The sequence below is a fragment of the Ornithinibacillus bavariensis genome (assembly GCF_050433565.1).
In the GTDB taxonomy this organism is placed as follows: domain Bacteria; phylum Bacillota; class Bacilli; order Bacillales; family Amphibacillaceae; genus Ornithinibacillus; species Ornithinibacillus bavariensis.
In genome coordinates this window covers 173,014-230,684 of sequence record NZ_JBNPWZ010000001.1, presented here as the reverse complement: position 1 = coordinate 230,684, position 57,671 = coordinate 173,014, and the positions used below count along the sequence as shown (strand labels likewise).

Genomic DNA, 57,671 nt, shown 5'->3' with positions numbered 1-57,671 from the left:
AGTTGGAACAGACCATTTTAGCCGCCCTTTCTCTAAGTTAATACTCATATGATGCTTTTGCGAAGGAACAAAGGTGCTAGACTTCTTCAATGTTCGGAGTTTCATGGCACTCTTTTTCTTTCTTAGCTTTTGAATTTTTTTACTTGATAAATTATGGTTTCTCAGAAGGCACCCTCCTTTTGTAACTCATTATTCTTTATTTTTTCTTTTCTAGCATTCCTACTATTAAACTTATACAGTAGGTTAAAATAATAGAACTTAAAATTAAAAAATCTAGTGAATGTTTTTTTAATAGGACAGGTTTTGGAAAATGAGTATCTTAGGGGTTTATAGCGAGGGTTACATAAAAAATAAGGCTGCCTTTAAAAAAAGACAACCTTATTTTTTTATTAAAAGCATTACGTTCATTCATGACTACCGTATATTCACGACTAAATCTGAGTCCTTTTGCTTATTTACTTTTTCATTATATAAATGGCATGCAACATAGTGATTGTTCTCTACCTCCTGCCATTGAGGTTTTTCTCTAGTACATATTTCCATTGCGAAAGGGCACCGTGTTCGGAAGACACATCCACTTGGCGGGTTAATTGGACTGGGTAGTTCTCCCTGTAAAATGATCCGCTCCCTTGCTTCCTCAATATCAGGGTCTGGAATCGGGATTGCAGAGAGAAGTGCTTGCGTATAAGGATGCAATGGATTTTCATAAAGACTTTCACTTTCCGTTAGCTCCACCATGTTCCCTAAATACATAACACCTATACGGTCTGAAATTTGTTTGACCATAGAAAGGTCATGGGCGATAAATAGGAAGGTTAATCCTTTTTCTTCTTGAAGCTGTTTTAAGAGATTAACTACCTGTGCTTGAACGGAAACATCAAGCGCGGATATAGGTTCATCAGCAATAATAAAATCTGGATTAAGTGCTAAGGCCCTTGCAATACCAATGCGTTGACGCTGTCCTCCACTAAACTCATGGGGATAGCGATTTGCATGATCACGGTTTAAGCCAACCTCCTCAAGTAATTGGTAAACCCGGTCATTTTGTTCTTTTTTGGTTCGAAAGAGCTTATGAACCTCCATTGGTTCTGAAATTACCTCACGTACTGTTGATCTTGGATTTAATGATGCATAGGGGTCCTGAAAAATCATCTGCATGCGCTGCCGAAGCTTAAAGAGCTCCTTTTCTGGTAAGGTATGAACGGATTTCCCGTCAAAAAACACATCACCAGTTGTCTTGTTATATAGTCCGAGTATTGTTCTACCGATTGTTGATTTTCCACAGCCAGACTCCCCCACCAGTCCAAAGGTCTCACCTTTATTCACATGGAAGGTTACATCGTTCACTGCCTTTAATACTCGGTTTTTTCCAAGATTAAAATGCTTCTTTAAATTTTTTACCTCTAATATTTTTTCTGCTCCCATGTTCCTTGCACCTCCTAGAACCAGTACCGCCTTGCAATACAAAGCTCTTTCTCGTATTTTGTATCTTTCAAATTAGTAATTTCTATTCCTTTTCCTGTTTGAGGGGAATGAAGCATCCTTCCGTCACCGTAGTAAAACCCCACATGGTGGACATATCCTTTTCTGTCCCCTTCCTGATAGGCAAAGAAGAGTAAGTCCCCTGGCATTACCTTATCAAAAGGAATTTCCTGACCACGTTCAGATTGATCGGAAGCATCTCTACTAATCTCATAGCCATTCGCTTTATGCATTGTATAAGCGAATCCCGAACAGTCAAAACCAAAGGAACTCATCCCACCCCATAGATAATCCAATCCGATAAAGTTCTCGCCAGATCTGATAATGGCTTCTCCCCCACCTTTTTCCCCACCAATTTCTGTTGGGAATATCTTTACAGCTTCTTTTGGCAGATATCCCACTCCTTTAGGGGTCACCACTTCAACGCTATCAGCATGCACATTTAAAACAGGAAGACAGGTCATAAAGCTAAGCTCCAATTCTCTTTCTCCTTGTTCATTTTTAAGCCATATGTGCTTCACACTGATAGCTGCTGTTTTCTCTTTCTGCCAATTTTTCTTTTCTACTTCGGCTAATTGGCATATAGGAATCCAACCGGGATAGCCTTGTTCATTTTTCTTAGTTGCCTGAGCAGGGATTGTTATCTTGGCCCAACCTCCCCGCACTTCCTGGATAAGTACCGCCTCACCATAGAGTGCTTGAGTTTGTACGCGATTATCCTCACATAAATTCACTTTGTCTTCATATGTTTGATTTTCAAGCCAAGCTCTTATATTTGTTGGATTAGTAATGGCTAGTCGATCCATTTCTCTTGGTGAATCTGGGGCAGTCCATACTGTAGCAACCTGGACAGCCACGACATGAAATTTATCTGGGAATGGAAGGAACGTCTGAGTGTACATTTGTTTTTCCCCTTTCAGGAGTTTTATTTCTTGCGTATGAATGTCTGGATAATTACTTAACTAAATACTCCTCACGAAGCCCTTGAATGCCTAATCCAAAGCTATCGCCAAAGACAATCCGACTCCCTTTGTACTGTATACCACCGTCAATTAAATCACCTGACAGCATAAGTGGGGCATCGAAATCATAGTAAGCGATATTTGGTTGGCTTGCTGCAAAATGTGCTGCAGCAGTAATTCCTATTTTAGATTCAATCATACTACCAACCATACAGGAGATACCGAACACATTCGCTAGATTAGCAATCTTTAACGCCTCGTGAATGCCTCCTGCCTTCATGAGTTTAATATTAATTAGATCTGCCGCAGCCTGTTCGAGAACATTTTCTGCATCACGAGCAGAAAAGACACTTTCATCTGCCATTATTGGGATATATGTATGACTTGTGACAAATTTTAAGCCTTTTATATCATGAGCCTTTACTGGTTGCTCAATGAATTCAATATTTAAGCCAAGGTCTTCCATCTTTTGAATGGCACGTACGGCTGCTTTTGGTTCCCAGCCTTGATTTGCATCTAGTCTAATCTTCACATTTGGTCCGACTTGCTTTCGAATTGCTTGAATCCGTTGTATATCCGTATCAATTTCATCTTTTCCAACTTTTATTTTCAACATTGAAAAACCATCTCTTACATACTCTTCTGCATCACTCGCCATCTCCTCTGGACTATTAACACTGACCGTATAATCTGTTTCGATTTGTGACTGGTACCCACCTAAATATTGTCTAAGGCTCATTTCCGCTTGCTGTGCTACACAATCATAAATTGCCATATCTACTGCAGCTTTTGCACTGGTGTTACCAACTAATAGACTATTAATTTTTGCAAATAATTGTTCCCGGTCAAGGCATGACATTCCGATTAAAGCCGGTCTTAATACTTCATTAATTGCAAAAGAAATACTTGCTATTGAATCCCCTGTTATTACATGGGTTGGAGGAGCCTCCCCGTAGCCGACCTTGCCGTTATCACAGGTAATTTTTACAATAATGGCTTCCGCAATGGTGACTGTTCGCAAGGCTGTTTTAAATGCTTTTTTTAATGGAACCTTTGCCAGATATGTTTCAATTTGTTGGATTTTCATTCCCTAATCACCCCCGGCATGACAGACAAACTTTTATCTTTTGTATCTAATAATGCAGTCACACCAAGCGGGACTGCAAAATGTGGAAAACAATGACCAATTTTAAATCCGGTCATGACGGGGCACTCTAAATCCCCTAAATAATGCTGAAGGACTTCGTCTAATAATAGCGAGGGTTTATTCTTCGGTTTTGCATCAGCAAAATCACCTACGATTATTCCTGCCGCTTCTCCTAACTTTCCAGCAAGCTTCAATTGATTCAGCATGGAGTCCACTTGATATGGTACCTCACCAATATCCTCCATTAATAATATTTTCCCATTTGTGTCTATCTCAAAGTCTGTTCCTAAGGTGCTCGTTATTAAAGATAAATTCCCACCAACTAGAGGACCTCCCCCTCTTCCTTCAACTAGCACATTTAGTTCGGAAAATGTTTCATCATAGCGTAGTGCAGTAGGTTCCCATAATTGTTGAAACATTTGTGCAGATAATGTATCGAATTTCGGATCTGCTATATCAGACGCTAGCATTGGCCCATGGAAGGTAACGAGTTCTGTTTTCTGCCTTATTGCAATATGTAAATAAGTAATATCACTGTAGCCCCAGATGATTTTTGGATGTTTTGCGATTAAATCGTAATTGATGACATTTGCTATACGGCTAGTACCGTAGCCCCCTCTTGCGAAAATGATTGCCTTTACATCATCATCCGCAATCATGTGATGAAAATCAGCTAATCGCTCTTCATCTGTGCCAGCTAAATAGCCATATACTTTATCAATATTTCGTCCCAGTTTCACATGAAGACCCATGCTCTCAAGAAATGGAATAGCTTGTTGAAGTCGTTTCATATCAGGAGGGCTTGCAGGAGCAATTACACCTATTAGATCACCTTTTTTTAAGGCTTTTGGAAGAAGCATTTTATGACCCTCTTTCTTCGTATTCATGAATGAAAAAGGAGCGGCTCACCTTTCATGAGTGAGCCATTCCTTAGTAATACAGTAGTGGTATGTCAGTTTTGCTAGTCTTAAAGGACAAATAGATTTCAAAAATGGTTGATACCCTACATCCATATGATGACATCGTTTCAATCTGCTACTAATGTTCAACTGGATTAGTTATCCTTGAACGACAAATCGATATCGGCTAGAAGTTTGTCATAATATCTCTTCGAAAACCACGAATCCCATAAGCCATTCAGCCCCGACTACTCTCTTTACTTCTTATCTGCATATTTCAAATCAAAATAACCTACTGGGTGACGTAAAATACCTTCAACACCGTCCGCCTCTAATACTACTGTGTTGTAATAACGAATTGGTATCGCGATCATCTCATCAGCTAGCATTCTTTCTGCTTCGTATAATGCCTCCCAACGTTTTTCCTCATTGGTTTCTGTTTTTCCCTTAGTAATTAGCTCATCATATTCCTTACTCGAAAACCCAGTACGGTTCATATAGGAATCTGTAATAAAGCTTTCAAGGAAGTTAACTGGATCATTATAATCATTAATAAACGAGCTACGAGAGAATTGAAGCTCTAATGCCTTTTGAGCTTCAGAAAATACATTCCATTCTTGGTTTTCTAGTGTTACTTCAACACCTAAATTATCCATAAACATGTTTTGAAGTGCCTCTGCAACTGCTTTATTTGTATCATTTGTGTTATACGATAACGTGATTGGTGGTAGTTCATTATAGCCTTCTTCTTTCATTCCTTCTTCCAGTAATTGTTTTGCCTTTTCTGGGTCATAAGATACAAGATCACCATTTTTTTCACGGAAATCTGTACCAGTTGGACTAGTGTACCCCGGGGAGACGAAGCCGTAAGCTGGCTCTACACCGTTTTTCACGACGTACTTCGCAATATCCTCACGGTTTACCGCAAGCGAAAATGCTTGTCGAATCTTCTTATTTTGGAATGGTTCCATTGTTAAATTAAAACGGTAAAATTCTAGACCTCCATAGGGACCAATGAATACATTATCTCCATTGATTAATTCATCCGATAATTCTGGTGGGATGCTTGCAGTGTCAAGCTCTCCACTTTGGAACATCTGATACTGTGTGTTTGAATCATTGACCATAGCAAAATGGACCTTATCTAATTTCACAGAATCAACATCCCAGTAATGTTCATTTTTCACAAATACCATCTCTTCATCATGTTTCCATGAATCTAATTTAAACGGGCCGTTTCCAACAAACGTATCTGCTTCAGCATGCCAATTAGGATTCTCTTCGGCAACCTTATGATTAATTGGGAAAAACGCAGGATTCGTTAAGACATCCAGAAAAAATCCTGTTGGTTGCTCTAACACGACCTCTAATGTTTTCTCATCCTTTGCTGTGACCATAACATCATCAACTGATCCGTCTCCACCGTTATAGTCCTCAGCCCCTTTTATAAAATAGGCTAGGAATGCTGCTGGTGATGCTGTATCAGGGTTAAGCATATATTTCCATGCATATTCAAAGTCCTTAGCTACGACAGGGTCACCATTTGACCATTTTGCATTTTCACGGATTTGGAAGGTATAGGTAAGACCATCTTCTGATATATCCCATTTCTCCGTTACCCCTTCAGCAGCTTTATGTTCTGAATCTAGGCGGGTTAGTCCTTCCATTAAATTGTTAAGCGGATCCCATGATACCGCATCAAATCCAATAGATGGATCAAGTGATGTAGGTTCTGTGCCATTATTCAATTTAAGAACCTTTCCATTTTCCACATCTTTTGAATCTCCTGGTTCATTACCTTTGTTTTCTGTCTCGTCTGATTTACCTGCATTTTCATTGGCAGTACATGCAGCTAAAACAAATATCGTTAATACTGCCATTAGTAAAAAGAGAAGCTTTTTCATCCTTTATCCCCCTTACCTTTTGTTTGTGACCATCGTGGCCAGTAGTTTTTTCGCCCGCTCATCCTGAAGCCAACAATCCACAGCATGTGAATCACTTAGCTTAGTGGAGTCTGGGTAAACTTTATTGCACACCTCCATCGCTAAAGGGCATCTCGATGTAAATGGACATCCTAGAGGAGGTGAGAATAAATCTGGTGGTGTTCCGTTAATGGGTTGCAATTTTCCCTTCGTATCTAACCGGGGAACAGAATTTAGTAATCCTTGTGTATATGGATGCTGTGGCTGATAAAAAATCTCACGCTTTGTTCCCGTCTCAATGATTTTTCCTGCATACATTACAGCAATTCGGTCAGCAATCTTTGCGACCACACCCAAGTCATGGGTAATTAATATAATTGATACACCAGTAACTTCCTGGATTTTTTCAAAGAGCTCTAGAATTTGGGCCTGAATAGTAACATCTAAGGCAGTTGTTGGTTCATCCGCTATAAGTAGTTCTGGTTCACAAATTAATGCGATTGCTATCACAATTCGCTGACGCATTCCGCCACTAAATTGATGTGGGTACTGCTTCATTCGCTCTTCAGGATTAGGAATTCCAACGAGTTGCATCATTTCCAACGCTTTTTTCATTGCTATGCTGTCAGAGACCTTCCGATGTTGCTTCAATCCCTCAACTAGCTGGGTTCCTATCGTTAAAGTAGGATTCAGAGCAGTCATTGGATCTTGGAATATCATTGAGATATCGACACCACGAATGGAACGCATCTTTTTCTCCGTTAACTTTGTTAAATCCTGACCTTTAAAGAGAACCTTCCCCTTTGTTATTTTTCCAGGTGGATTTGGAATAAGTCGCATAATGGCATTGGATGTAACACTTTTTCCACAGCCAGATTCACCCACAATAGCCAATGTTTCTCCTTTATGTATATGGAAGTCTACGCCCCTGACCGCCTGAACGGTCCCACCATAGGTCGTGAACCTAACATGTAGGTCTTGTACCTCTAGTATTTTTTCCATTATTAGCACCTACTTCCTTAGTTTCGGATCAAGTGCATCCTGTAATCCGTCTCCTAGTACGTTAAATGCAAACATAGTAAACGAGATGAAAAATGCAGGGAAGAATAATGTCCACCAGTTCCCTGATAATATCGCTCCAAGTGAATCATTAGCCATGACACCCCAGCTTGCATACGGAGCCTGAATTCCAAGACCAATAAAGCTTAGGAAGGCTTCTGCAAAAATTGCAGAAGGTACGGTTAAAGTCATTTGTACAATAATAGGCCCCATCGTGTTTGGCAATAAATTTCGCCGGATAATGCGTGATGTTTTTGTTCCAAATGATTTCGATGCGAGAACATACTCGTAATTTTTAATTTGCATGACCTGCCCTCGTACAATCCTGGCCATTCCTACCCAGCCTGTTACCGTCAAAGCAACAATAATAGTAGAAAGGCTGGGACCAAGAACTACTAGTAACAAAATTACGACTAGAAGGTAAGGTAAGCCATATAGGATTTCAATTATTCGCATCATGATGTTATCCGTGCGTCCGCCTTTATAGCCCGAGATACCTCCCCATACGATTCCAATCGTTACATCGATTAGCGCAGCCATAAATCCAACAAATAAAGAGATTCTTGCTCCATACCATGTACGTGTAAATACGTCCCGGCCATGTGAGTCTGTTCCAAACCAGTGTTCACTAGATGGGGCTTGGTACTGGTCGGATAGTACCCCTTTATTGACTTCATATGGAGATAGGATTGGCCCGAATATTGCCATGATAATGAGTACTATTAGGAAAACTAGTCCCAGCATAGCTAATTTATTTTTACGAAGCCTCCGCCAAGCATCCTTCCAATAGGATAGAGATGGCCTTGATACTTGCTCCTGCTCTGATTTGTCCTTTTCTCGCCATCTAAACCAATCATCATGTATCTGCTCCTTTGCTGCTATGTGATGGGGATGTTGATTACTTTTCATGGCCTATTCCCCTTCCTTCTTGGTTACTTTAATTCTTGGGTCAACGAATCCATAGGCAATATCCACGAGAAAAAGCATGATAATCAAAAACGCACTATAAAATACAGTAGTTCCCATAATGACGGGATAATCACGGTGATTAATGCTCTCCACAAAATACTTACCCATTCCCGGTATGGCAAATATTTGTTCAATAACAAACGTTCCCGTCAATATACCTGCAAGTAGGGTTCCCATAATTGTGATTACAGGCATTAAGGCATTTCGAAGTGCATGTTTTATGATAATTTTCCAGGGTGCTAAGCCTTTGGCGCGTGCCATTTTTATATAGTCCTGTGTTAACACCTCTAGCATGGTTGATCTAGTTAACCTTGCTATAATAGCCATTGGTCCCGTCGCCAGTGCTAGAACGGGAAGAACCATATGCATTGGACTCGCCCAGGTTGCAACAGGGAATATTTCCCAGTCTACCGCCAGCTTTTGGATAAGCAATGTTGCCAGTATGAAGTTTGGGATAGAAATACCAAGAACTGCAATACCCATCGCTAAATAATCAATAATCCCGTTATGCCGTAGTGCAGCTAATACCCCTAACGTGATCCCAGATATTACTGCAACAATAACTGTAACAATTCCAAGCTCAAAGGATATTGGGAACCCTCTTCCAAGTAAGTCATTCACCGTCTGGTTTGGTTGTTTAATAGATGGTCCAAAATCTAATGTTACGATTGACTTTAAATAAAGTAGGTATTGCATATACTTTGGTTTATCTAGATTGTAGTGCTTTTCAAGATTTTGTTGAACCGTTTCATTGGACGTCTGATCACTAGTAAATGGTGACCCAGGGATGGATGTCATTAGTACAAATGTCAGCGTAATAATAATCCATAACGTAAGGATCATGATTAATAATCGTTTTAATATGTAGCGAAGCATTGCCCCCAACTCCTGTATTCTTACGCTTGGCTAGCGCAAATAATGTAGAATTCTCTAAAGATAAGCTATGATTCTTCTTAATTATTTATTCAATAACAGCGCTTATGGATTTATGTTTATTGCTTAAGAAAGCGATATATTTCTAATCCAATATGTCCAAACGCCTCTAATGAATCAATTTCCCCTACACCCTTTGAAAGAATAGAAGCTATCATTTTTCTTTGCCCAACGTAGAAAATGCCAATATCATGGCGAATACCTAAAACATTTCCAGTCTTGTGAGCTATTTCAAATTCCTTTAAAGTACCAATAATTGGTCCATCAATTAATTCTATTTTACTCGGTAGGGTATGACGGATTTGCTGTTTTTTCATGATATCTATCATCTGTTCACAGGCATGAATAGAGACTATTTTACCCGTCACAAGTTTCTTTAACATCATTGTCATCTCTGCAGCAGTAATTTGATTGAATTCCTTTCGATCAACTGAACCAATCATCATTTTGTGATAATAACAGCTCTTCTCCAACCCAATATTCTCCATCTCTTGTTGAATTTTTTCTGTTCCAATTAAATCGACTAATAAGTTGGTAGCTGTGTTATCACTTTGAATAATCATCAATGTGATGAGATCATATATCGCAACACTTGTACCCGGGGTCATATACTGTAAAACCCCGGACCCGCCAACGATATCCTCTCGCTTTAAAACTACTTTTTTGCTAAGCTCCATTTCCCCATTATGGCTAGCAGCAAAAGCCGCTATCATTATCGGAACCTTTATCACACTTGCTGCATAAAAAAGCTCGTGCTCATTAAGCTCCCAGCTATCATTGGTATCTAAGTCTAGTAAGGAAATTCCCCATAAACCTCCAGCATCATCGACTACTTTTTGTATTGTTTCTGTTAATGATTTCAAATTCGTTCTCCCCAGTTTTGACATATTAATCTTTTACGAAGTAAGTAGCTCTGGAAGTTTATGCATATTTAGTGTTATAGGCTAATTCAATCATGACAAGTGTCGCTCGATATGCTTCAAGCATGTCCTTGGCCTGATATTGAACCATTGTTGTACCCGGAATAATTTCCGTTCCAGGCATCATGCTTGCCCACTCCGCTGCACCATAATTAACAAATTCCACACGAATGGTTGGGTTTGTTGGTGGAATAAGAGGCTCGACTTGATCACGGTATGTTATTGCTTGCTTGACCTTTTCTTGTAAAAGTTCCCCTGCTTTTTTAGGGGTTAAACTCTTTGTTGCAGAGCGTGATATAGCTTGTTTGACAATAGCAGTAGTAACATTAGGAATAAGCTCCTCAGCTTCTATTGCCGTTTGGTCATCTCCAGAAACAAGCAAAATTGGAACACCATAATGACCTGCAACAAATGCATTCATACCAAGCTCTCCAACCTGTAGGTCATTAACATAAAAATTTCGGACCATATGGATCATCGAGTGTGACATAACTCCCGGCATACCAGCACGTGAATGATAACCTATGAACATTGCGCCAGAAAAACTATCATCCAGACCATGAACCATGGAATACGTTTTCACGTCTCCTGTAATTAGTTGTGCATCTGGATGTAATTGATCAATCAGTATATTATTCATTTTCATGTGACTATCATTTACTAACACTTCACTACAGCCGTTCTTAAATGCGGCACCAATGACATAATTCGTCTCGTCAGTCATTATTTTACGGGCACGCTCATAATTATGCATGGAAGCGCTAACATAAGTGTAATCAGGTAAGCCGGTTATTCCTTCCATATCAACTGATAGGTATAGTTTCATAACATGTCCCCTTTAATTCGTTATATTAAATTATATGATAGGATTTTTTTAGAAATGAGTGGTTATTTCGCGCTGTTATTTTCGGAAATAAAAAATGGGCTATAAATCGAGCTTTAGGAGAGATTTTGTATAGATGTTGTCTCGACGATTCCCATTTTCAAAGTAGTTGTATGTTCTTTTTTGTTGACTATATTGTACATATTGTTTCAATAAATTGCAAGATTATTATTAATTTTTACATTAAATTGTATATTGTGAAGGTTCTGCTGCTTTTAGTGGTAAATAAGTGGAAATATGCACTCAAATTCCTTATTATTGTCAAAAAAAAAGAAGTACTCAGAGAGTACTTCGTATCTACTATTCTAGTTATCCTATTAATTAAGACAATTCTGCGACAATACCTACTTTATATGGGTTAACAACATCACCATTTTCGTCTACACGTTCGATGTCCGCTCCTAGGCTTGCTAGTTTTCCAGCCAAGTTCACATAGCCACGGTCTAAGTGTTTTAGTTCCGTAACTCGTGTCATTCCTTCTGCACGAAGCCCAGCAAGAATTAGCGCAGCTGCTGCACGTAGGTCTGTTGCGGCAACCTCTGCACCTTGAAGTTCTGAAGGTCCTTCAATAATAACACTGCGACCTTCAATCTTCATTTTTGCATTCATGCGACGGAATTCTTCTACATGCATAAATCGATTTTCAAAAACAGTTTCAGTAATAACACTTGTGCCATGGGCACATAACATTAATGCCATCATCTGTGATTGCATATCTGTTGGAAATCCTGGATGTGGTAGTGTTTTAATATCGGTTGCTTTTAAAGCATCTGGCCCAATTACTCGTAAGCCACTGCCCTCTTCAAGAATCGTTACACCCATTTCTTCTAATTTAGAAATAATCGGTCTTAGATGTTCACTAACAGCATTCTCTATTAAAATATTACCACCGGTAATTGCTGCTGCAACCATGAATGTTCCTGCTTCAATTCGGTCAGGAATAATGGAATGCTCGGTACCATGCAATACTTCCACACCGTCAATTCGAATGGTTTCCGTACCTGCACCAATCACCTTTCCACCCATCTTATTCAAGAAGTTGGCTAGGTCTACAATCTCAGGCTCTTTTGCAGCATTCTCAATAACTGTTCTTCCTTCAGCTAAGGCAGCAGCCATCATAATATTTTCTGTCGCACCTACACTTGGTACATCTAGATAAATTTTCGCACCCTTAAGTCTACCTTCGACATGTGCTTCGACAAACCCATTTCCTACATGGACACTAGCACCCATCGCCTCGAAGCCTTTTAAATGCAGGTCAATCGGTCGCGAACCAATCGCACACCCACCTGGCATTGCCACATTTGCATGGCCATAACGAGCAAGTAAAGGACCCAAAACAAGAACGGAGGCACGCATTTTTCGAACATACTCAAATGGCGCTTCCGTCTTTAACTCATTTGAAGCATCAATAACAACTGTATTATCTTTAAAGTCAACATCAGCATTCATATTTCGTAACACTTCATTAATAGTATAAACATCAGCTAGAACTGGGACTTCATGAATGACACTTTTTCCCTCACTAGCAAGAATACTCGCAGCAATTACTGGTAAAACAGCGTTCTTTGCACCCTCAACATAAACATTACCATTCAATTGCTGTCCGCCTCTTACGATGATTTTTTCCATATTTCAAATCTCCTTCAGATCCAATTTCCCTATATTAATATTCATTTATTAGGATAGGTGTTCCAATCATATATTGGACATCACCATTGCCAATGTCTTTCATTACTATCTGAACATTCACTGGCTTATCCTGAATGGTAATATTCCTGCTCCATAACGCAGTATAACCATATGTATTTTCTATATTTCTTGTCGATTTTAGATTGTCTTTTTCTGTAGTTAAATATCTAATTTTTAGTTTTTCAGTAAAACTTTCTACTATATAATCATCATTAATTATAGCACTAGGTCTAGATGACATACAAGAGAATATTTTTGCCTCTTTAGTAAAATATTCGCTTCTTACATCAAAGTAGATATTTAGAAAAGAAGATTGGATATCTCCCTCCCATGAGTCACCCTTTATGGTAACAACTAATTCAGGTTTGTACTGCCTATCTTTAGGAATCACAGCATTATAGCTTACGATAAGATTACTCTTTTTATGAGTGTCCTTAACTGAATAAATAATACTGTTTTCATTTTCTTTTTTCACGACAGTATGACTAATACTTAATTCCTCAATTAGTTTCTTCAACTGTTTATGCCCCTGATGTTCCTTAATTATTACTTCCCAGCTATCTATTTCCAATTTGCTATCTATCATTATATCTGCTAAAAGTGGTAATTCAATTGACTCCGTCTCCATTGCCATAACATTGTTAGCGATAATTAAAATTAATAGACAGGCTAAATATACCCTTCTCATACTAGTAAATCCCCCTCGCTCAACTTATACATTAGTATGAACAAGAGAGATTCAAAACATACCTATATTAATAGATTACTAGAAAGAATTGAATTGATTAGAGTAGAAAGAGCAGATCTTGAGACCATTGTAGGAATTCAAGAAAAAAACGACTTACCCCACTGCCAATCACTATAGTTAAAAATAGGATTAGGATTTGTGCTTCTCTCCCTCTACCTTTGCGAATTAATGGTTCAAAATTAATCGTTTGCATTAATCGCCAGGTAATATAAATAAATACTACATGCGATATTATGCTCATTACTGCAATTTGGCCAATTGACAACATCAAAACCACCCTATATGAATAACATTCTATATAGTACTGTGCCATGCACGACAAGAAAAGTCAATTAAAGAAGAGACTATTCCTTCGACAAGTTGAGAGAAAAATTCCAGATATTATTCACATTTCCCGGGAAATATCGACAACCTTAGGGAACTTTGTTATATCCATTTTGATAAATTTATTTTATAAAGTAATTGGTTCACATTTTGACAATCCTTATTGTATTAATTGCATTTATAGAGTAATTTGGATTGAATATATTAATTACATGTTGATGTTTGTAGAAATTCGTATTCGTTTTAAAATTTATATTGCGTGGGAAGAGATTAATTTATAGTTGAGAGGTCTTTTTGCGAGTTAATATTCTGAATTCAGAGGGTATTTAAAACAGCAAAGACTCCCACAACCAAACAGGTAGCGGGAGTCTTCATTATTATGAATTTTGAGCAACATCCAGACGGTTGACTGCTCTTCGGAGTGCTAATTCTGCCCTTAAGCGATCAATGTGATCATCGTTTGAATTTAGGCGTTTCTCGGCACGTTCTTTTGCTGCTTCTGCACGTGCAATATCAATATCTGAAGGTTTTTCTGCAGACTGTGCAAGTATTGTTACTTTGTCTGGGCGAACCTCCAAAAATCCGCCATTTATAGCTAGCTTATCCTCACTTGAATCACGCTTTAAGCGAACAGCTGAGATTGCAAGTGGTGCAACCAATGGAATATGCCCTGGTAAAATACCGAGTTCACCATTTTCTGCTTTACAGCTAACCATTTCATACGTATCTTCTAATACAGGGCCATCAGGAGTAACAACACTCACAGTTAGTGTTTTCAATGTAACCCCTCCTAAAGACTATAGGGAATTCCCTAATATGTCTACTTATTATTCCATGCTTTTCGCTTTTTCAACTACTTCTTCAATGCGACCAACGAGGCGGAATGCATCCTCAGGTAGGTCATCGTATTTACCTTCTAAAATCTCTTTAAATCCTTGAACAGTTTCTTGTACTGGTACATAAGATCCCGGTTGACCAGTATATTGTTCTGCTACGTGGAAGTTTTGAGATAGGAAGAACTGGATACGACGTGCACGAGCAACTGTTAATTTATCATCATCTGAAAGCTCATCCATACCAAGGATTGCAATGATATCTTGTAGTTCACGGTATTTTTGCAGTGTTGCCTGAACCTCACGTGCTACTCGATAGTGCTCTTCCCCTACAATTTCAGGGTCAAGGGCACGTGATGTTGATGCTAGTGGATCCACCGCTGGATAAATACCTTGTTCAGATAGTTTACGATCTAGGTTTGTTGTTGCATCTAAGTGAGCAAATGTTGTTGCAGGTGCCGGGTCTGTATAGTCATCGGCAGGTACATAAATCGCTTGGATAGATGTAACAGAACCTTTTTTAGTTGATGTAATACGTTCTTGCAATTGACCCATTTCTGTAGCAAGTGTTGGTTGGTAACCAACCGCAGATGGCATACGACCTAATAAGGCAGACACCTCTGAACCTGCTTGTGTGAAACGGAAAATGTTGTCAATAAATAGTAGTACGTCCTGACCTTGTTCATCACGGAAATACTCAGCCATTGTAAGACCAGTTAAGGCAACACGCATACGTGCACCTGGTGGTTCGTTCATCTGACCGAAAACCATTGCAGTTTTAGCGATAACGCCAGAGTCTTTCATCTCATAGTAAAGGTCGTTACCTTCACGAGTACGCTCACCAACGCCTGCGAATACAGAAATACCACCATGCTCTTGTGCGATGTTGTTAATTAATTCTTGGATTAATACCGTTTTACCTACACCGGCACCACCGAAAAGACCGATTTTACCACCTTTGATATAAGGTGCTAGTAAGTCAACAACCTTAATTCCTGTTTCAAGAATCTCTGTCTCTGTTGACAAATCTTCAAACTTAGGAGGCTCGCGGTGAATTGGATCTAAACGAATTCCTTCTGGCAATTCTGAATCCAAGTCAATTTTTTCTCCTAATACGTTAAATACACGACCTAATGTAATGTCACCAACAGGTACAGAAATCGGTCCTCCGAGGTCTTCAACTTCCATGCCACGTGTTAGACCATCTGTTGATGCCATAGCAATCGTACGGACAGAGTTATCACCAAGGTGAAGTGCCACTTCAAGTGTTAGTGATCCTCCCTCTTTTTTGACAACTAGTGCGTTATAAATTTCAGGAAGCTTGTCGTCATCGAATCGAACGTCAACGACTGGTCCCATTACTTGTGTAACGTGTCCTAAACTCATCGATTTCCCTCCTAACATACTTTCATCAAGATTACTCTAATGCACTTGCTCCACCAATAATCTCGGTAATTTCCTGTGTGATTGCTGCTTGGCGTGCACGGTTATAGGACAAGGATAAATCATCAATCAATTCAGAAGCATTATCACTTGCACTACGCATAGCCGTCATACGTGCAGCATGTTCACTTGCTTTAGCATCCAGTAATGCACCATAGATTAAACTTTCGGCATACTGAGGTAGTAGTACTGCTAAAATCTGTTCCTCACTTGGTTCATATTCGTACTGGCTGCTTGATCCGGAATTATTCATATCTTCAATAGGCAATAACTGTTTCGTAGTTACAACTTGAGATATTGCACTTACATAATGGTTATAAATAATGACTAACCGATCAATTTCCCCATCACTGTACATTTGTACGGTTTCAGAAGCAATATCCTTAATCGTAGCAAATGCTGGCTGGTCCGGTAGACCAGTAATACTTCTAGCAATTGGAAAATTACGCTTCTTACAGAAGTCCACTGCCATTCTACCAATGGCAATCACAGTATATTCATCTGTAGAATTATGATTATCTTGAATGGCATGATTCAAATTCCGTAAAATATTTGCGTTATATGCACCTGCAAGTCCACTGTCTGCAGTAATGGCGATATAACCTACCTTTTTCACCTCGCGGGTTTTTAGCATTGGATGATCAGCATCGGTATGCTTTGCAATACTTGCAACAACCTCTTGCATTTTTTCACTATAAGGAACAAATGCTTTAGCATTTTGCTCTGCCTTGTTCATCTTTGCCGCAGAAACCATTTCCATTGCTTTGGTGATTTTTTTCATCTTTGTTGTAGAATCAATACGTTTTTTAATATCTCTAAGTGATGCCAAGCTCTTTCACCACCCTTTCGTAGCAAAGTACGGGGGCAAAAAGCTAGAGATCATCATCTCTGCTCTTTACCCAATCAATCTATAAAGGTAATTATTTTTGGTCAGAAGTTAAAAATGTCTTTTTGAATGCTTCTATAGCAGAAGTCATATCATTATCTTCTGGAAGATTTCCTGTATCACGAATTGTAGCTAATAATTCAGGGTGATTCGAATCTAACCATGCATTGAATTCAGCCTCGAAACGAGTAATGTCTTCAACAGGAATATCATCTAGGAATCCTTTCGTTAGAGCAAAAATAATCATAACCTGATACTCTACCTTAAGTGGTGCATGCAGTCCTTGCTTCAGCACTTCTACCGTACGAGCACCACGATTTAATTTTGCTTGTGTCGCTTTATCAAGGTCTGAACCGAACTGAGCAAATGCCTCTAGTTCACGGAATGATGCAAGGTCTAGACGTAATGTACCAGCAACCTTTTTCATTGCCTTGATTTGTGCAGAACCACCAACACGTGATACGGATAGACCTGCGTTAATAGCTGGGCGTACACCTGAGAAGAATAGGTCAGATTGTAAGAAAATCTGTCCATCCGTGATAGAAATTACGTTCGTTGGAATATATGCAGAGATATCGCCTGCTTGTGTTTCAACAAATGGTAGAGCAGTTAAAGAACCGCCACCTTTTGCATCACTTAATTTAGCAGCACGCTCCAGTAAACGTGAATGCAAGTAGAATACATCCCCTGGGAATGCCTCACGACCTGGAGGACGACGAAGCAATAGGGATAGCTCACGATAGGCTGCAGCTTGCTTCGATAGGTCATCATAAACAACAAGCACATGCTTGCCATTATACATGAACTCTTCCCCCATCGTTACGCCTGCATATGGAGCTAGGTATAATAGTGGTGCTGGGTCAGATGCACCAGCAGCAACTACGATTGTATAATCTAATGCACCATATCGACGGAAAGTTTCAACAGTTCCACGAACAGTTGATTCTTTTTGACCGATAGCAACATAAATACAAATCATATCCTGGTCTTTTTGGTTAAGAATCGTATCAACTGCAACCGTTGTTTTACCTGTTTGACGGTCACCAATGATTAACTCACGCTGACCACGGCCGATTGGTACTAATGCGTCAATCGCTTTAATTCCAGTTTGTAATGGCTCATGAACAGATCTACGATCCATTACTCCTGGTGCTGGAGATTCAATTGGACGGAATTTAGTTGTTTCAATTGGGCTACCACCATCAATTGGTTGTCCTAATGGATTAACAACACGTCCGATTAATTCCTCACCTACTGGTACTTGCATGATTCGTCCTGTACGACGAACTTCATCGCCTTCTTTAATCTCTGTGTAAGGGCCAAGGATAATGATACCGACGTTAGACTCTTCTAAGTTCTGAGCCATACCCATTACACCGTTTGAAAATTCAACAAGCTCTCCAGCCATGACATTGTCAAGACCATGAGCACGTGCGATACCGTCACCAATTTCAATAACTGTTCCGACATCACTTACTTCAATATCTGAATCGAAATTTTCGATTTGCTGTTTTATCAGTTTACTGATTTCTTCAGCTTTGATGCTCATACCATTTCACCCCTATCATCAAATGTTCGTTAGAAAAACTCACATTCGCTCGCTTTTTGGCGAATGTGGTAGTTTTTCTTATGCAGAAGGAAAGTTTATATACTTTCCTAACTGCCAAGTTTCATATTTTGCTCAATGCGTCGTAATTTTCCACTTATCGTTCCATCGTAAATGGTGTTTCCCATTCGGATCTTCATACCACCGACAATGGATGGGTCAACAATATTTTCTAGCTTGACCACCGATTTATTAAGACGTTTTGCAAATGAGGTTTCCAACTCTGCTTTTTCTGCATCTGATAACTTACGAACGGAATATACTTTACCTTGTGCAATTCCTGAAGCATCATTGACAAGTGCTACAAAAGCATCAACAATCTGAGAAACAATTCCTATACGATGACGTTCAACTAGAAGTTTTAATGTGTTTAAGACGTCGACTGAAACTCCTTTGAATACTTCATCAAGGAATAACCTCTTCTTTTCGTTTGTAACACGTGGATGGATTAGGAATGCATTTAACTCCCTATTCTCATGAAAAACCTGATTCACAACACGTAATTCTTCTGTAATTTCACTAAGTGTTGCTTTTCCACTACCGAGTTGAAAAAGAGCATCTGCATAACGTTTGGCAACTACTGCTTCACTCATCGCTCTTCTCCTACCTCTTTAATATAGTCATTGATTAACTTTTCTTGATCTTGTGCACTTAGTTCTTTTTCAATTACCTTACTTGCAATTAGAACAGATAAGGACGCAACTTGATCTTGAAGTGCTTGAAGTGCTTTTTCTTTTTCGTTTTGAATTTCTTCTTGTGCTGCTTTTTTGATACGATCTGCTTCCTGGCGAGCTGATTCGATAATATCTTGCTCTTGCTTCACACCAGCAGTTTTAGCATCTTCTATAATTTTTTGTGCTTCTAATTTCGTTTGTTTTAACTGATCTGCCGCTTCTTTTGCTGCCTTTTCAGCATCTTTACGGCTCTTTTCTGCAGCTTCAATTTCATTCGCTACATATTCTTCACGTTTTTTCATCATGTTCATTACTGGTCCCCAAGCGAACTTTTTCACTAGGAATAGTAATAGTGCGAAGAAAAATAGCTGAACGAGCATGTCACCAACATGGAATCCCCAGATTACTACTGACGAGTATATAGTGAATGCCTGCACTGAATTCACTCCTTTCAACCTGATTCAAACAATCAACAAAAGTGTTCACGTAATCATTCTAGTAAAAACAACGGCGAAGTTTCATGGGAAAGTCTTCGCCATTATCAAGTTTAATTATCAAATTATTACATTACCATTAATGCGATAACTACTGCGATGATAGGCATAGCCTCTACTAGACCTACACCAATGAACATTGTAGTTTGAAGTGAACCTTTAAGCTCAGGTTGACGAGCGATTCCTTCTACTGTTTTACTAACGATTAAACCGTTACCAATACCTGCACCAAGTGCCGCTAAACCTACCGCTATTGCTGCTGCTAATGCTCCTGACATAATATAAATCCTCCTCATAATATATAAATAATTTTTTAATATTTTCCGGTTTTAACAGAATACTATTAAAACTGGTTAATTAATGAATTAGTGTTCCTCACTTACCTTATGGGAAATGTAAACCATAGATAGCATTGTGAAGATAAATGCTTGGATTCCTCCAATAAATACAGAGAATCCTTGCCATGCTAAGAATGGAATTGCCCCACCTATAAATCCTAATACTCCAGATGAAGTTAAGCCTACTAATAATGCTAGTAATACCTCACCGGCATATAGGTTACCAAATAGACGCAAGCCTAGTGTCAAGGTGTTTGCAAACTCTTCAATTAGTTTTATTGGAAATAAAAACGGTAGTGGACGAAAATAATCTTTGATATATTCTTTTCCACCGCGCAGTTTGATTCCATAGAAATGAGATAAGACGATTACCATAGCTGCTAATGTTAGGGTTAAACCTGGATCGGCAGTTGGTGATTTCCACCAAGTGCTATTTTCATATACTCCATTTGTGACAACACCAAGCATATTACCAACTAGAATATAAGAAAATAGTGTTAGTGCTAATGGTAAGAATAGCTTACCAGTCTTCCAATCCATCGTGTCATTTACGATTCCCTTAACAAAATCTAGAATCCATTCCATCACGTTTTGAGCACCAGTTGGTTTCATTTGTAGCTTTCTAGCACCTAAAACCGAAAGAACAAATACAATTAATGATGTTACAATAATCATAAATACATTCGACAAGTTGAAATCAAGCCAGCTAATTCCAAAGACGTCATGTACTATCGGTGCCCCATGATCCATACTTATTCACCCCTCTTTCAAGCACTATCCTTATTTTTAAAAAGAATAAAGTCTATCATAATGACTATATAAGAAGTCATTAATCCAATTATCACTGCAATCATTTGAAAATACTCTTCATAACGAAGGGCAATAATGACTGCTAAAGCAACTGCTGCTAATCTTGAAATGGTACCTATTCCTCGTGCCTTTTCTTTCTTTGCTACTGCTTCTGTAAATTCAATTGTTTTCTTTTGTAATAGATATAGATTGTAGAAGCTAATGGTGCTTCCCAAGAGAAGCCCGAGGAAAATACGCATATAAGGAGTAAAGCCTGCACCAAGCACGAATATCGCTAGTAGATAGAGCATCCATTTACGCTGACGGGTCATCATCATTTCATTGGTTGTCATTTGTTACTCTCCCGCTTCCGTAAATTTCTTAACAGTTGCAACCATTCCATAGATTCCGGCTGCTAGCCCTAGTAATAAACCAATTATTGTGAAAATTGGTTTTGAGGAAACTAGTTTATCGAGATAGATACCAGAAAATATTCCTAGAATCGTTCCACCTGCTAAATTAGCAGAAACCGCACTTGCTAACACAATTGCTTTTTGTGGTTTAATCCCCATACGAAAACCTCCTCTAGTAAGAGATTACTGGGGTTACATTTCAATAAATTTTCAAGTATGTGAAGGTATGTAAAAAATCAAGACAGAACTACCAAATTATACTTGAAAACCCTATCATTCCACACTAAGTCAGTTTACCCTAGCAAGCGTTAACTTGTCAATTGATATCCAAGGAATTTTGACATATTTCACGCCTACCAATTTTTGTCCAGTCAATTAACCTTCAAATAGGATTGCCTGTGATGAATATTACTTACATTTATTATATAGGAATAACGAGTTCCAGTTAGTGACAGTTTTGTGAACGAAAGTGTCTCAGTTAAGCATTCAATCTAGGAATGGAGAAATATTTAATTTTTGTTTAGATTATGATTCTCCTATTATGTTTGCAGTGCCATTCGGGTAGTCATGTTGAGGCATGGGGCAATTATACTGCTAAGCACATGTAAGGAGAGGCCAGCTATTTTCATCATGAGTTCGGCGACTCCGCTGTGATCCAGCGAAGTTCGGCCGAATTTTCTTGGATATACTCCGTACTCTGTTTGTTTCCAAAAGGTTATTTAAAACGCCTTAACTACTTATTTTATCAATTACTACCAGGTTCAATCACCAATTCTGTTTCATAGCTTTCATACGTTCCATCTTCCAATTGAACAGTAATCACGGCTAAATAATTACCAGGTTTTCCGAGCTTCCTTTTTTCTACATACCCTTCATTCAACCCTATCTTGGTATCCTCCAGGTGGAATAAGGTTCTATCGAAAATTAAGGTCTGTGGATCATATAGCTCCACATCTACATTCTGAGTCTCTTCTGTAAGATATAGTCTGTAGATAAATTCTTCCTCTGAAAAAGGTTTAAGTGTAAATTCGAATCCTACTGCCTTCGGATAATCAGCTGTTTCATTTATAAATAAATAAGGAAGGTGGTAGGAATTCTTTTCTGATTGCAACTCTAGCCACCCTTGATGTATCCCTTTGTCCAGAAGTGGAGAGGTTATTCCAAGCTTAACAGGAATGTCTCTTTTCTCACCTGCTTTCACTGTAAAAGAAAGAGGTAAATTCCAGTGGAGACCTTTTTCCTTTTTAGGAACATGAAAGGAAAAACTTCTTGTTTTATTGGAAGTGTTTTCAATTGTGAGCATTACGGTTTGTTCTTCTCGGTAATCGTTAATTTTCCCAAATGCAATTGATGGATTATATATAATGACCGGTGCATTTATCGCGTCTTTTGGATTAATTTTTCCCATCCCTTGAACAATTGGCTCTAATGGGGTTCCTTTACTGTCATTTACCCTAATAGCAGTTGTTTTAATCGCACCAAAGATTTTTTGATTGCTCCAGCTAGGATGTGCTTCCTTCATCAGTGCGATAACTCCTGATACATGTGGTGCTGCCATACTTGTACCCTGTAATGGTAAATAACCTCCTGGGACAGTGCTTAATATATTTGTTCCAGGTGCGAGTATATCCGGTTTTATTTCCCAGTTAATGGTAACTGGTCCTCTGGAGCTAAAGGCTGCAATACCGTCTTCTGTTTTTTCATAGATTGTTTCAATGTATGGATGTTTGTTTTCCTCCATGTACTTTTTCAGCCATTCACCATCTTTTTTAGATAGTGAGATAACTGGAATCTTAACTGGTTGTTCATCATTCGTAATTGCACCTTGAAATGGGTCGTCCTCATTGTTATATATAATCGCGGCAATCGCGCCTTTTTCTTCTGCTTGTTTGGCTAAATCATAGAAGGGAATTTTTCCACGTTGAATGAGAGCTATTTTTCTATCTAAATCTGCTGCATTTCCAAGAGCTATTTCATAATCCTTTGAAAGTCTCCAAGGAACGGATCCCACCATTGGATTAATCGGTATTTTTTTATCCTCAAAGGCAGGAGATAGTATTGGGATGGTTTGCGCGTTAGCAAAAGCTCCTACAGCAAGGGCTTTTGATGCAGTTGCTGGGGCACCTACCGTCCAATTATCTGGACCACTATTTCCATTTGCAATCACAACAGCTACACCAAGCTCGCTTGCACGATTCACTGCTACACTAGTTGGATAATCAGGTCCATTAACGGAATTACCAAGGGAAAGATTAATAACATCTACCCCATCCTTTACTGCCTGCTCCATAGCAGCGATAACCTGAACGGAGGTTCCGCTTCCACCAGGGCCAAGTGCGCGATAAGCACGAATTTCCGCATTCGGTGCAACTCCCTTCATTGCTCCATTTGCCGCGATAATTCCCGCTACATGACTTCCATGCTGTGTTGGCATGCCTTCTGCCTCAAGTGTTTCCATTGGATCATCATCTAAATCTACTAAATCATAACCACCTGTATAGTTCAGCTTTAAGTCTTGGTGGTTATAGTCCACCCCGGTATCAACTACACCAACAACAACACCTTTTCCCGTATATTCAGTATTATTAAGTGCTTCTGGTATTACAATATCTGGATTATCCTTTAACAGTTCATCAATAGAATTTACAGGTTCAGGGTTTACTCCATCTTGTTCATGTTGAAACCATTGTTGCGTATTATATGTTTGTACGGAATGGATAGCCTTCACAAAGCTTAGGGTTCCCATTTTTTCTAAATCCTTAGGTGAACCTTGTAAGGCTATACCTTTGAATAATTTTGTATAGGTGGCAACTACATTGATAAAAGGATAATATTTTTCTAGGTATTTCTTATGCTCCATCGGATTTCCTTCTACTTCAATAATGATGGATTGTTGTTTTTCATCTGGATTTGCGCTCGTTGGGTTAATCCCCATAACTGCTATGTACAACATTATTAACAACACACTTCGCATAATACGCATATTTTCCCCTCCTATCCTCCTAGTATTTGTTGTATAGACGGGAAACATACATAACGTTGCTTAACTCCCTTATATGAAAAGGCTGATTTCCAGAACACTTTTCTGGAAATCAGCCTTTATATCTTAGAGTGTATGGAAATAATTCAAAATCGCATCGGCAATACGTCGAGTTGCTTTTCCATCTCCATAAGGATTGGATGCTTTAGCCATTTGATCGTGTAAAGCTTGATTCGTTAATAATTCATCAGCCAATTTAAATATAGTATCTTCATCGGTTCCTGCTAGCTTTAGGGTACCTGCTTCAATTCCCTCTGGACGCTCTGTTGTATCTCGAAGCACAAGAACAGGTACACCAAGTGAAGGCGCTTCTTCCTGAACACCACCCGAATCAGTTAAAATCAAGTAGGAATGTGCTGCAAAATTATGGAAGTCAACGACATCAAGTGGTTCAATTAGCTGTATTTGCTTATTATTCCCGAGTATTTCATTCGCAGTTTCTTGTACAACTGGATTTAAATGAACAGGATACACCACTTGGATATCTTCATGTTTTTCCACTAACCGTTTAATCGCACGAAACATTTGTTGCATATTACTTCCCTGATTTTCTCTACGATGTGCTGTTAAAAGGACGAGACGTTTTTCGCCAAGTGCCTCTAATATCGGATGGGAATAAGATGCATTTACAGTAGTTTTTAATGCATCAATTGCCGTATTACCAGTTACATAGATGTGTGCTTCAGACTTATTTTCTTCCAATAAATTATTCTTGGATTTTTCAGTAGGAGCAAAATGTAAATCTGTTAAAATACCTGTTAACTGACGATTCATTTCTTCAGGATATGGAGAATATTTATTCCATGTCCTTAAACCAGCTTCCACGTGTCCGACGGCAATTTGATTGTAATAAGCAGCAAGTGATCCGGCAAAAGTTGTACTTGTATCCCCATGTACTAGGACTATGTCTGGTTTTGTTTCTTTCATCACTTCGTCCAAGCCTTCCAGTGCACGAGTTGTAATTTGTGCAAGAGATTGATTTGGTTTCATGATATTCAAATCAAAATCAGGCGTAATGTTAAAAATTTCTAAAACCTGATCTAGCATTTCCCGATGCTGAGCTGTTACTGTCACAATGGTTTCAAACTCTTCTGGTCGATTTTTAAGTTCAAGAACAAGTGGAGCCATCTTAATTGCTTCTGGCCTTGTCCCAAAAATAGTCATAACCTTAATGCGTTTTGGCATCCTTTTCCTCTCCGATAAGCTAATTATTTTGTACCAAACAAGCGATCACCAGCGTCTCCTAGTCCTGGTACAATATACGCATGTTCATCTAATTTTTCATCAAGTGCCGCTAAATAAATATCCACATCAGGATGTTCATTTTTTATCTTTTCTACACCTTCTGGAGCTCCGATTAAACACATTAGACGAATATTTTTAGCTCCTCGCTTTTTCAATGATTCGATTGCATCACTAGCAGATCCTCCAGTTGCAAGCATTGGATCAATCACGATTAGCTCACGCTCATGAATATCAGAAGGCAATTTTATGTAATATTCTACTGGCTTCAGTGTTTCTGGATCACGATATAAACCGACATGTCCTACCTTTGCAGCAGGAATTAATTTCACCATTCCATCTGTCATACCAAGCCCCGCACGCAAAATTGGTATTAAACCAATTTTTTTACCAGCAAGCACTTTGGTCTTCATTGTTGTAACAGGTGTTTCTATCGTTGTTTCCTCAAGTGGCAAATCACGCGTAATTTCAAATGCCATAAGCATTGCTACCTCATCCACTAATTCCCGGAACTCCTTCGTTCCTGTATTCTTATCTCGAATATAAGACAATTTATGTTGGATTAACGGATGATCTAGAACATGTACATTTCCCATTTAGCGGTCACTCCTTCTTTTTATTTACATCTTTAAAATTGTACAGAAAAAATAAGACTTATTCAAGGCTAAGGTCTGGAATATAAAGTAGACAGAAGTTTATTTTCAGGATCACGCTATTTAAAAGATTTTTTTGGTTAGGAGATGTTATGGAGGATTTGTGAATACGTTTCAGAAGTATGTTCCCAATCTGTATAAGTGAGCTCTGAGCTTTGAAACGATTTTGTCGAAATTCATAACGATATGACCACACTTTGATACTATCTCCGAATTTCATAACAATGTGACCACTTCCATATACCGTGTAAGCAATAGACTAATTTATACTTATTTACCGTCTTATAAACAAATAAAGGACACCATAACAGGTGCCCTCTCTATCATTTTATACATACAAAGGTGATTTTTCTGTTAAGGCTAGTACGCGGTTAGCAGCCTCGTTAAGAATTTCTTCGTTTTCATGGTTTTTTAATGTCATGGAAATGATGCTTGCAATTTCACGCATCTCTTCTTCTTTAAAGCCACGAGTTGTGACAGCAGGTGTTCCAATACGGATTCCGCTAGTTACAAATGGGCTCTCGGTGTCAAATGGAATGGTGTTTTTATTTACTGTAATTCCGATTTCGTCCAATACATGCTCAGCAACCTTTCCGGTAATGCCTAGTGGTGTAACATCTAATAATAATAAATGGTTATCAGTACCACCAGATACTACTCGGATGCCTTCTGCAACTAAAGCTTCTCCAAGAACTTTTGCATTTCGGATAATTTGTTTACAGTATTCTTTAAATTCATCGGATAAAGCTTCTTTAAATGCAGTTGCTTTTGCGGCGATTACATGCATTAGTGGACCACCTTGCATGCCAGGGAATACTGCCTTATCAATTTTCTTCGCATGTTCTTCCTTACATAAAATCATTCCACCACGAGGTCCTCTTAATGTTTTATGAGTAGTTGTTGTAACAAAATCAGCATAAGGCACTGGATTTGGATGTAGACCAGCTGCAACAAGACCAGCAATATGAGCCATATCTACCATTAGGTATGCTCCAACCGCATCAGCAATTTCTCGGAATTTAGCAAAGTCAAGGGTTCTAGAATAGGCACTAGCACCAGCTACAATTAATTTAGGCTTCACTTCTTTTGCTTTTTCTAAAACAACATCATAGTTTAACTGTTCTGTTTCCTTTTCAACACCGTAATCAACGAAATTATATAGGGAGCCACTAAAGTTCACAGGGCTTCCATGGGTTAGGTGACCGCCATGACTTAGATTCATTCCAAGAATTGTATCACCTGGCTTTACTATAGAAAAATAGACTGCCATATTAGCCTGTGCACCAGAATGTGGTTGAACATTAGCATGCTCCGCACCAAATAATTCTTTTGCACGATCACGAGCAAGATTTTCAACAACATCTACAAATTCACAGCCTCCATAGTAACGCTTTCCAGGGTATCCTTCTGCATACTTATTAGTTAAAACAGATCCCATTGCCTCCATTACCGATTCTGACACGAAGTTTTCAGATGCAATTAGTTCGATTTTAGTTTGTTGGCGTTTCTTTTCCGCTAGGATTGCTTCTAATAATTCATTATCTGTTTGTTTTAAATGTTCCATTCGTTGTGTCCTCCCTGTCCTAAAAATAGGTACTATTTTTCTAATGATTGATATCCTTTATTGATAAACAGCACGGCTTCCACCAATTAGTTTGGGGCGTGTAAAGGCTGCATTCACTCGTGCCTTTCCTATGTATTGTTGATTGAAACGTAAAGGTACTGCCACATGTTTGAGGTGCATTCCGATAAGGGTTTCCCCAATATCTATTCCTGCATGTGCCTTTATATGTTCAACTACAACAGGTTTATTAAAATTCCTATATGCATAAGCAGCCATGGACCCCCCCGCTTTAGGAACTGGAATAACGGAAACCGCTTCCAATTCCAACTTCTCAGCAAGTTCTTGTTCAACTACTAGAGACCGATTCAGATGTTCACAGCACTGAAAAGCTAAATAAATGTCCTTCTTTTTTTGTAGTTCTTTCAAACCAGCAAAAATTTGGGAAGCTATTTCCTCACTTCCAGATGTACCTATTCGTTCTCCTGCTACTTCACTTGTGGAGCAGCCAATGATAAAAATAGAATCCTTTTGTAAAAAATTGGCCTCCAGGATTTCAGTCATGAGGGACTCGATATCGGCACGAATTTTTTCAATACTTAATTCCATCGTATCACCTATTCCATGCAGATAGGAAGACGAAGGGAGTCCCTTCGTCTAACATCTTAAAGATTTTTATCTTCGTAAGCTTTTATCTTTTCCAGTCTTCTTTCATGGCGACCGCCTTCGTATTCTGTTTCCAGCCAAGCTTGGACAATTTCCCTTGCTAAGCCAGGACCAAGAACACGCTCACCTAGAGCGATCATGTTCGTATCATTGTGCTGTCGAGTAAGTTTGGCACTATAAACATCATGTAATAAAGCACAACGAATCCCTTTCACCTTGTTTGCAGCGATGGACATTCCTATTCCTGTTCCACAGATTAGAATCCCACGATCAAATTCACCCTTCGCTACACGTTCTGCAGCGGGTAGTGCGTAATCTGGATAATCAACGGATGTCTCACAGCTACAGCCTGTGTCCTCATATTCAATACCCTTCTCATCTAATAAACTTTTTACCTCATTACGTATCGTCATACCTGCATGATCCCCAGAGATAATTACCTTCATCGTTTATCACTCCATTCATGTTGTATTATTTTACGTTAAACTTTTGGATTTGCTTGTTAAGGCCGCTTGCCTGTGTTTCTAATTCATGAACCAGCTGGTCAACCTTCCCAATTGTTGCAGCTTGTTCTTGAATAGATGCATTGACCTCCTCCGCACCAGCAGAGGTTTCTTCGGCAATTGCTGCAACTTCCTGTGATTGTGATGCTGTTGCTTGTATGGATGCTAACTGTTGATTCACAAGGGATAATATTACATCAATTTCGGTTGCGACTTCTTCAACAGATTGAGACATTTGTTCAAAGGCGGTATTGGTTTCAACACCATTATTTGCCTCCTTGACTGTATATTGGACATTCTCATTGATTTTTTTCACAACCTGATTGACATCCTCTTGAATAGCAGTAATTAAACTCGAGATTCGTTGTACCGCTTGTGCACTTTGGTCAGCTAGCTTGCGAATTTCCTCTGCAACAACAGCAAAGCCTTTTCCATGTTCCCCTGCTCGAGCTGCTTCAATCGAGGCATTTAATGCTAGCAAATTAGTCTGTTCAGCGATTTCACCAACCATTGAAATGATCGATTCTACCTGTAGGGCATTCTCCTTTAAATGATCAACATCTTTCAATGAGGTCGCTTGCTCTTGTGCTAGGTTCTTAATACCATTAATCAACTGTCCAACTACCTGCTTACTTTTATCAAGCGTCTCCAGCATAACAGTTGACTTTTCTTTTGATTGACCTGCTTTTTCCTGAACCTTTTCTGCAAGAGAAGTAGCTTCTTCAACAGCTTCCACAGTAATCTGTATCGCCTCTGATGAACTCTCTGCACCCTTTGAAATCTCGTCTACTGCTGCACTAATTTGATTAGAGTGCTTCGAAACCTGATCAGCTGCTCCCTTTAATTCCAAAACAGACTGATTTGTACTATTAAAGTGTACATCAATATTATGTACCATTTCCTTTAAATTGCTTAGCATCGTATCAAATGACACACTAAGTGCACGAATTTCATCATCAGAATTCGGAATAATAACTTCCTGATTTAAGTTCCCATTAGCAACCTCAGATGCTACATGGGCAAGTCTATTTAAAGACTTGGTAATGAAACTTGCCGCAAAAAACGCTAATATTCCAGACCAGATAATTCCTAAGGATAGTGTAATAATTGTATATGCTTCCATGGATATCTGCCAAAATTCGACAACAAAGTCATACAAAAAATAAAGAAAAAAAGCACTTGTCGAATACGTAATAATGGCTAAAATTGTTGTAAAGAGTACAAGCTTTAATCTTAGACCTGAACGATATTTCTGCCTCATTTTGTTCTCCCCTAGCCTTTTATTTGTAATTTTTTAATTAATAATGTGATATAGTTATCTAATTCTTCCAATGTCTTTTGATAAATTGTAAGATTGCCACCAAATGGATCGGAAATATCATAATTTATAAGACTGCTTTCAAGCTGATTAATCTTGTCCAAGTCAGCCTGTAAATACTCTCTTAATTGTTGCTCAAGTGCCTTATAATCAAGCTTATTTCCGTGTTCGTGTAAAAATTGAGAACGTTTCAATTCATATTCTGCATAAAGCACTTTTAATTCTTCCCATATCTTTTTATCGGAATCGGAAACAAATTCTTTTAATGTATAATATTTTTCCTGAAAAATTGGAAACTCCATGATTAGAGATTGCTTATGCTGCGTTGTCATTGTCAAAACGACATCAGCCCAATTTAATAGCTTTTCATCAACAGGTTTCGAAAGGTGATCTAATCGAATCCCCTTTTTCTCCAGCACATCGACTGCATGCTTAGAAGCGCGTTGGTTTTTCGCAGCAAAAATACCTGCCGACTTCACTTCTGCTGTTGGCATTTTGTTTTTCAATAAAGCTTCAGCCATAGGACTCCGGCACGTATTTCCCGTACAAACAAATAAAATCCTCATGAAAGTACCCCCAATATAATCGGTTGGTATTACAACAAACGGATATCTCTAACTAAAATATAACATAGAATAAAATCAGTTGATAGCAAAAGGGGAAATGAATCCAAAGTTATAGAACCCTAAAAATTACTAGTACTATATACCCAGTTATTAATTCACAAATTGTCTAAATATGTGAAAGGTTGTAGAAATTTTGAGGAATAAGTATTACTATTAACTTATATTCTTCAATATCACAGGTTACTATATTACTAATATGTAAATTTGTTGCATAATTTTTGTTTACATAATAGCGTTACATTTCTTATAAACTATACAAAGTACTCTTTAAGTACGAACCTTTGGGAGGGAAAAGTTACATGGCAAATTCTATGCAAACAGCAAGTATAGGAGATATTGTACTTTTTGACAGAAGGAATCAACAACACCAAGGAAAAGTTTTTCAAGTAAGAGAAAATAGCGTATTAGTGGAGCTAACAAAGGATGCTGCAAAAACATTAGGCTATGAGATGCCTAATACAGTCGTTCGCCACGGTAAGTATAGTATTATTTCTTAATTACAAATTCGTTCATTTAACCATTGGCAGTCAACTAAATTCAGACGGCCCAATTATGCACATAAGTATAATTCCCTTATCTATAATCTAAAAAGAAGTCTGGACTCCAGTTATTATTTGAGTCAGACTTCTTTATATGAAATCTAAAAAATGATATAAAGTCCCAGGCCACATAGAATACTTCCGCCAAGTATCTCACTATAGGCACCTAAAAATCCATGTACTTTTCTTCCTATAATCATTCCTGCCCATGTTAACATCATGCTAGTTGCTCCAAATAATATTAGGGTTAAGACCGTTTTAACGTTGGAAAGTCCTAAGCTCAGGCCAACAGAAAAGCTATCGATGCTTACACTTAAAGCAAATAGGATTAGACCGAATCCTGTCGTTTGGATGACTTTAACAGCCTTGTGATTAAAAGCAGAAAATACCATATGAGCACCTATCCCAAACAGTATTAATCCTCCTGTTAACATTGTCCATTCACCAATTCGCGCTGAAATTAATGTTCCTAGAACAATTCCTAAAAAAGGCAAAAGGAAATGGAACATCCCAATTACTATGCCAATAATTGCGATGCGTTTTAACCGAATCATTTGCATCCCAAGCCCTAGGCTCACCGAAAATGCATCCATTCCGACAGCTATTGCCATGAAGAAAAGAGATAAAAATTCACCTAAAGCCTTTTCCATTATTCGTCCCCCTTGGACATGCTTTTAAACTATATGATGTCCAGAGGGGAAATATGATAGTTATTCATGTATTAGTTTGCTAGCTGCCTTTTTCAGGCGATTCATGATAGCTAGTCCGATCCCAATTTCTTGGTAGGTTTCACATAATATGATATCTACTTCTCCATATTTGAAGCTACGTAAACCATCATATAAATTGGCAGCTACATCCTCTAATGATTCACCTAGCGAATGGGCATATACTTTTTCCTCTGATGACAATCTTTCTAAGGTATTCCGATTCGCTAACACGCCAACACTTTTTCCATCTGCAATTAAATTGTTTATTACTTGTTGCATATGCTTGAAGTCCCCATCGATAAGCCACATTGGAACCTCTGGTGCGTAATGCTTATACTTCATTCCAGGGGCTTTCGGCTTTTCTTTTGTTTCCCCTTTTTCAAAAGCCGGATCAATCAGAACCTTGCCAACAACCACTTCCAACTCTTCCAAAGTAATACCACCTGGTCTTAGGATTACTGGAATATCCTGTGTACAATCAATCACAGTTGATTCTACCCCTACACCAGTTGGCCCACCATCCACAACTCCAGCAATTCTTCCAGAGAGATCCTCCCATACATGATCTGCTGTCGTTGGACTAGGCTTACCAGATATATTTGCACTTGGTGCTGCAATAGGCAACCCACACGCCTTTATTAAAGCAAGTGCGACTGGATGACTTGGGATACGTACCCCTATTGTTGACAAGCCCGCGGTTACGTTTTCCGCACATACTCCATTACTTGGAAGTACATAGGTTATTGGCCCAGGTGAAAATGTTTCAATGAGTCTATCCACATAGTCAGGGACGTTTGTCACGAGATTTAGTAGCTGTTCTTTTGTTGCAACATGTGCAATTAGTGGATTGTCCTGTGGACGACCTTTTGCTTGAAAAATTTTTGCGACAGCATCCTTATTGGTTGCATCTGCACCTAATCCATATACAGTCTCTGTAGGAAATGCTACTGTGTCACCAATTATTAGATAGTTTGCTGCCTCTTGGATCATTTCATTACTTTTATTTATATTTTTGACTATGTTCCATCGTCTCGTATCAATCATAAATACTACCTCTCTTCTTTCCTTATTTTAGCGGATTAAAAACTGTTTCGCAAAGAGAGAAGTTTATCCACAAAAAAGAAATAATCTGCAGTTTATCCACAGATTTTTTGAAACATACGTCATTAATATCCACATATTAACCCATTATCCACAAAATTTATCTTTATTAACAGGGTTCTCCACAGGTTGTGCACATTTATTTGTGTATAATCCCATAACGATTAGGAAACTTCATATGCCCACCAATTCCCCTCATTCTGCTGGTAGCTCTGAATATCTATTGCTTCATTTTGTGGATGGAATTGTAGTGCATCTAATAAGATATCCACAATTGGTTGGTGACTATGTACATAAAGTTTTTTTGCTCGTTTTTCTTTTACTAATACAATAATTGTTTCAAATAGTATAGGTAGATTCATAGCTGCTTCTTTAGCAATGTAGAGCTGTTTTAACCAGTAAACTCCACCCTTTACAGAGGAGAGCACAAAGCAAGCCTTGATTTCACCATTTATTTCGACCAGATAACCATCCTGAATTAAGCTTTCCTTATCCACTTGATCTGTGGTGTTAATAAATGCTTCGACCTTTTCTATCGGTACCTCACTTGCGATTAATACTTTCATTTTTCCCACCTCTATCTGCGAAAGAATTTTTATAGAAAACAAGCTCTATCAATCTTTATCAGAGTCTTGCTTCTCTATCATTTTATGCAGAGACTTATTATTCTATGACCATCCTAGCCATTCTAATAGGAAAAATTTAATTTTTAATCCTTTTTCTTCATCTACCTGTTCCTCTTCAAATCCACCAGGACTTGCTTCTGCCACACTAATACCATTAGAAAAATCTAAGAAACAAAGAGGCGGAAATAAAACACACCACCAATTAGAGCCTTCTCCCTCACCAATCGTAATTAATATAGCTTCGTATTCACCTGCAGGATATAGGTAGGATCCGTAAATTTTTGTAGGAAAGCTTACACTATCATTATATTCTACATCAAAGCTCCTATTTTCCCCTTCTTCTTCTAACGTTCTCTTTACAATATCTTTAATTTCAGGAATCCTATTTTCTAATAAGGCTCGAGCTTCTTCAATATCTGAAATATCGGCTACCCAATCGGTAATAGCAGCATTTACCTGATCTCTTACTATGCGCTTAATTTGTTGGTCTGCTTCGTTATCACTATTTGCTAGAATCCGTAAACGAATTGCATCATCAGGAATAACCTGATAATCCGAATAATTTTCTTGCCCTTTACCCTTTACAGGTAATGAGACTGCAATGATAATGAGAATAATTAGGATAATCGTTAGTTTTTTCATTTCCTCTTCCCCCATAACAGAACATGAGAATAGTTCCCCCTGTCCTAATATTTCCATGTAGTCACAGTATGGTCTTAGAGAAGAATTTTTAAACTACTAATCTAGTAATTTTTAAAGTTTTATGAGAATGATAAGACAATCATAGACTTTATTTATTTTCTAAGAGAGGAAAGAGAAATGAAGCAGCATCTTCTGGCCAATATATTCGATAATAACCATCGAGAAATAATATGAATGACTACTATAGCTTTATTTACAAAAAATAAAACTGCACCTTCCATGGCGATTTCTTTTCGAACCATATCCGGGCAGTTTCATGTTTTTTCAGTAAGTTTAGCTGTTTAAAGTTGAGCAAAAACGATTCTATCTTTTCCATTGATATCCTTGATTATATTTGTCGTGCTTTTAGGAAACTTTTCCTTAATAAGTGCTTGAACTGCTTCACCTTGTAAATAGCCAATTTCAAAGGCTACACTACCATTCGGTAGTATCACTTGTGGGAGCTGGCTGCAGATTTTCTGATAGGCTGCCAGTCCATTTTCCGCTGCAAACAATGCTAATTCTGGATCATGATTTACAACCGTATCAGAAAGTTCCTCCCTCTCTGCCTCGGAAATATATGGTGGATTAGAAACTACTATGTCTGCTTTAATATTTTTATCGATGACAGGTTCGAGAAAATCTCCTTGTAAAAAGGTAATATTTGCTTGTAAATTTCTCGCATTCGCTCTAGCTGTTCGGAGCGCTTCTTCGGAAATATCCGTAGCAATAATCTTTGCATTAGGAATTTCCAGTGCAAGAGTAATAGCAATAACACCACTGCCTGTACCTACATCCACAATCGTAATTGATTCATTTTCTGGTAAGTGGTTTATTACATGTTGCACAAGCTCCTCGGTTTCAGGACGAGGAATTAAAACATGTGAGTTAACGGAAAATTTTCTGCCATAAAAGTGTTCATAGCCAGTTAAATGCTGAATTGGCACACCAGTCTTCACATGGTCCTCGATGTCAGCGTGAAATTTTTCCACAATTTCATTCGGAATCTCATCTCTCATTCGGGCATAGAACTGTGTTCTCGATACACCTAAATGATGCTGAAGTAATAAATCAGCTACACGTGTTTCACGATTATTTTTTTCTAAAAAAAGAGAAGCCCACTGTAGGACTTCATATTGTTTTTGAGACATGTTATTCACCAATTTGCTCTAGTTTTTTGGCTTGCTCTTCCATAATCAATGCATCAATCACTTCATCTAGCTTACCCTCTAGAATTTGATCAAGCTTTTGAATGGTAAGTCCAATTCGGTGATCTGTTACACGATTTTGTGGAAAATTATACGTGCGAATTCGCTCCGAACGGTCCCCAGTTCCAACGGCCATTTTACGGTGTTCATCATACTCGGCCTGTGCTTCCTGTTGGAATTTATCATATACACGAGCACGAAGTATCTTCATTGCTTTTTCTTTGTTTTTAATCTGTGACTTTTCATCCTGCATCGAAACAACAATTCCTGTTGGTATGTGTGTTAAACGCACAGCAGACATGGTCGTGTTAACACTTTGTCCCCCTGGTCCACTGGATGCAAATAGATCCACACGGATATCCTTATCATGAAGCTCCACTTCTACCTCTTCAGCCTCAGGTAAAACAGCAACCGTTGCAGTAGATGTATGAATTCGGCCACCAGATTCGGTTTCTGGAACACGTTGAACACGATGAGCTCCATTTTCAAACTTCAGCTTAGAGTAAGCACCCTGACCTTTTACCATGAAAATGATTTCTTTATATCCACCAACACCGGTAGTATGTGCATCCATTACTTCTGCTTTCCATCCTTGACTCTCTACATAACGTGTATACATGCGGTACAAGTCCCCAGCAAATAATGCAGCCTCATCCCCACCAGCAGCACCACGAATTTCCACGAATACATCCTTGTCATCATTCGGGTCCTTTGGTAATAGAAGAATCTTCATTTTCTCTTCCAACTCTTCTTTTAACTTACTAAGCTCAGAGATTTCTGATTTAACCATATCATACATCTCTTTGTCTAAGTCATCCTCCAGCATTTCCTTAGCGTCCTTCAGCTGCTCTGTTACTTCTTTATATTCACGATACGCCTGAACCACATCCTCCAGTCCAGACTGCTCCTTGGAATACTCTCGCAATTTATTTGTATCACTAATTACTTCCGGATCACTTAATAGCTCATTTAATTTATTATAACGATCTTCTAAAGCTTGTAATCGATCTAACATCACGGTCACCTCACTCAGATTAACAGTATAATTATAGTATACAAAGGGGTAGAGGTCAAAATATCTTTAAAAAACGAGATGGTACAAGGAACCTAATCAGAACTTCGAAAGAAAATGTCATCGTCTCTTTGACTGTTTCTGTGAATAATGTGTTATATCAGCGACTTTATTCATTTTATCAGCGAATCTTGCCATTTATCAGCGTTTACATTATTTTATCAGCGTATTTTTCTACTTATCAGCGATTTTGTATTCTTAAAGAATCTAACCTATACTTTCGCCCTTTATTGATCCCAATCTGCTCATAGCCCCCTTGCTGAAGCAATCTTTTCACTACGTGTGGTGAACTAACCTGTAAAAATTCTCTTGCTGCTTTATTAGTAATCGTTGAACTAATTAAATAGCTATAGTCTGATAATGCCTGTATGTGAGCATCCGTTGATTGAAATCCACATTTAGAACATACCCATTTTTGATGTTCCCTTATCATTGGCACATAAGAGCACTCTGGACAAAACACTCCTCTAATAAGGTCATTAATTGTTACTCGGTATGAATCGAAAAAGTTCCTGTCACTTTCTTGATGGGCTTCAACTAGCCGTTTTGCTACATTAGTGAGTTTTCTAATTGTGATTGTGGTTGGAGTATACAGATTATCTAATTTATGAATATGAAATATTAACTGTTTGCTGTGGACGACTCTCTCAGGGATTTTACTTTTGGGGGTGGCTTTAATAATTGTACTGGGAAAGCTAATAACCACTAGGTATTCAACTGGATGAGCTGTAATACCAATTTTGTACAACCATTTTTTTAGCCGATATTGCTGAAGCTGTGCTTGAGGAATTGGATTGGGGAATCCTTCTTCTTTACCATCGTCACCTATTCTAATAACTTGATTATTCTCATCAAATAGAATGGTTCCGTACCAATTCTTCATTTCTAAGATTAAACAATACTTCTTACATATAATTAGCGAATCAATTTGGAAATAACCTTGTTCATCCTTAAGGCGTAAGTCATGGAGTATTAAGTTTTCTTTCTCCTCTAAGAAACGAAGTGGATAATCTACTTCTTTCTCACCTGTAATTTGCCGTCTCTTCCTCTTTAAATCCATTTGTAACCTTTCATAGTAGGGATGTGTTTGTGTAACTCTTCTTACAGCTGCTTCTAATTTATACAGTTCCTTTGGCTTAATACGGTGTTTCACTATCATTTCTTCTTATCTCCTCCTTCCCTATTACAAATTCTACAAACAACAAATAATCCCTCTTTTAAACAAAAAAATGTTATTCATTCTTCTGATTAGATGAATAGCATTTATCAGCGCACTCGAGCTTGTTATCAGCGAATAATTTGTTATATCAGCGATTTATTAAAAATATCAGCGCACATTAAATTTTATCAGCGTTTTTGCAAATATATCAGCGAATATCCACTTTACAACACAACTCAACCAAAAAAGAGCACCCCATAAGATGCTCTTCTCGAATATCAAATAACTTACTTTCCAACATTTAGCAACTTCCGCATTCCCGCACTAGTTGGGCGGTTTGGGACTTCGTGGTGATGGCGACATCTTGGTTCATACGATTCAGATGCCCCAACTAGGATAATGGGGTCGTTATAGGATGCTGGTTGTCCATTTATTAAGCGCTGTGTGCGACTTGCGGGAGATCCACAGATTGGGCAAATCGCATTAAGTTTCGTAACAGATTCAGCAAGAGTCATAAGCTCTGGCATTGGGCCGAATGGCTCACCACGGAAGTCTAGGTCGAGACCAGCAGCTATAACACGGATACCCCGGTCTGCCAGTTGTTCTGCTACATAGACTATATCTTCATCGAAGAATTGTGCTTCATCAATTCCTACGATTTCTACATTCGATTCTATTTTTTCAAAGATTTCTGCTGAGCTATTGACTGGAATTGCTCTTACTGAGTTCCCATTGTGAGAAACTACGGCAACATCATCATAGCGATTATCAATTGCAGGTTTAAACACTTGAATTTTTTGGTTGGCATAAGTTGCTCTTCTTACTCTACGGATCAGTTCTTCGGATTTACCAGAAAACATGCTGCCACAGATTACTTCTAGCCAGCCGCTTTGATTCATAACATACATGTATCGGGATCTCCCTTCGTATCTTCTATGTTTAAAAAGTATTAGTCCAATAATTAGTTATAGCTAGCCGATACAGGTTTATCCTTCCCCATCAGCTAAATAAAAAACAGGCAAAGCACTAAAGATTTGCCTGTTTCTTACCGGCATGAGTAAACTCACCCAAGATTGTATCATTGACCACACTGCTATGCAGTTATAATCATCTTATTTCATATTATATTTCTTCTTGAAGCGATCAACACGTCCACCAACTGTGTCAGTTTTTTGCTTACCAGTATAGAATGGATGTGATTCTGAACTGATCTCAACACGAATTAATGGGTATGTGTTACCATCTTCCCACTCAATTGTTTCGTCTGAGTATTTCGTAGAGCCGCTTAAGAATTTGAAGTCTGAGCTAGTATCCAAAAATACTACTTTTCTGTACTCAGGATGAATTCCTTCTTTCATGTCTTTCCACTCCTTCTGCCCTGAATCCTTTGGAAACAGAGTTATTTTAGAGCCTCAGGTAGGTATAAACCTTTTCTAAACTCACTAAAAAATTATAACAGTGCGGAACACTGATTTCAAGTACAATTATATGAAATAATAGAGAAAATTAGTTTCTAGCTTCGTTTAATTACTTCGAGCCACGTTTACGCTGCATTTCTTCTTCCACTTTTTGTAAAAATTCCTCATTTGTTTCGGATGCTTTTAATCTTCTTAGGAAACGTTCGAGAAAGTCTGGTGAGTCCTGCATTGTTTTGCGAATCGCCCACATCGTGTCTAACTGACTTTTTTCAACTAAAAGCTCTTCTTTACGAGTGCCTGAACGTAAAATATCGATTGCAGGGAAAATTCTCCGGTTTGCCAGGTTACGGTCTAAATGTAGCTCCATATTACCGGTTCCTTTGAATTCTTCATAAATGACATCATCCATACGTGATCCTGTATCGACGAGTGCCGTTGCCAGTATCGTGAAGCTACCACCCTCTTCAATATTTCGGGCTGCTCCAAAGAAACGCTTTGGACGGTGGAATGCTGCGGGGTCAATACCACCAGAAAGTGTACGACCACTAGGTGGAATAACTAAATTGTATGCCCGCGCCAAACGGGTAATACTATCCATTAATACAATGACGTCCCGTTTGTGCTCTACTAGTCGCATTGCTCGTTCCAAAACAAGCTCTGATACTTTAATATGGTTTTCTGGTACTTCATCAAATGTCGAACTTACTACATCAACCTCTGGGCTAACGGAACGTTCGATATCTGTTACCTCTTCTGGACGCTCGTCTACTAATAAAATAATTAATTTTGCTTCTGGATGGTTTAAGGTAATACTGTTTGCTATTTCCTTTAACAGCATCGTTTTACCAGCCTTAGGTGGTGCGACAATAAGTCCCCGCTGTCCAAATCCAACAGGTGCCATTAAATCCATAATTCTTGTTGAAAGTTTGTTTGATGCTGTCTCTAGCTTGATGAGACGATCTGGATATAATGCTGTTAGGGCTGGAAAGTGTACACGCTCCTTCGACGAGTCAGGGTCCTCTCCGTTTACAGCATCAACATGGAGTAATCCATAATATCGTTCATTTTCCTTCGGCGGGCGTACCTTCCCTGATACTTTATCCCCGTTTCTCAAATCAAATCTACGGATTTGCGATGCAGAAATATAAATATCCTCCGCACTAGCAGAGTAGTTAATTGGTCGCAAGAAACCGAAGCCCTCTGACGGAATAATTTCTAATACTCCATCCATAAATAGAAATCCATCTTTTTCTGCCTGTGCTTTTAAAATGGAAAATATTAATTCTTTTTTAGTTAATTTTGCATAATAGGATACCTTATATTCTCTTGCTAAGGCATAAATTTCTTTTAATGTTAATTCCTGAAGTTTACTTAATGTTAGTTCAGCCATCATTCATCACGCCTATTCCTTTAACATTTTTACTATTTTGATAGATACATTCCTGAGTATGTATGGTACAAATACGCAGTAAGGGGTCTGATTCTTTTAATCCTTGATAAGGCTTATCTGATTCGAATATATGAGATATTACTTCCTGATGTGAATACTTTGCGTAGAAGGGAAGAATATTAAGAAGCTAGAATAGAAGTTTTTAAATTTTATACATCCTCGCATTATTATTTCCAGTTTTTTGACTTATTATTTTGTATCGTATCCAAACAACTCTTATCTTAAACATTTCCAATGTTAAACGTTTTAATTGGAATATTCAATACTTTTTTTGAAGAAATAGTTATCGTGAGGGATTGGAAAGTACTGATATAAAGGCACCTTCCAGTTAATTTGCAGATTAGTTAACAAATCTCCTTCTGCATAAATACAGAAGGAGATTTACTACTTATTCTGGTTTCATGACTAGATTTGGCTTCTTCTTAAGACTATGCTCGCCATCAATAAAACGTACTGTTCCACTCTTGGCGCGCATTACTACAGTTTGCGTTCTTGCTTTCGAACCTTTATACTGAACTCCCTTTAAGAGCTCTCCATCAGTAACGCCTGTTGCAGCAAAGATAGCATCTTCTCCACCACATAAATCATCCATATAGAAGATTTTGTTAATATCAGGAATACCCATTTTCTTGCATCGTTCTATCTCTGCATCATTTTGAGGCACAAGCTGTCCTTGCATCTCACCACCTAGACATTTTAAAGCAATAGCAGCAATTACCCCCTCTGGTGCTCCACCAATGCCCATAAACAAATCGACACCAGTGTTATCAAAAGCAGTATTAATGGCTGCGGCTACATCACCATCTTGAAATAGCTTAATTCTTGCACCAGCTGCACGAATCTCATCAATCACCTTTTCATGACGTGGACGATCCATAATCATGACAACTAGATCTTCAATATCTTTGTTTTTTGCTTCTGCTACAGCTTTTAAATTGTCAATGGTTGATGCATTGATATCTATCTTACCAACTGCTTCTGGCCCGACAGCTATTTTTTTCATGTACATATCTGGCGCATGAAGAACTTGCCCATGGTCACCAATAGCAATTACTGCAAGTGCATTAGTGGTTCCTCGTGCTACAATATTGGTTCCTTCTAATGGATCAACCGCTATATCTACCTTTGGTCCCACGCCAGTACCCAGTTTTTCACCAATATAAAGCATTGGTGCTTCATCCATTTCGCCTTCTCCAATAACAACCGTGCCTTGCATTGGAATAGTATTAAAAACATCGCGCATTGCCGTAGTTGCAGCATCATCAGCCTCTTCCTTTTTTCCTCTACCCATCCAACGGGCAGATGCAAGAGCTGCTGCCTCTGTAACGCGCACGATTTCCATTGTTAAACTTCTTTCCATCTTATCCATCTCCCTACTTGAAAATAGCCTCATCCCAAAGGTCTAATCAATGAAACGGATAACTTTGAAAAGTACCTTTTTCTAAGAATTTTGGAATTGTAATTCTTCCTCTTCAGACATATCCTCACGCCAAATGTTAGCACCAAGGCTATTTAATTTCTCTGTCATATTTTCATATCCTCGATCAATATGTTCTAGCCCAGTAATTTCAGTTATTCCATTAGCCATTAAGCCCGCAATTACTAACGCTGCTCCTGCTCGAAGGTCACTTGCTTTGACACGTGCCCCCTCAAGATTAACCGGTCCAGATACAATAGCTGAACCACCCTCGACCTTAATCAAAGCATTCATTCTTCGCAATTCATCAATATGCTTAAGCCGAGCAGAATAAATGGTATCTGTTACAACCCCGGTATGATGTGCTTTTGTTAGTAGGCTTGTAAATGGCTGCTGTAAATCTGTTGGGAATCCAGGATATACTAACGTTTTAATATCAACACTCTTTAGTGGGTTTTTTGCACGAGCAATATATAGTTGATCGTCTGAGTCTTCTACGGTGATACCCATCTCACGCAGTTTTGCAAGAAGTGATTCTAAATGCTGTGGAATCACATTATCGATAATTACTTCATTACCAGCCGCAGCCGCAGCAATCGCATATGTGCCTGCTTCGATACGGTCTGGAATGATCGTATGTCTGCACCCGTGCAAAGAAGGGACTCCTTCAATTCGTATCACATCTGTCCCCACACCTTTTATCTTTGCACCCATATTGGTTAGTAAGGTAGCAACATCAATAATTTCTGGCTCTTTAGCTGCGTTTTCAATAATGGTTTTACCCTTTGCTTTTACAGCAGCAAGCATAATATTGATGGTGGCTCCAACACTTACAACGTCAAGATAAATTCGTGCACCACGTAATTCATTTGCCCGCAGGTAGATGGCACCCTGTTCATTGGTTACCTCCGCACCAAGTGCTTCAAAGCCTTTAATATGCTGGTCAATTGGACGTGGTCCTAGAAAACAGCCACCTGGAAGACCAATAACTGCCTTTTTAAATTTACCAAGCATTGCTCCCATAAAATAATAGGAAGCACGAAGCTTTTTGACCTTTCCATTTGGAAGTGGCATTGAAATCATATTTTCCGGGTTAATATGTATGGTCTGTCCATCCCAAGACACATTCCCGCCTATTTCCTCTAATAAATCACTTAGTGTATATACATCTGAAATTTGTGGCAGTCCTTCTATCGTAACCTCCGAGTCCGCAAGTATTGCAGCTGGGAGAAGTGCTACTGCGCTGTTTTTTGCTCCACTGATGCGTACTTTTCCGTTTAAGACATGACCGCCCTCTACTATCATCTTTTGCATTTTAAAACCCCGCTTTTGAGGTTGAGACTGTTTTATAAAGGGATAACCATTATAAAGCAGACTCACACATATTTATTATGTTATCTAACTTAACTATCACTAGTATAGCTCATGAATATATTTTCTTCATGTTTTAAACGTCTAGATGGAATACTAGTTGTTATCTATTCATAGTTTGGTCATTCTCTATTTATTCCATGATTATTAATTTCGTTTGTTCCAATCCGCTAGAAACTTCTCAATTCCCTGGTCAGTTAATGGATGCTTGACTAACTGACTAAGAACTGAATAAGGTACAGTAGCAATATGTGCACCATTCAAAGCCGCATCCGTCACGTGTAGCGGATGTCTAATACTTGCTGCAATGATTTCCGTTGCAATATGGTGTTTATCAAAAATCTCGGCAATCGTTGCGATTAATTGCATTCCATCATGACCAATGTCATCTAATCTGCCAAGAAAAGGAGATACATAGGTTGCTCCTGCGCGTGCAGCTAATAATGCTTGATTCGCATTAAAAATAAGTGTGACATTGGTTTTAATCTTCTTATCACTAAATGCTTTGACAGCCTTCAAACCCTCTAAGGTCATTGGCACTTTAATCGTGATGTTAGGAGCGATTGCTGCTAATTCCATTCCTTCCTCAATCATTCCCTCTGCATCCTCCGCGATTACCTCTGCACTGACCGAGCCCTCTGTAACCTCTGCAGTTATTTCCTTTAAGCGATCATGAAAGGACACACCTTCTTTCGCTACAAGGCTTGGATTAGTTGTTACACCTGCTAAGACCCCTAATTGATTTGCAGAACGTATCTCATCAATGTTAGCTGTATCAATGAAAAATTTCATTTTTACCCTCCCCGTTTCTGTCTATAATTACAGGAACTGCCCAAACAGATGAGTTTATAAAAAAGTACTTATCTGAAAGGGCATTTCTATTTTACTATACTATTTTAAATTTAAGCTCTGTTTGAAGAACCAAATTCACGCATTTTGCCGATGACAGTCTGCTTAATTGCTTCAGTTCCTGGTCCAAGGTATTTGCGTGGATCGTATAGATTAGGTTTTTCATCTAAAACCTTACGAACTGCTTTAGCTTGTGCCATTTGGTTCTCTGTATTTACGTTAATCTTCGCTGTTCCAAATGATATAGCCTTTTGAATATCCTTTGTAGGAATTCCTGTTCCGCCATGTAGCACTAATGGAACCTGAGTTAGGTTTAATATTTCTTCCATTTCTTTAAAGCCAAGGTTTGGTTCACCTTGATATGGTCCATGAACAGAACCAAGAGCAGGAGCTAAACAGTCTATACCTGCCTCTTTTACAAGACGCACGCATTCCTTAGGATCGGCATAATTAATTCCGCCAATGACACCGTCTTCTTCTCCTCCAACTGTTCCAACCTCTGCTTCAACAGATACCCCACGTGAATGTGCCAGTTCCACAACTTTCTTTGTAATGGCAATATTCTCATCAATTGGAGAATGTGAAGCATCAATCATTACAGATGTAAATCCAGCTTCGATTGCTTGTTCACATTTTTCATAGCTTGAACCATGGTCAAGATGGATTGCAACTGGAACAGTTGTACCATATTCCTCCATTAACGATTTTACCATCGCTACAACAACCTTAAAACCACCCATGTATTTACCTGCGCCTTCTGATACACCTAAAATAACAGGGGATTTTTCTTCCTCGGCAGCTTGTAGGATTGCTTGTATATACTCCAAATTATTAATATTGAATTGACCAACTGCATAGCCGTTTTCTTTACCTTTTTCTAGCATCTCTTTCATCGATACTAATGGCATTTGATTTCCTCCTTTTAAAAGAATGAAAAGTCCATTCACTATAGTTCACTTTCCATTTTAGAATACCAAAGTCCATTAGCTAGATGCAAGGTTATAGGGCTTATGTAATTACTCGCGAACTTTTCAGAAAATTACTATTGCACTAATAACTGATTAACAAATTCCTTTACCTCAAGCACATTAAATGGTTTTGATAATACTTTTTTTACATTTCGTAAGGTAATTACTTCATCCTTAATGTTTTCAACTAAACCACTCATTACTATAATAGATAGTTCTTTATGCTCTTTCTCTAATTGCTTGATTACTTCAACTCCATCCGTAATCGGAAGCTTGTAATCTATTATTAATAGGTCGAACGTATGTATAGATAATAGCTCAAGTGCTTCTTTTCCGTTTTTTGCGGTAAAGATTTCGTGTCCATCACTTTCTAGTAGATCCTCTAGCAATAATCGTATCCCCGCCTCGTCGTCTACAATCAAAATTTTCTTTTTCATTTTATGACAACATCCCCCTTTTGCTAAACATATTCGATATAAAGAACAAAATTTCCTTCTTTTTAACGAACATTTTTTTGGTATTTTATACCTTTATTTATTGTTAATCCTTTTGTAAAGAACATCCTTATTGTTTACCCACTTCATTCGATCACTAAACTATAAGTTGAATATATCAAAAAAGTCGCGAAATGTGCCTAATATTGGCATATTTTGCGACTTTTCTACTATTATTTTCTTATTGCGTTCTCTATTTATGGTTACTATGTTCTACTGATGCTCCTATAAAACCTTTAAATAGGCTTCCGGGCCTAGTTGGGCGCGACTTAAATTCTGGGTGAAATTGACTAGCTACAAACCAAGGGTGATCCGAAATTTCAATTGTTTCCACTAATCTTCCATCTGGACTAGTTCCAGAAAAGATTAATCCTTTGGCTTCCATTTCTTCACGATACTCGTTATTAAACTCATAACGATGACGATGTCTCTCTTCAATTACTTCCTGATTGTCATAGGCCGCTTTGGTTTTCGTACCATCCTTTAATTTCACAGGGTATAAGCCTAAACGTAATGTTCCACCTAAATCCTTAACATCTTTTTGCTCTGGAAGTAGATCAATGACTGGATGAGTCGTAGCTGGATTAATTTCAGCTGAATGAGCATCTGTATATCCTAATACATTACGTGCAAATTCAACCGTTGCTAATTGCATGCCTAAGCAAATGCCTAGGAAAGGTATCTTATTTTCCCTTGCATAGCGAATAGCTTGGATCTTTCCTTCAATACCTCTATCACCAAAACCACCTGGCACTATAACACCATCCACATGTGAAAGCTCTTCATGGATTGCATTTTCATCTAATTTTTCCGCATTAATCCAATGAACATTTATATCTGTATCAAACACATATCCTGCATGCTTTAATGATTCCACCACAGAAATATAGGCATCCTGTAATTCTACATATTTACCGACCAAACCTATATCGATTTTTTTCTTCAGATGACTCACACGATCAACTAATTCCTTCCACTCCGTCATATCTGCTGGTGCAGTTTCTATACCAAAGTGATTACATACAAGCTGATCCAATTGTTGCTCTTGGAGGGCTAATGGAATTTGATAAAGATTTTCTGCATCCCGCATTTCAATGACGGCTTCCTTGCGAGTATCACAAAATAATGCAATTTTATCCTTCATTTCTTGGCTGATTCCATGTTCTGTTCGCAAAATTACCGCATCAGGTTGGATACCTAATGAACGCAATTCCTTAACGCTGTGTTGGGTAGGCTTTGTTTTTAATTCTCCTGCTGCTTTAATAAAAGGAACAAGTGTACAATGCAAATACATAACATTTCGTCTACCTACTTCATTCTTCACCTGACGAATTGCTTCTAAGAATGGAAGAGACTCAATATCACCAACTGTTCCACCTATTTCAGTAATTACCACATCTGCTCCTGTTGCCTCACTCGCACGGAAAACCTGATCTTTAATTTCATTAGTAATATGTGGGATTACTTGTACTGTTCCACCTAAATAGTCTCCGCGACGTTCCTTTCTTATCACATTTGAATACACCTTACCAGTTGTAATATTGCTATACTTATTTAAATTCTCATCAATAAATCGTTCATAATGACCTAAATCAAGGTCTGTTTCTGCACCATCATCTGTTACAAAAACCTCCCCATGCTGATACGGGCTCATTGTACCTGGATCGACATTGATATATGGATCAAACTTTTGAATAGTAACCTTGAGTCCACGATTCTTTAATAATCTCCCTAATGATGCTGCTGTAATTCCTTTTCCTAATGATGACACTACGCCACCTGTGACAAAAATGTATTTAGCCACAATTATCCCTCTTTCTGTGTATGATAATAGATTATAAGTACGACCACTGTTTCATTTAGTGTGTACACATTCTTGATGATGAATCCTAGAAATACAAAACTCCCCAGTGGTTTTTTATAGAAAGAATCTGCTTCTTAGCAATTCTACTTATATAGAAAAGAAAAAACTCTTTTCTACCACTAGGGAATAGATTCCCGATTAAAGCTTGTATAAAACACAAAAAGCGTCTCCCCATAGTTAGGGGAAACGCTTGTAATTAATTGTTTTTAAGAGCCCAATATAAATTGTACTCACCTGTCCAAAAAAAGTCAAGCAGTCAAAACATTACTTTTCATCTTCAAATTCTTCGTCTTCCTCATCAATCTCATCTAATTCGTCTAATTCCTCATCTTCAAGATCTTCGTCTTCATCGAAATCGTATTCTTCTTCATCAATGTCATCAAAGTCTTCATCGTCTTCATCATCAAGATCAATGAAGTCTTCCTCTTCATCAATGTCGTCTTCCACTTCATCTTCTAGATCAAGATCTATTTCATCATCATCTAATTCTAAATCTAAATCATCGTCCTCGTCTAATAGCTTCTTCTTCGCCTTTTTCTTCTTCTTCGGTTCATTTTGAATATCTTCATCCATTTGCTCAACAGGATACCAGCGTTTCAGTCCCCACATGTTAGAGCCCAATGTAATAAATCTACCATCCACATTTATATCTGTGTAAAATTGTGATAATAGATCGTCTCTTTGATCTGCAGTTAGCTCTTTCATTTCAGCTATTTTGTTGAAAATATCTCTGAAATCCATTGCTTTCTTTTCTACAAGTAAAATTTCCTTTGCTAATTCAAGCATTGACATGCTTTTGATATCCTCGCGGCTAAGATTTTCCAAGCTCACAATACCGCACTCCCTTTTCTTTAATATAAAATTCCACATATTTTCTATTGAAAAGTTAATTCACAAGAAGGAATTATTCTTGATGGAAACTGTTTATAACGGTGTATAGTCATAAAGCTATCATTCATTATAAACAAATCTTAGGGAATTTATCAAATTTATTTACATTCTTACTTATTTGTGGCTGAAGGTATACGATAAATCAACGTGCTTCCACTTTTGTTTAATAGCACCCTGGAACTATCGGAAATTTATTCTCTGTTTTTCCAAACTGAGCGTCTTCAATTCTAGTTGTTACATATTCCTTCGATATTTGCCACCGACTTGGTAAAGGGCGTTTGTGATTTGACCTAGACTCGCAAATTTTACTGTTTCCATTAGTTCTTCAAAGATATTCCCACCTGATTCGGCAACGGATTTTAACCGTTCCAAAGCTGGACCAGCTTGATCTATATTCTTTTCTTGGAACTCCTTTAATTGCTGAATTTGATGTTCTTTTTCTTCTGTTGTTGCTCGAGCCAATTCCATCGAATCAATTGCTTCCTCAGACGGTGGATTAGGATTCAAGTAAGTGTTCACTCCAATGATTGGAAGTTCACCGGAATGCTTCTTTCCTTCATAATATAAGGACTCCTCCTGGATTTTGCCTCGTTGGTATTGGCGTTCCATGGCTCCTAATACCCCACCTCGATCATTGATTCGTTCAAATTCTTGAAGAACCGCTTCTTCGACTAAATCGGTTAGCTCCTCCACGATAAAGGACCCCTGTAATGAATTTTCATTCTTAGTCAAACCAAACTCACGGTTAATAATCATCTGAATTGCCATTGCCCGACGAACGGATTCCTCTGTTGGGGTGGTTATTGCCTCATCATAAGCATTCGTATGAAGTGAGTTTGTATTATCTTGAATAGCAATTAATGCTTGTAGGGTCGTACGAATATCATTAAAATCAATTTCCTGTGCATGTAAGGAACGTCCAGAAGTTTGAATATGATATTTCAGCTTTTGACTACGTTCATTAGCACCGTATTTGTCTCGCATCGTTATAGCCCAAATCCGACGTGCAACTCGACCAATTACCGTGTACTCAGGGTCTAGCCCGTTCGAGAAAAAGAAGGATAAATTCGGTGCAAATTGATTAATATCCATCCCACGGCTCAAATAATATTCTACATACGTAAAACCATTAGCTAAAGTAAACGCAAGCTGGGTAATAGGATTCGCTCCAGCCTCAGCAATGTGATAACCAGAAATAGATACGGAATAATAATTACGAACATTATGATCGATAAAGTATTGTTGAATATCTCCCATCATTCGTAATGCGAATTCCGTAGAGAAAATACAGGTGTTTTGTCCTTGATCCTCTTTTAGAATATCTGCTTGGACAGTACCACGAACAACTGCTAATGTCTCCCGTTTTATGGTTTCATATTCTTCATTATTAGGTTTACGCCCGTTTTCCTGTTCAAATTTATTTATCTGTTGATCAATTGCCGTGTTAAAGAACATGGCTAATATAATCGGTGCTGGCCCATTTATTGTCATTGAAACTGATGTTAATGGATTCGTTAAATCAAATCCTTTATACAGCTTTTTCATATCCTCTAATGTACAAACATTCACACCACTTTCTCCGACCTTTCCATAAATGTCTGGACGATAGGCTGGGTCCTCTCCATATAATGTTACCGAGTCAAAGGCCGTTGAAAGTCGTTTTGCGTCATCGTTTTTGGATAAATAATGGAAGCGTCGGTTCGTGCGTTCTGGGGTTCCTTCACCAGCAAACTGACGTGTTGGATCCTCCCCTTGACGCTTGAAGGGGAACACTCCCGCTGTAAACGGAAAAGCCCCTGGAACGTTTTCCCTTAGCTGCCATAGGAGTCTTTCCCCCCAGTCCATATATTTTGGAAATACAACCTTAGGAATTTTCAGGCCTGCTAGGGATTCTGTAGTGAGATCCATCTGAATTTCCTTATTACGAACCTTAAAAGTAAATGTATCCCCTGAATACTGTTCCTTTAACGAATCCCAGGATTCCAATAATTTTTTTGCATTAGGATGTAGCTTAGCTTCATAGGTTGTATAGGTTTTATTTAATTTGTTCTTAACTGTTTCATCCTCTGCTATTTCAATAGCACCTTGTAGCTGATACAATCTACGAGCAACCTCACTCTGCTCCTTCGCTTGTTTATGATAATTACGGACATGACTAGCAATTTCACGTAAGTAATGACGTCGATCGTTCGGTATGATTAGATTTTGCTTTTCCGAGACGGTATGACGATCAAAACCTACTTTTTCATCCCAATTGTACTTGTCATTTAATTTGTCGATTATAGCCGCAAATAATGCATTTGTACCTGAATCATTAAACTGGCTAGCAATCGTTCCAAATACAGGAAACGTTTTTTTGTCTTGATGGAAAAGCATATGGCTTCTTTCATATTGCTTGCGAACTTGATTTAATGCATCCTCTGAACCCTTCTGTTCAAATTTATTAATTACAATAAAATCCGCAAAATCTATCATATCAATTTTTTCAAGCTGAGTAGGTGCACCATATTCGGAGGTCATCACATACATGGATAGGTCTGTAATCTCGGTTATTGCCGCATCCCCCTGCCCGATTCCACTTGTCTCGACAAAAATAAAATCAAAGCCTGAGGCACGAATAATCTGAATAACATCCTCAATCGCCTTTGAGAGCTCACTTCTTGAATCTCTTGTTGCAAGAGAGCGCATGTACACGCGTTCCGTAAAAATTGCATTCATGCGAATTCGGTCACCAAGAAGTGCGCCACCTGTTTTACGTTTTGTTGGATCAACGGAGATAATTGCAATTTTACGGTTTGGTATTTCATTAATGAAGCGTCTGATTAGCTCGTCTGTCAGGGAGCTTTTCCCAGCACCACCAGTACCTGTAATTCCTAGAACTGGGATGGAGTCATCAACATATTTGCTTAGTTCCTCAAGTATCGATTGTTTTTCTTTAAGATTTGTCTCTTCATTTTCCACAAAGGTTATCATTCTAGCAATTGCCTGACGATCTCCACTGCGTAATTTTTCTAGCTGCAAGTTTAAATCAAAAGGTGGTAGGAAGTCACACTCCTCTAACATGACATTAATCATCCCCTGAAGTCCAAGCTCCCTACCATCATCTGGGGAGAAGATTCGTGTCACACCATATTGATGTAATTCCTTTATTTCACGTGGGATGATAACTCCACCACCGCCACCAAATACTTTAATATGCTCCGCACCAAGTTCTTTTAATAAATCAACCATGTATTTAAAGTATTCGACATGCCCACCTTGATAAGAGGAAATTGCGATTCCTTGCACATCCTCCTGGATAGCAGCATGAACAACCTCTTCAACCGAGCGGTTATGGCCTAAATGAATAACCTCAGCGCCACTTGATTGTAAGATTCGACGCATAATGTTAATGGATGCATCATGACCATCAAATAAACTTGATGCAGTCACAAAACGAACTGGATGCTTTGTTTTATAAGGTATTGTTGCTTGCACCATCATCAACCCTTCCAATTCAAATTTTTATGATTTTATTCCCATGGAACGTAATGCAAAATTCAACTGTCTTTCGATATATTCCTCTAACGTAAATTCCTTTTGGACCATCCATCTGCGAAACCCCCACATATGTCCTTGAATTAATATGTTGTTTGCTAGGAGTGCCGTATCCTGTTTTGCTAGTTTATGAGGTAAACAAGTAATAATCGCTTTTTCCAGCATGTCAGCCATTTCTCGTTCTTTTTGCAAGATGTAAACTCTTGTTTCCTTGCTTAAGGACTTTACCTCTTGATATAAAATTAAAATTTCCTCTTGCATTTCATCCATTAAATGAAAAAATGAGGTAATGACATTACATAGATTCTCTGTTGAAGGCTGTTTTAAGTCTACGACAGCTTCCAAGCGTTTCTTTACTTCACCATGAATCGAATCACAAACAAGATATAAAACATCTTCCTTCGTACGAATATATTCATACAGGGTTCCAATACTGAAGCCCGATTCCTTAGCTATTTCACGTGTTGTAGTTCGGTGAAATCCTTTTTCCTTAAAAAGGATTAACGCACCTTTTATCATTTGATCTCGGCGTTTTTTAATTAATTCCTCATCTTTAACAGAAGATAGGACCTTGTTTTCACTCAATTCGTCTATCTCCCTTCTTTCTTCCATTTCTCATACCAAACGCTTGCAAGTCGATAAGGATCTACGCTTTGTAGGTCCTTGGGAAAATCAACATGAGTCGTAATGAATTTATCCACATCTCGCCAGATTTCCTCCCGTATCAATTCAACTAATTCCAAATGATATTGCATACTACGGCGTTTTTCTCCTTCGTTGGTGTGATACAGGTAGGTATGATGCTCTTCAATTTTCTCCCAAAGTAAATCAATGCCTTCATTCTCTGTCGTAATCGTTTTAACGATAGCAGTTGGATGTTCTTCTTTCTTGGTAATATGAACTAGCTCTCTAAGCATGGCTTTAAGCTTATTGACACCAGGCAAATCTGCCTTATTAATAACGAATAAATCAGCAATCTCCATGATTCCGGCTTTAAAAATCTGCATGACATCTCCGCTATTCGGGGTAAGTACTACCGCTGTGGTATCAACGATTTTCATGATATCTAGTTCAGACTGTCCAACACCTACCGTTTCCACTAGAATGACATCAAAGCCATATGCATCACATAATCGAATGGCATCCTTCGTAGCACGAGCAAGGCCTCCAAGACTTCCTCTTGTGGCCATACTTCGGATATAAACGCCATCATCAGTGAAATGTTCATTCATTCGTACCCGATCACCAAGTAGTGCACCACCACTAAATGGACTGGACGGGTCAACAGCAATGACAGCAATTGTCTTCCCCATCGTTCTTATATGACTAATCAATCGATTGACTAATGAACTTTTTCCTGCACCAGGAGAACCAGTTAGTCCAACGTACATTCCATTCTTCTTGAGCAAAAAGGCATCCTGCATAATCTGTAGCTTATCTTCAGAATCATTTTCTACAAGCGTGATTGCTTTCGCTAATGCTCGTATATCTTGTTTGGCAATCCTTTCCACTAGCTGGTGCATCCTGGACATCCTTTCTATTTCGTTAGCATTCTTCCAATCACAAGACGTTGTACTTCTTGTGTACCTTCATAGATTTGCGTTATCTTTGCATCGCGCATATAGCGTTCTACCGGGTAATCCTTTGTATAACCATAGCCTCCAAAAACTTGTACCGCTTCAACCGTCACACGCATTGCAGTGTCTCCAGCAAATAGCTTCGACATGGCAGATGCTTTCCCATATGGAAGCCCTTGAGATTCTAGCCATGCAGCTTGATAGGTTAATAGACGAGCAGCTTCTATTTCCGTTGCCATATCTGCTAGTTTGAAAGATATTCCTTGATTATGGGCAATTGGTTTGCCAAATTGTTCCCGCTCTTTTGCATAATTGATTGCAGCATCAAGGGCACCTTGGGCGATTCCAACAGCTTGTGCAGCAATACCATTGCGACCACCATCAAGTGTTGTCATGGCAATCTTAAAGCCTTCTCCTTCACTTCCAAGCAAGTTCTCCTTTGGTACACGACAATTTTCAAAAATCAATTCGGTTGTCGGTGATGAACGAATTCCTAGCTTCTTCTCTTTCTTACCAAACGTGAATCCTTCTGTCCCCTTTTCCACAATAAACGCACTTATTCCTTTATGTCGTGCATCAATATCGGTCTTAGCGAACACAACGTAAATATCAGCGACTCCACCATTCGTAATCCAAACCTTGCTACCATTTAGTATATAGTGATCACCATCTAGCTTAGCAGTTGTTCTCATAGATGCGACATCACTTCCTGCACCAGGCTCAGATAAAGCATACGCTCCAAGAGCCTCACCAGTTGCTAAACGATTTAAAAAGTTTTTCTTTTGTTCCTCTGAGCCGTATTTATAAATTGGCCAGCTAGCTAGTGATAAATGGGCGGAAAGTGTTACACCTGTTGATGCGCAGACTCGAGATAGCTCTTCTACAGCAATGACATAACTTACATAATCAGCACCGATACCACCATATTCTTCTGGCCAAGGAATTCCGGTTAGACCAAGTTCAGCCATTTTATTAAATATTTCACGATCAAAACGCTCTTCCTCATCACGCTCTGCTGCTGTTGGTTCTACCTCTTTCTTAGCAAAATCCTGTACCATTTTTCGTAGCATTTCTTGTTCTTCAGTCAATTGAAAATTCATGTTTCGTAGCCTCCTAAGCATTCAATATTTGGTTTGCAATAACCATATGCTGGATTTCATTTGTACCCTCATAAATTTGCGTGATTTTTGCATCACGGAAGAGTCTTTCCACTTGATATTCTTCTGTATAGCCATATCCACCAAAAATCTGTATTGCTTCAATTGCTGTTTTCATTGCAGTGTTTGTTGCAAATAGCTTTGCCATCGAAGCTTCCTTTGCACATGGTCTATTTTCTTCAATAAGTGATGCTGCTTGATAGACTAATAGCTTTGCACACTCTACCTGTGTTGCCATATCTGCGAGTTTAAACGATACACCCTGATTATGAGCAATTGGTTTTCCGAACTGCTCCCGTTCTTTGGCATAGTTTGTTGCATGTTCTAGCGCCGCTTCAGCGATACCAAGCGCCTGTGCTGCAATGCCGACCCGACCTTTGTTTAGATTAGACATAGCAATTTTAAAGCCTTCACCTTCTTTACCAAGTAGCTGTTCCTTTTTTATACGGCAGTTTTCAAACGTTAACTGAACTGTGCTGGAACCGTGTAGTCCCATCTTCTTTTCCTGTTTTCCAATAACAAATCCCTCTGTCCCCTTTTCTACAATAAAGGCACTGATCTCCTCTGGACCTGTTCGTGCAAACGTAATATACGTATCAGCAGCTCCACCATTGGTAATAAACACCTTTGAGCCATTTATAATATAATGATCTCCATCGCGTTTGGCAGTTGTCTTTACATTTTTGGCATCTGATCCAGCCTGGGGCTCTGTTAATGCGAATGCTCCTAAGTATTCACCGGTTGCTAGCTTTGGAACATAGTTTTGCTTTTGCTCCTCTGTTCCGAAAAATAGGATAGGATTGGTACCTACAGATGTATGAACAGATAATATAACTCCTAATGTTGCACTAACCTTTGATAACTCATGAATTGCTATAATATAGGATGTATAATCCATTCCAGAGCCACGATACTCTTCGGGAATGGGGATGCCCATAATACCTAGCTCCCCCATCTTTCGAATGACCTCAATTGGGAAGCGTTCTTCCTTTTCCATTCGTTCTATTTCTGGTAGTACCTCTTTTTGTGCAAAATCATGAACCATTTTACGCATCATCTGCTGTTCCTCGGTGAATCGAAAATGCATAACCGGCTACCCCCTCTCGTTGTTTCAAACATCTTCAGGTGATTGTCTAGGAATCCGTAACAATAATTCAATCATATTGATAAAAACCTCTTCCAGACTTTTTCCCTAGCCATCCCGCTTTTACATACTTTCTTAATAATGGACATGGTCGATATTTACTATCACCAAATCCTTCATGCAATACTTCCATAATATATAGACATGTATCTAGTCCAATAAAATCAGCTAATTGCAAAGGCCCCATTGGATGGTTCATACCTAACTTCATAACAGTATCAATATCCTCGACCGATGCCACTCCTTCATATAAGGTATAAATCGCTTCATTAATCATTGGCATTAAAATGCGATTTGAAACAAAGCCTGGAAAATCACTCACTTCAACTGGAGTTTTTCCTAGCTGATGTGTCAGGTTTTCAATTGCCTGATATGTTTCATCACTAGTTTGTAGCCCACGAATAATTTCAACTAATTTCATTACTGGTACCGGATTCATAAAATGCATTCCAATTACTTGACTAGCTCTATTGGTAGCGCTTGCAATTTCAGTAATTGGAAGTGATGATGTGTTAGAAGCAAGTATGGCATGCTTCGGTGCTATCTCATCAAGCTGTTTAAACACCTTGGTTTTCACATTCATATTTTCTACAACAGCTTCGACAATTAGATCACAGTGCTGTGCGTCATTTATCGTGGTGGTAGAGGTTAATCTACTCAATGTGCTATTTTTTTCTTCCTCCTCCATGCGGCCCTTTTCCACCGCACGAGCTAATAGCTTTTCAATATTTTTCATTCCCTTATCAAGTGCTACTTCATTCATATCATTTAAAAATACCTGTAAACCACTTTGTGCAAAAACCTGAGCAATTCCTGCTCCCATTTGTCCTGCACCAATTACCATTACTGTTTTAATAGTCATCCTTGCACCTCCTATGTATGAAGAGAGAGCCAGAAAAGATAGATGAATAGAATTTGTATCTAGGTGTCTTTTCTGGCTTCATAATATTTTGCTAAAATGTATTAAGTTAGCATTATTAGACTTTGTTTATACTCACGAACTATGTGTCTAAGCTTGCACTGGAGCCCTACTAGAATAGGTGAATATTAAACCATGAGTATGTTCCAGATCAACAAAGGATTATTCCCCTGGTACCTCAATCAATATGGCATCACCTTGACCACCGCCACTACAAATTGCTGCAATTCCTAGTCCGCCTCCACGTCGCTTTAATTCGTGAATTAGTGTTAGGATAATGCGGGTTCCACTTGCTCCAATTGGGTGACCAAGTGCAACTGCACCACCGTTTACATTTACTTTTTCAGGATCTAAATCCGCAATTACACTACTTGCCAATGATACTGCTGCAAAAGCCTCATTTATTTCGTATAGGTCGATATCATCTTTGCTATAGCCTGTTTTTTCAAATAACGCATTAATAACGATTCCTGGTGTTTTCGGGAAGTCTTTTG

The 57,671-nt window shown here is 38.5% G+C and carries 57 protein-coding genes (2 of these 57 only partly in view); 1 reads left to right on the top strand and 56 read right to left on the bottom strand.

Features of this window, described 5'->3' with window-relative positions:
* The 32 genes from spoIID to HNR27_RS00910 all read right to left on the bottom strand — a co-directional run.
* Positions 1-105 carry the start of a stage II sporulation protein D gene (gene spoIID, locus HNR27_RS01065; protein WP_429338454.1) on the bottom strand. Its footprint begins 993 nt before the window's first position, so only the first 105 of its 1,098 coding nucleotides appear in the window; its start codon is at positions 103-105; its stop codon lies off the left edge, out of view.
* A gap of 309 nt (positions 106-414) precedes the next feature.
* Positions 415-1,425 carry an ABC transporter ATP-binding protein gene (locus HNR27_RS01060; protein ID WP_429338453.1) on the bottom strand — a complete coding sequence of 337 codons (1,011 nt, stop codon included), beginning with the start codon at positions 1,423-1,425 and terminating at the stop codon, positions 415-417.
* Positions 1,426-1,439: 14 nt separating this feature from the next.
* The gene (locus HNR27_RS01055; RefSeq protein WP_429338452.1) at positions 1,440-2,384 is read right to left on the bottom strand and encodes a C40 family peptidase; all 945 of its coding nucleotides are present in this window, start codon (positions 2,382-2,384) and stop codon (positions 1,440-1,442) included.
* 52 nt (positions 2,385-2,436) lie between these two features.
* Positions 2,437-3,531, bottom strand: coding sequence for a dipeptide epimerase (locus HNR27_RS01050; protein WP_429338451.1), 1,095 nt, complete (start codon positions 3,529-3,531; stop codon positions 2,437-2,439).
* Complete coding sequence (locus tag HNR27_RS01045; protein ID WP_429338450.1) at positions 3,528-4,451, bottom strand: S66 peptidase family protein; 924 nt, start codon at positions 4,449-4,451, stop codon at positions 3,528-3,530. The genes HNR27_RS01050 and HNR27_RS01045 overlap by 4 nt, the downstream gene beginning before the upstream one ends.
* Before the next feature lie 296 nt (positions 4,452-4,747).
* Positions 4,748-6,394 carry a peptide ABC transporter substrate-binding protein gene (locus tag HNR27_RS01040; protein WP_429338449.1) on the bottom strand — a complete coding sequence of 549 codons (1,647 nt, stop codon included), beginning with the start codon at positions 6,392-6,394 and terminating at the stop codon, positions 4,748-4,750.
* A 12-nt stretch (positions 6,395-6,406) separates the two neighbouring features.
* On the bottom strand, positions 6,407-7,414 hold the full coding sequence (locus HNR27_RS01035; protein ID WP_429338448.1) for an ABC transporter ATP-binding protein: 1,008 nt from the start codon (positions 7,412-7,414) through the stop codon (positions 6,407-6,409).
* A gap of 9 nt (positions 7,415-7,423) precedes the next feature.
* The gene (locus HNR27_RS01030; RefSeq protein WP_212920375.1) at positions 7,424-8,380 is read right to left on the bottom strand and encodes an ABC transporter permease; all 957 of its coding nucleotides are present in this window, start codon (positions 8,378-8,380) and stop codon (positions 7,424-7,426) included.
* A 3-nt stretch (positions 8,381-8,383) separates the two neighbouring features.
* Complete coding sequence (locus tag HNR27_RS01025; protein ID WP_212920374.1) at positions 8,384-9,316, bottom strand: ABC transporter permease; 933 nt, start codon at positions 9,314-9,316, stop codon at positions 8,384-8,386.
* A gap of 116 nt (positions 9,317-9,432) precedes the next feature.
* Complete coding sequence (locus HNR27_RS01020; RefSeq protein ID WP_212920373.1) at positions 9,433-10,236, bottom strand: serine hydrolase; 804 nt, start codon at positions 10,234-10,236, stop codon at positions 9,433-9,435.
* A 58-nt stretch (positions 10,237-10,294) separates the two neighbouring features.
* Positions 10,295-11,119, bottom strand: a complete 825-nt coding sequence (locus HNR27_RS01015; RefSeq protein WP_212920372.1) for a M55 family metallopeptidase — start codon at positions 11,117-11,119, stop codon at positions 10,295-10,297.
* Positions 11,120-11,497: 378 nt separating this feature from the next.
* A complete protein-coding gene (murA, locus tag HNR27_RS01010; RefSeq protein WP_212920371.1) occupies positions 11,498-12,808 on the bottom strand; it encodes a UDP-N-acetylglucosamine 1-carboxyvinyltransferase in 1,311 nt (436 codons plus the stop codon).
* 34 nt (positions 12,809-12,842) lie between these two features.
* Positions 12,843-13,556 (bottom strand): YwmB family TATA-box binding protein, encoded by a 714-nt coding sequence (locus HNR27_RS01005; protein ID WP_212920370.1) that lies wholly within the window; start codon positions 13,554-13,556, stop codon positions 12,843-12,845.
* A gap of 97 nt (positions 13,557-13,653) precedes the next feature.
* On the bottom strand, positions 13,654-13,884 hold the full coding sequence (locus HNR27_RS01000; protein WP_212920369.1) for a DUF1146 family protein: 231 nt from the start codon (positions 13,882-13,884) through the stop codon (positions 13,654-13,656).
* A 433-nt stretch (positions 13,885-14,317) separates the two neighbouring features.
* On the bottom strand, positions 14,318-14,719 hold the full coding sequence (locus HNR27_RS00995) for a F0F1 ATP synthase subunit epsilon (RefSeq protein WP_212920368.1): 402 nt from the start codon (positions 14,717-14,719) through the stop codon (positions 14,318-14,320).
* A 48-nt stretch (positions 14,720-14,767) separates the two neighbouring features.
* Complete coding sequence (gene atpD, locus HNR27_RS00990; protein ID WP_212920367.1) at positions 14,768-16,159, bottom strand: F0F1 ATP synthase subunit beta; 1,392 nt, start codon at positions 16,157-16,159, stop codon at positions 14,768-14,770.
* Positions 16,160-16,190: 31 nt separating this feature from the next.
* Positions 16,191-17,045, bottom strand: coding sequence for an ATP synthase F1 subunit gamma (gene atpG, locus HNR27_RS00985; protein ID WP_212920366.1), 855 nt, complete (start codon positions 17,043-17,045; stop codon positions 16,191-16,193).
* A 91-nt stretch (positions 17,046-17,136) separates the two neighbouring features.
* Entirely contained in the window at positions 17,137-18,651 is a 1,515-nt protein-coding gene (gene atpA / locus HNR27_RS00980; protein WP_429338447.1) for a F0F1 ATP synthase subunit alpha, read from the bottom strand.
* 107 nt (positions 18,652-18,758) lie between these two features.
* Positions 18,759-19,301, bottom strand: a complete 543-nt coding sequence (locus HNR27_RS00975; RefSeq protein WP_212920364.1) for a F0F1 ATP synthase subunit delta — start codon at positions 19,299-19,301, stop codon at positions 18,759-18,761.
* Entirely contained in the window at positions 19,298-19,819 is a 522-nt protein-coding gene (atpF, locus tag HNR27_RS00970; protein ID WP_212920363.1) for a F0F1 ATP synthase subunit B, read from the bottom strand. The genes HNR27_RS00975 and atpF overlap by 4 nt, the downstream gene beginning before the upstream one ends.
* Before the next feature lie 125 nt (positions 19,820-19,944).
* Positions 19,945-20,154: a F0F1 ATP synthase subunit C gene (atpE, locus tag HNR27_RS00965; RefSeq protein ID WP_280530738.1), complete on the bottom strand. Its 210-nt coding sequence runs from the start codon at positions 20,152-20,154 to the stop codon at positions 19,945-19,947.
* An 87-nt stretch (positions 20,155-20,241) separates the two neighbouring features.
* Positions 20,242-20,964, bottom strand: coding sequence for a F0F1 ATP synthase subunit A (gene atpB, locus HNR27_RS00960; RefSeq protein WP_212920362.1), 723 nt, complete (start codon positions 20,962-20,964; stop codon positions 20,242-20,244).
* 17 nt (positions 20,965-20,981) lie between these two features.
* A complete protein-coding gene (locus HNR27_RS00955) occupies positions 20,982-21,356 on the bottom strand; it encodes an ATP synthase subunit I (RefSeq protein WP_212920361.1) in 375 nt (124 codons plus the stop codon).
* 3 nt (positions 21,357-21,359) lie between these two features.
* Complete coding sequence (locus tag HNR27_RS00950) at positions 21,360-21,575, bottom strand: AtpZ/AtpI family protein (RefSeq protein WP_212920360.1); 216 nt, start codon at positions 21,573-21,575, stop codon at positions 21,360-21,362.
* A gap of 586 nt (positions 21,576-22,161) precedes the next feature.
* Positions 22,162-24,399: a S8 family serine peptidase gene (locus HNR27_RS00945; protein ID WP_212920359.1), complete on the bottom strand. Its 2,238-nt coding sequence runs from the start codon at positions 24,397-24,399 to the stop codon at positions 22,162-22,164.
* 123 nt (positions 24,400-24,522) lie between these two features.
* A complete protein-coding gene (gene wecB, locus HNR27_RS00940) occupies positions 24,523-25,641 on the bottom strand; it encodes a non-hydrolyzing UDP-N-acetylglucosamine 2-epimerase (RefSeq protein WP_429338446.1) in 1,119 nt (372 codons plus the stop codon).
* 23 nt (positions 25,642-25,664) lie between these two features.
* Positions 25,665-26,294, bottom strand: a complete 630-nt coding sequence (gene upp, locus HNR27_RS00935; RefSeq protein WP_212920357.1) for a uracil phosphoribosyltransferase — start codon at positions 26,292-26,294, stop codon at positions 25,665-25,667.
* Between the two features lie 385 nt (positions 26,295-26,679).
* On the bottom strand, positions 26,680-27,915 hold the full coding sequence (locus HNR27_RS00930) for a serine hydroxymethyltransferase (protein ID WP_212920356.1): 1,236 nt from the start codon (positions 27,913-27,915) through the stop codon (positions 26,680-26,682).
* 57 nt (positions 27,916-27,972) lie between these two features.
* Positions 27,973-28,521: a TIGR01440 family protein gene (locus tag HNR27_RS00925; RefSeq protein ID WP_212920355.1), complete on the bottom strand. Its 549-nt coding sequence runs from the start codon at positions 28,519-28,521 to the stop codon at positions 27,973-27,975.
* 56 nt (positions 28,522-28,577) lie between these two features.
* On the bottom strand, positions 28,578-29,024 hold the full coding sequence (gene rpiB, locus HNR27_RS00920; RefSeq protein WP_212920354.1) for a ribose 5-phosphate isomerase B: 447 nt from the start codon (positions 29,022-29,024) through the stop codon (positions 28,578-28,580).
* A 25-nt stretch (positions 29,025-29,049) separates the two neighbouring features.
* Positions 29,050-30,342: a methyl-accepting chemotaxis protein gene (locus tag HNR27_RS00915; protein WP_429338445.1), complete on the bottom strand. Its 1,293-nt coding sequence runs from the start codon at positions 30,340-30,342 to the stop codon at positions 29,050-29,052.
* An 11-nt stretch (positions 30,343-30,353) separates the two neighbouring features.
* Positions 30,354-30,965: a low molecular weight protein arginine phosphatase gene (locus HNR27_RS00910; RefSeq protein WP_212920352.1), complete on the bottom strand. Its 612-nt coding sequence runs from the start codon at positions 30,963-30,965 to the stop codon at positions 30,354-30,356.
* 359 nt (positions 30,966-31,324) lie between these two features.
* Here HNR27_RS00910 and HNR27_RS00905 point away from each other — a divergent pair, with 359 nt between their 5' ends.
* Positions 31,325-31,522 (top strand): DUF2187 family protein, encoded by a 198-nt coding sequence (locus HNR27_RS00905; RefSeq protein ID WP_212920351.1) that lies wholly within the window; start codon positions 31,325-31,327, stop codon positions 31,520-31,522.
* Positions 31,523-31,665: 143 nt separating this feature from the next.
* Here the strand turns inward: HNR27_RS00905 and HNR27_RS00900 are convergent, their stop codons facing one another.
* From HNR27_RS00900 to HNR27_RS00785, 24 genes are all read right to left on the bottom strand, one after another.
* Positions 31,666-32,214: a manganese efflux pump MntP gene (locus HNR27_RS00900; RefSeq protein ID WP_212920350.1), complete on the bottom strand. Its 549-nt coding sequence runs from the start codon at positions 32,212-32,214 to the stop codon at positions 31,666-31,668.
* A gap of 60 nt (positions 32,215-32,274) precedes the next feature.
* Positions 32,275-33,315: an L-threonylcarbamoyladenylate synthase gene (locus HNR27_RS00895; RefSeq protein ID WP_429338824.1), complete on the bottom strand. Its 1,041-nt coding sequence runs from the start codon at positions 33,313-33,315 to the stop codon at positions 32,275-32,277.
* Between the two features lie 224 nt (positions 33,316-33,539).
* On the bottom strand, positions 33,540-33,941 hold the full coding sequence (locus HNR27_RS00890) for a hypothetical protein (RefSeq protein WP_212920348.1): 402 nt from the start codon (positions 33,939-33,941) through the stop codon (positions 33,540-33,542).
* Positions 33,942-34,043: 102 nt separating this feature from the next.
* Positions 34,044-34,643: a stage II sporulation protein R gene (gene spoIIR, locus HNR27_RS00885; RefSeq protein WP_429338444.1), complete on the bottom strand. Its 600-nt coding sequence runs from the start codon at positions 34,641-34,643 to the stop codon at positions 34,044-34,046.
* 341 nt (positions 34,644-34,984) lie between these two features.
* On the bottom strand, positions 34,985-35,833 hold the full coding sequence (gene prmC / locus HNR27_RS00880) for a peptide chain release factor N(5)-glutamine methyltransferase (RefSeq protein WP_429338443.1): 849 nt from the start codon (positions 35,831-35,833) through the stop codon (positions 34,985-34,987).
* Between the two features lies 1 nt (position 35,834).
* The gene (prfA, locus tag HNR27_RS00875; protein ID WP_212920345.1) at positions 35,835-36,905 is read right to left on the bottom strand and encodes a peptide chain release factor 1; all 1,071 of its coding nucleotides are present in this window, start codon (positions 36,903-36,905) and stop codon (positions 35,835-35,837) included.
* Between the two features lie 238 nt (positions 36,906-37,143).
* Positions 37,144-38,121: a nuclease-related domain-containing protein gene (locus HNR27_RS00870; protein ID WP_429338442.1), complete on the bottom strand. Its 978-nt coding sequence runs from the start codon at positions 38,119-38,121 to the stop codon at positions 37,144-37,146.
* A gap of 287 nt (positions 38,122-38,408) precedes the next feature.
* Positions 38,409-39,029, bottom strand: a complete 621-nt coding sequence (locus tag HNR27_RS00865; protein ID WP_212920343.1) for a thymidine kinase — start codon at positions 39,027-39,029, stop codon at positions 38,409-38,411.
* A 204-nt stretch (positions 39,030-39,233) separates the two neighbouring features.
* Complete coding sequence (locus tag HNR27_RS00860) at positions 39,234-39,479, bottom strand: type B 50S ribosomal protein L31 (RefSeq protein WP_212920342.1); 246 nt, start codon at positions 39,477-39,479, stop codon at positions 39,234-39,236.
* Positions 39,480-39,648: 169 nt separating this feature from the next.
* Complete coding sequence (rho, locus tag HNR27_RS00855; protein ID WP_212920597.1) at positions 39,649-40,929, bottom strand: transcription termination factor Rho; 1,281 nt, start codon at positions 40,927-40,929, stop codon at positions 39,649-39,651.
* Positions 40,930-41,377: 448 nt separating this feature from the next.
* On the bottom strand, positions 41,378-42,349 hold the full coding sequence (gene glpX / locus HNR27_RS00850; RefSeq protein ID WP_212920341.1) for a class II fructose-bisphosphatase: 972 nt from the start codon (positions 42,347-42,349) through the stop codon (positions 41,378-41,380).
* An 81-nt stretch (positions 42,350-42,430) separates the two neighbouring features.
* Positions 42,431-43,720 (bottom strand): UDP-N-acetylglucosamine 1-carboxyvinyltransferase, encoded by a 1,290-nt coding sequence (gene murA / locus HNR27_RS00845; RefSeq protein WP_212920340.1) that lies wholly within the window; start codon positions 43,718-43,720, stop codon positions 42,431-42,433.
* A 204-nt stretch (positions 43,721-43,924) separates the two neighbouring features.
* Positions 43,925-44,569: a fructose-6-phosphate aldolase gene (gene fsa, locus HNR27_RS00840; RefSeq protein WP_429338441.1), complete on the bottom strand. Its 645-nt coding sequence runs from the start codon at positions 44,567-44,569 to the stop codon at positions 43,925-43,927.
* Positions 44,570-44,679: 110 nt separating this feature from the next.
* On the bottom strand, positions 44,680-45,534 hold the full coding sequence (locus tag HNR27_RS00835) for a class II fructose-bisphosphate aldolase (protein WP_212920338.1): 855 nt from the start codon (positions 45,532-45,534) through the stop codon (positions 44,680-44,682).
* Positions 45,535-45,668: 134 nt separating this feature from the next.
* Positions 45,669-46,031: a response regulator gene (locus HNR27_RS00830; protein ID WP_429338440.1), complete on the bottom strand. Its 363-nt coding sequence runs from the start codon at positions 46,029-46,031 to the stop codon at positions 45,669-45,671.
* Positions 46,032-46,281: 250 nt separating this feature from the next.
* A complete protein-coding gene (pyrG, locus tag HNR27_RS00825) occupies positions 46,282-47,892 on the bottom strand; it encodes a CTP synthase (protein ID WP_429338439.1) in 1,611 nt (536 codons plus the stop codon).
* 324 nt (positions 47,893-48,216) lie between these two features.
* Positions 48,217-48,783, bottom strand: coding sequence for a DNA-directed RNA polymerase subunit delta (gene rpoE, locus HNR27_RS00820; RefSeq protein ID WP_212920335.1), 567 nt, complete (start codon positions 48,781-48,783; stop codon positions 48,217-48,219).
* A 294-nt stretch (positions 48,784-49,077) separates the two neighbouring features.
* Entirely contained in the window at positions 49,078-52,323 is a 3,246-nt protein-coding gene (gene icmF, locus HNR27_RS00815) for a fused isobutyryl-CoA mutase/GTPase IcmF (protein WP_429338823.1), read from the bottom strand.
* 24 nt (positions 52,324-52,347) lie between these two features.
* Positions 52,348-52,965, bottom strand: coding sequence for a TetR/AcrR family transcriptional regulator (locus HNR27_RS00810; RefSeq protein ID WP_429338438.1), 618 nt, complete (start codon positions 52,963-52,965; stop codon positions 52,348-52,350).
* Positions 52,966-52,970: 5 nt separating this feature from the next.
* A complete protein-coding gene (gene meaB, locus HNR27_RS00805) occupies positions 52,971-53,903 on the bottom strand; it encodes a methylmalonyl Co-A mutase-associated GTPase MeaB (RefSeq protein ID WP_429338437.1) in 933 nt (310 codons plus the stop codon).
* A gap of 14 nt (positions 53,904-53,917) precedes the next feature.
* Positions 53,918-55,057, bottom strand: coding sequence for an acyl-CoA dehydrogenase (locus HNR27_RS00800; protein WP_429338436.1), 1,140 nt, complete (start codon positions 55,055-55,057; stop codon positions 53,918-53,920).
* A gap of 13 nt (positions 55,058-55,070) precedes the next feature.
* Entirely contained in the window at positions 55,071-56,201 is a 1,131-nt protein-coding gene (locus tag HNR27_RS00795; protein ID WP_429338435.1) for an acyl-CoA dehydrogenase, read from the bottom strand.
* 67 nt (positions 56,202-56,268) lie between these two features.
* A complete protein-coding gene (locus HNR27_RS00790; RefSeq protein WP_429338434.1) occupies positions 56,269-57,120 on the bottom strand; it encodes a 3-hydroxybutyryl-CoA dehydrogenase in 852 nt (283 codons plus the stop codon).
* A gap of 219 nt (positions 57,121-57,339) precedes the next feature.
* Positions 57,340-57,671: the 3' portion of an acetyl-CoA C-acetyltransferase gene (locus tag HNR27_RS00785; RefSeq protein ID WP_429338433.1), read on the bottom strand. It continues 856 nt past the right edge of the window; only the last 332 of its 1,188 coding nucleotides appear in the window; the start codon falls outside the window, past its right edge — the gene reads right to left on this strand; it ends in the stop codon at positions 57,340-57,342.

What these genes read in the sequence shown, in the direction of transcription:
- atpE (WP_280530738.1), bottom strand. Translation starts at nt 20,154, where the DNA reads ATGTCAGGAGCATTAGCAGCAGCAATAGCGGTAGGTTTAGCGGCACTT.
- HNR27_RS01040 (WP_429338449.1), bottom strand. Translation starts at nt 6,394, where the DNA reads ATGAAAAAGCTTCTCTTTTTACTAATGGCAGTATTAACGATATTTGTT.
- HNR27_RS00930 (WP_212920356.1), bottom strand. Translation starts at nt 27,915, where the DNA reads ATGGAACATTTAAAACAAACAGATAATGAATTATTAGAAGCAATCCTA.
- HNR27_RS00900 (WP_212920350.1), bottom strand. Translation starts at nt 32,214, where the DNA reads ATGGAAAAGGCTTTAGGTGAATTTTTATCTCTTTTCTTCATGGCAATA.
- atpD (WP_212920367.1), bottom strand. Translation starts at nt 16,159, where the DNA reads ATGAGTTTAGGACACGTTACACAAGTAATGGGACCAGTCGTTGACGTT.
- atpB (WP_212920362.1), bottom strand. Translation starts at nt 20,964, where the DNA reads ATGGATCATGGGGCACCGATAGTACATGACGTCTTTGGAATTAGCTGG.
- icmF (WP_429338823.1), bottom strand. Translation starts at nt 52,323, where the DNA reads ATGGTGCAAGCAACAATACCTTATAAAACAAAGCATCCAGTTCGTTTT.
- prmC (WP_429338443.1), bottom strand. Translation starts at nt 35,833, where the DNA reads ATGTCTCAAAAACAATATGAAGTCCTACAGTGGGCTTCTCTTTTTTTA.
- HNR27_RS00795 (WP_429338435.1), bottom strand. Translation starts at nt 56,201, where the DNA reads ATGCATTTTCGATTCACCGAGGAACAGCAGATGATGCGTAAAATGGTT.
- HNR27_RS01045 (WP_429338450.1), bottom strand. Translation starts at nt 4,451, where the DNA reads ATGCTTCTTCCAAAAGCCTTAAAAAAAGGTGATCTAATAGGTGTAATT.
- HNR27_RS00790 (WP_429338434.1), bottom strand. Translation starts at nt 57,120, where the DNA reads ATGACTATTAAAACAGTAATGGTAATTGGTGCAGGACAAATGGGAGCA.
- HNR27_RS00800 (WP_429338436.1), bottom strand. Translation starts at nt 55,057, where the DNA reads ATGAATTTTCAATTGACTGAAGAACAAGAAATGCTACGAAAAATGGTA.
- atpA (WP_429338447.1), bottom strand. Translation starts at nt 18,651, where the DNA reads ATGAGCATCAAAGCTGAAGAAATCAGTAAACTGATAAAACAGCAAATC.
- HNR27_RS00890 (WP_212920348.1), bottom strand. Translation starts at nt 33,941, where the DNA reads ATGAAAGTATTAATCGCAAGTGAGGTACCGATAGAAAAGGTCGAAGCA.
- fsa (WP_429338441.1), bottom strand. Translation starts at nt 44,569, where the DNA reads ATGAAATTTTTCATTGATACAGCTAACATTGATGAGATACGTTCTGCA.
- murA (WP_212920340.1), bottom strand. Translation starts at nt 43,720, where the DNA reads ATGCAAAAGATGATAGTAGAGGGCGGTCATGTCTTAAACGGAAAAGTA.
- HNR27_RS00910 (WP_212920352.1), bottom strand. Translation starts at nt 30,965, where the DNA reads ATGAGGATTTTATTTGTTTGTACGGGAAATACGTGCCGGAGTCCTATG.
- meaB (WP_429338437.1), bottom strand. Translation starts at nt 53,903, where the DNA reads ATGCACCAGCTAGTGGAAAGGATTGCCAAACAAGATATACGAGCATTA.
- HNR27_RS01055 (WP_429338452.1), bottom strand. Translation starts at nt 2,384, where the DNA reads ATGTACACTCAGACGTTCCTTCCATTCCCAGATAAATTTCATGTCGTG.
- HNR27_RS00915 (WP_429338445.1), bottom strand. Translation starts at nt 30,342, where the DNA reads ATGAGGCAGAAATATCGTTCAGGTCTAAGATTAAAGCTTGTACTCTTT.
- HNR27_RS01000 (WP_212920369.1), bottom strand. Translation starts at nt 13,884, where the DNA reads ATGTTGTCAATTGGCCAAATTGCAGTAATGAGCATAATATCGCATGTA.
- HNR27_RS00830 (WP_429338440.1), bottom strand. Translation starts at nt 46,031, where the DNA reads ATGAAAAAGAAAATTTTGATTGTAGACGACGAGGCGGGGATACGATTA.
- rho (WP_212920597.1), bottom strand. Translation starts at nt 40,929, where the DNA reads ATGGCTGAACTAACATTAAGTAAACTTCAGGAATTAACATTAAAAGAA.
- HNR27_RS00945 (WP_212920359.1), bottom strand. Translation starts at nt 24,399, where the DNA reads ATGCGTATTATGCGAAGTGTGTTGTTAATAATGTTGTACATAGCAGTT.
- glpX (WP_212920341.1), bottom strand. Translation starts at nt 42,349, where the DNA reads ATGGAAAGAAGTTTAACAATGGAAATCGTGCGCGTTACAGAGGCAGCA.
- HNR27_RS00835 (WP_212920338.1), bottom strand. Translation starts at nt 45,534, where the DNA reads ATGCCATTAGTATCGATGAAAGAGATGCTAGAAAAAGGTAAAGAAAAC.
- HNR27_RS01005 (WP_212920370.1), bottom strand. Translation starts at nt 13,556, where the DNA reads ATGAGAAGGGTATATTTAGCCTGTCTATTAATTTTAATTATCGCTAAC.
- HNR27_RS01015 (WP_212920372.1), bottom strand. Translation starts at nt 11,119, where the DNA reads ATGAAACTATACCTATCAGTTGATATGGAAGGAATAACCGGCTTACCT.
- murA (WP_212920371.1), bottom strand. Translation starts at nt 12,808, where the DNA reads ATGGAAAAAATCATCGTAAGAGGCGGACAGCAATTGAATGGTAATGTT.
- HNR27_RS01035 (WP_429338448.1), bottom strand. Translation starts at nt 7,414, where the DNA reads ATGGAAAAAATACTAGAGGTACAAGACCTACATGTTAGGTTCACGACC.
- HNR27_RS00860 (WP_212920342.1), bottom strand. Translation starts at nt 39,479, where the DNA reads ATGAAAGAAGGAATTCATCCTGAGTACAGAAAAGTAGTATTTTTGGAT.
- HNR27_RS01025 (WP_212920374.1), bottom strand. Translation starts at nt 9,316, where the DNA reads ATGCTTCGCTACATATTAAAACGATTATTAATCATGATCCTTACGTTA.
- HNR27_RS01050 (WP_429338451.1), bottom strand. Translation starts at nt 3,531, where the DNA reads ATGAAAATCCAACAAATTGAAACATATCTGGCAAAGGTTCCATTAAAA.
- HNR27_RS01030 (WP_212920375.1), bottom strand. Translation starts at nt 8,380, where the DNA reads ATGAAAAGTAATCAACATCCCCATCACATAGCAGCAAAGGAGCAGATA.
- HNR27_RS00955 (WP_212920361.1), bottom strand. Translation starts at nt 21,356, where the DNA reads ATGACAACCAATGAAATGATGATGACCCGTCAGCGTAAATGGATGCTC.
- HNR27_RS00950 (WP_212920360.1), bottom strand. Translation starts at nt 21,575, where the DNA reads ATGGGGATTAAACCACAAAAAGCAATTGTGTTAGCAAGTGCGGTTTCT.
- HNR27_RS00905 (WP_212920351.1), top strand. Translation starts at nt 31,325, where the DNA reads ATGGCAAATTCTATGCAAACAGCAAGTATAGGAGATATTGTACTTTTT.
- HNR27_RS00865 (WP_212920343.1), bottom strand. Translation starts at nt 39,029, where the DNA reads ATGTATGTTATGAATCAAAGCGGCTGGCTAGAAGTAATCTGTGGCAGC.
- wecB (WP_429338446.1), bottom strand. Translation starts at nt 25,641, where the DNA reads ATGCCAAAACGCATTAAGGTTATGACTATTTTTGGGACAAGGCCAGAA.
- rpiB (WP_212920354.1), bottom strand. Translation starts at nt 29,024, where the DNA reads ATGAAGGTAATTATCTCTGGGGATCATGCAGGTATGACGATACGTAAT.
- spoIIR (WP_429338444.1), bottom strand. Translation starts at nt 34,643, where the DNA reads ATGAAAAAACTAACGATTATCCTAATTATTCTCATTATCATTGCAGTC.
- HNR27_RS01060 (WP_429338453.1), bottom strand. Translation starts at nt 1,425, where the DNA reads ATGGGAGCAGAAAAAATATTAGAGGTAAAAAATTTAAAGAAGCATTTT.
- prfA (WP_212920345.1), bottom strand. Translation starts at nt 36,905, where the DNA reads ATGTTAGATCGATTACAAGCTTTAGAAGATCGTTATAATAAATTAAAT.
- HNR27_RS00975 (WP_212920364.1), bottom strand. Translation starts at nt 19,301, where the DNA reads ATGAGTGAAGCAGTAGTTGCCAAACGTTATGCAGATGCTCTTTTTCAA.
- upp (WP_212920357.1), bottom strand. Translation starts at nt 26,294, where the DNA reads ATGGGAAATGTACATGTTCTAGATCATCCGTTAATCCAACATAAATTG.
- HNR27_RS00870 (WP_429338442.1), bottom strand. Translation starts at nt 38,121, where the DNA reads ATGATAGTGAAACACCGTATTAAGCCAAAGGAACTGTATAAATTAGAA.
- HNR27_RS00925 (WP_212920355.1), bottom strand. Translation starts at nt 28,521, where the DNA reads ATGGAATTAAGTATTGAAAAAATTCGTGCCGATATCGAGTCCCTCATG.